Below are 57,671 nucleotides of genomic sequence, written 5' to 3'. Positions count from 1 at the left end.
TACCGGTTTCTCAAGGGCGGCGAGCCGTTCCAGAGCCAGCGCAGCATGGCGGTGGCGGAGCAGATCGAGAGCGTGCTGACGTTCATTCTGTCGGGGCGGCATATTGGCTATCTGCCATGCCATTGTGCGCAAGCTTGGGAGGCTGAGGGGCTGTTGTGGGCGCTGGACCCGGGGTTGGACTTTGTGGTGCCGTTTACCCTGGCCAGGCACCGGGCGCAAGCGGTTGGCGAGGCACAGCAGGCGTTTGCGCAGGATTTGCTGGCGTCGTTTGCCTGACCTGGCCTCTTCGCGGGTAAACCCGCTCCTACAGGGACCGCGACTTCCCCAGGCATGTGCGGTCTCTGTAGGAGCGGCCTTGTGTCGCGAAAGGGCCGCAAAGCGGCCCCAGTAATATGTGCTGCAGAGCCGAAATCCTGGGGGCGCTTCGCACCCCTTTCGCGACACAAGGCCGCTCCCACAGAACCGCGCAGGCTCAGTAAGCCATGCTCCAGGTCAGCGTGTAGGTGCGCCCGCGCCCCTGGTAGTCATACAGGTACGCCGGCCCGTAGGTCGGCGAGTAGAACAGCGTCGCACGCTGCCCCCAGACCGTGCTGTATTGCTTGTCCAGCAGGTTCTGGATGCCGGCGCTGAAGGTGCCGAAGCCGGTATCCTGGCTGCCCAGCAGGTCGAAGGTGGTGTAGCCGTCGATCTCGTGGTCGGCATCGTCCTTCAGGCTGAAGGCATGGTTGGCCTGTAGCCGCGCACTGCGGCCATCGCCCTTCCAGCCGACGAACGCGGTAGCCTTGGACAACGAGGCATAGCGGGCATCGCGCTTGATCCAGCCGCCATCGACATCCTCCTCCTCGGAGCGGGTCAGGTGCAGGGTGCCACCGGCTTCCCAGCCGGTCTGGAAGTGCCGGGTCAGCGCGCCCTCAAAACCAAAGTCGCGGCTTTTCTGGTCTTCCACATTGATGGTCAGCGTCTGCGAGTCGACGTTGATGATCTTGTCCGACCAGATGTAGTACAACGCCGCCTGGGCATCCCAGTCCAGGTCGGCATAGCGCCAGCCCAGTTCCACCTGGCGGCTCTTGATGCCGGCCAGCGGGTTGTCGGCCACGCTCAGACCGGGCTTGCCATAGTACTTGGCCGGGTCGGGCAGGTCGAAGCCTTCGCCGTAGTTGGTCCATACCTGGTGGCCATTCTTGAAGTCGTAGATGGCACCGACGTTGAACAGGTTGACCTGGTAATCGTTGCTGCCACCCGGCACACCCTTGAAGTCGCTGACGTCCACATCCATCTGCTGGCGCCGGGCGCCGCCGGACAAGGTAAGGTTCTCGGTGGCATGCCAGTCCAGCTGCGCGTACACCGACACGCCATCGACCCGGTAGCTGGGGTAGCGTGCGGCCTTGCTTTCCTTTTCCAGCTCCAGGCCACCCGACTCGGACGACGTCTGGGCGTTGAAGGTGGTCTGCTCGGCGTTGAAGCGCTCGCGGTCCAGGTCGACGCCGTAGGTCAGCTTCAGCGCGTCCCACTGCTTGGCGAACAGGCCCTTGAGGCTGGTGACTTCGAAGTTCTGCTGCGAGGCGGCGAAGTACACCCCGCGCGAGCCGGTGGGCGTGGCGCGGTTGTAGTACGGGAACGGGTAGAAGTTGTCGTCTTCCTTGCGGTACGAGGCCTGCAGGTAGAAGTCCTGCCCCAGCACGTCGGTGTGGTGGTAGTTGGCGTTCAGCAGCAGGCGCCGGGTGCGCGGCTCCAGGTCCGACGAGTAGCCGCTACGCAGTTCGGCGTCTTCCAGGTCGGACGGGGCGTTGTAATTCAGGTTGGGGAAGTAGATACCGGTACTGCCATGGTTGCCCGAGTCATAGTACTGGGCCAGCAGGTCGAGGCTCTGCTGGTCGTTCAGTTGCATCCCCAAGGTGCCGAGCACGTCGATGGTGCGGTTGTATTGCAGGTCGGTCTGGGTGTTGTCGATGAAGATCTGGTCGCCGGCGCCGTCGTAGAAGGCTTCGTTCTGCTCACCGGAAACCCCCAGCCGGGCGTTGAACCGCTCGTTGCCGCCACTGATCGACTGGGCGAAGCGGGTGGCCAGGTCGTCGCTGTTGTTGAAGCCGCTGCTGGCACCGAGCTGGGTCTCGAAACGCGCCGGGCCGGGTTCGCCCTTCTTGGTCACGATGTTGATGATGCCGCCGGTGGCGCCACCACCGTAGATGGCACTGGCGCCAGACAGCACTTCGACGCGCTCGACGTTGAACGGCGAAATGCTGTCGAACTGGCGTGACAGGCCGCGCGAGCTGTTCTGGCTGACCCCGTCGATCATCACCAGCACATTGCGCCCGCGCATGTTCTGGCCGTAGTTGGTACGGCCTTCCGGCGCCAGGTCGAGGCCTGGCACCAGCTTGCCGATGGCTTCCTTCAGGCTGACGCCGCTGTCGATCTGCTCGCGCAACTGCTGCTGGTCGACCACCCACACGGTGCCGGGGATTTCACTGATCGCGGTGCTGGTGCGCGAGGCCACGCTGACCTCGATCGGCTTGAGGTTGATTGCCTGCGGCGCGGCGTCGGCCTTGCGCAGGGTCACCGTGCGGGCATCGCTGAAGTGCCAGCTCATGCCGCTGCCGGCCAGCAGTTGCTGCAGGGCCTGCTCGATGCTGTAGCTGCCCTGCAAGGCCGGGCTGGATTGGCCGGCGACGTCGCCGGTGGTGTACAGCAGGTGCAGGCCGGCCTGGTCGGCGAACGTCGTCAGGGCGTGGTCCAGCGGCTGGGCCGGCAGGTCGAGCTGGACCTGGCGGGCCTGAGTCTGGGCCTGTTCGGTGGCGGTCGAGGCAAACGCCTGCAGCGGGCCGACCAGCATGGCCAGGGCACTGCAGGACATCAGGGCATGGTGAAGCGGACCGCGGCGGCGGTGCAAGGGCTTGAGCATCAGAGGCACGAATGAGCTTCCTGACAAGTCGTAAATGAGAATTGGTTGCTGATCAGTCCCACTACGACGATCTGGCTTGCAGGAACTTGCAGTGCCAAATGGAAAATATTTTTATTTCCGTGCCGGCCTCTCGCAGCACAAGGCTGCTCCTACAGGGATCGCAGTTCGCTGTAGGCGCAGCCTTGTGCTGCGAAGAGGCCGGCACAGGCGAATCAATGAACCACGGCCAACCACGGCAGGTAGGTCACCTTCAGCCCATAACGCTGCTCAAGGGTCCGCAACAGGGCCTCCGGCTCATCGAGGTCGAACACCCCGCTGACCTGCATCGCCGCCAGCTTGCTATCGGACAACACGATCCGCCCATGCCGGTAACGCTCGAGCTCCGCCAGCACCTGCCCCAGCGGCTTGCCGTTGAAGATCAGCTTGCCACGCTGCCAGGCCATCTGCGTACCGGCATCGGCCGCTACTGCCAGTTCATGTTCGCCAACCTTGGCTTCGCCATGGGCCAATACCACGCGGCCATCACGACGCACGCTGAAGGTGGCCGCACTCCCCTGCACCCGCTCACCGGCCGTATCGACCACAAAGGGTCGTGAATCATCGGCGGTCTCGAACAAGGCCTCACCAGATTCCAGCACCACCCGCCGCTCACGGTCGCTGAACACCACGCTCAGGGCTGTGGCACTGTTCAGCGTCACCCGCGTGCCATCTGCCAAAGTAATCACCTGTCGCTCACCTACCCCGGTGTGGTAATCCGCCAGCAGCATTGGCGCCTTCTGCCAACCCGCCACACCAACGGCCAACACCAGTGCAGCAGCCACCCCCGCCTGTTTGAGCCAGTTGCGGCAATGGCGCAGGGCCTGGCCGATGTATTTCGCCACCATGCTTTCGGAAACCCCCAGGCGCTGCGCGATCTGCGCCTGGGTCAGGCCGTCGACGCGGTTGAGCAACAGCGCCTGGCGGGCATTGTCGGACAGCTGCAGCAGCGCCTGGTCGAGGATCTGCAAGCGCTCCCGGGCCAGCAAGGCCGCTTCCGGGGCCGGCGCCGGGCAGGCGACCTCACCTGCGCGCTCGCTGTCGTCGTGGCTGGCGGCAATGCGCTGCTCGCGGCGCAAGGCATCGATCGCCAGGTTGCCGGCCACGCGGAAGATGAAACTGCGCGCGTGCAGCACCGGCACCGCCTGCTGGTCGATGTTCACCAGCTTCAGGTAGGTTTCCTGCGCGACATCGGCAGCGCGCTGACGGTCACTCATGCGCCGGGTCAGGAACTGAAGCAGGTCGTCGTAGTGCTCCTGGAAGCTTGCCAGCAGGCCCGGCGCGGGAGAAGTCAGCATGGGTTCGGGAACGGCCAGTAGGAGAAGTTATCGGGCGTTAATGAGAAACAGTATCTTTCATCTGGACGGTGACTTTCAACGCCGACGCGTATTTGCCACACTGCCCATTCGCCCACTCTGGCAAGGTCGCACCCCATGGCTGCCCGTCTGCAACGCTACGCCCGCCTTTTCCTGGTCCTGCTGCTGGCCTGCGGCCTGGGGGCCTGTGCGCTGTTCCAGGCACGCGACCCGGTCAATATCAGCGTGATCGGTATCGAGCCGCTGCCCGGGCAGGAGCTGGAACTGCGCATGGCGGTGAAGATGCGGGTACAAAACCCCAACGAGGCGCCGATCGACTACAACGGCATCGCCCTGAACCTGGAGGTGAACGGCCAGCCGCTGGCTGCCGGGGTGAGCGACCAGCAGGGGCACATCGGCCGTTATGGCGAAGCGGTGATCGTGGTGCCGGTGAGCATCACGGCGTTTTCCTTCCTGCGCCAGGCCTATGGGCTGGGCCAGGTGGACTCGCTGCAAGGCCTGCCCTATGTGCTGCGCGGCAAGCTGGCCGGCGGGCTGCTGGGGACCGTGCGCTTTACCGACGAGGGCAAGCTGGACCTGCCCAAGGGCGCCTACTGGTAGGCGCCTGGCGGGGTGTGATCAGCGGCTGGCGCTGGCTGCGGCCATCAGCTTGTTGACTTCGCTGCGCACCATGTTGGCGTATTCGGGCGGCGACATGCCATCCAGCTCGGCGCGCACCCACTCGGCCCATTTGCCTTTGCGCCGTGGTTTCTCGGCGATCAACCGTGCCGCTTCGCCCTTGGCCTTGCCCAGGTTGTTCTGCCACAGCTCGAACAGCCGGGCCTTCTCTGCCTCGATCTGCGCCCGTTCCTCAAAGCTCATGTTGGCCAGATTGAAACTCATGAAGGTACCTGCAGGTTTGAAAATGGCCGCTATCTTACACCCAGGTACTGCAACAGCCCAAAGCCGCCGCAACTTTCCCGACGCGCCGGCATCCATTGTTCAAGCCACACCATCGACGAGGACGAGTTCATGGCCCGGAAAAACGCCCCGCTGACCGAAAGCGATCAGATCAAGGACCAGGTATTCAGCGAACTGCAGGCGCTGATCGAAGAGTCGGAAAAACTGCTGAACGACAGCGCCGCCCTGGTGGGTGACGAGGCGGAAACCCTGCGCGCGCAGGTAAGCCTCAAGCTACGCCAGGCGCGCAATGCCGCCGACAAGGTACGCAGCAAGGCGCAACCTGTGATGGACGCTACCCAGGACTATATCGGTGGCCACCCGTGGCAGACCGTGGCCATTTCCGCTGGCCTCGGGCTGGTGGTCGGTCTGCTGCTGGGCCGCCGTCACTGACCCCTGGGCCGCCTGGTGCGAATCAGGCGGCCTGCGCCATCGGTATACCGCTGTGGAAGCGCAGCTCCTGGTCCGGTGACTGGATCAGCTCCACCTCCGCTGCACGCACCAGGTCCACCCGGCGGGCAATGTCTGCCTCTTCGCCATAGTTGTGCGCCAGTTTCAGATAACCCTGGTAATGGCGCGCTTCGCTCTTCAGCAGGCCGTGGTAGAAGCGGCCCAGTTCCTCGTCCAGATGCGGTACCAACGCGGCAAAGCGCTCGCAGCTGCGCGCCTCGATGAACGCCCCCACCACCAGCGTATCCACCAGCTTGACCGGCTCGTGGGCGCGCACCAGCCGCCGCAGCCCCGACGCATAACGCCCCGCCGACACCGGGCGCAGCGGCACGCCACGACGCTTCATCAGGCGCAGCACCTGCTCGTGGTGCACCAGCTCCTCACGGGCCAGGCGCGACATCATGTTGATCAGGTCGAGGTGGGTGTTGTACTTGGCGATCAGGCTCAGGGCGGTGCTGGCAGCCTTGAACTCGCAGTTCTTGTGGTCGATCAGCAGGGTTTCCTGGTCGGCGAGCGCCGCTTCGATCCAGGCGTCTGGTGTCGGGCAACCAAGAAAGGCGTCGATTTCGGGGATCAGGGACATGAGCGTGCAACCACAAAGAACAGGCAGGGCCGGCGATTATACCGGCGGCGGCGGGCGGCGCCAGTGACTATGCTTGATGTACATCAAGCGCCAGCGGGGGAAGCGCCGACTATAGTCAGGCATTGGTCGCCACCTTTGAAGGGAGTTAACGCCCATGCAAGCCGTCCGCAGCATCCTCGTCGTCCTCGACCCCGAGCACGCCCACAGCCGGGCACTGACCCGGGCCAAGCTGATCGCCGGCGTCACCGGCGCCCGCCTGCACCTGCTGATGTGCGACAAAAGGCATGACCACAGCGCGCTGCTGAGCCTGCTGAGCAGCCAGCTGCATGATGACGGGTACGACAGCGTCACCCATGAAGAGGCCTGGCGCGACAACCTGCACGACACCATCATCTACGTGCAGCAGGCCGAGGGCTGCGAGCTGGTGATCAAGGAACACCGCCCGGACAACCCGCTGAAAAAGGCCCTGCTCACCCCCAGCGACTGGAAGCTGCTGCGCCAATGCCCGTGTGCCGTGCTCATGGTCAAGAGCGAGCGGCCTTGGACCGGCGGCAAGATCCTGGCCGCGGTGGACGTGGGCAACCAGGACGAGGACCACCGCCGCCTGCATGCCAGCATCATCGACCATGGCTATGCCATTGCCGGGCTGGCCAAAGGCGAGCTTCACGTCATCAGCGCCCATCCGTCGCCGATGCTGTCGGCGTCGGACCCGGTGTACCAGCTGAGCGATACCATCGAAAAGCGCTACCGCGAGGCGTGCAAGGCGTTCCAGGCAGAGTACGACATCAGCGAAGACCGCTTGCATGTGGCCGAAGGGCCGGCGGATGTGCTGATTCCGTATACCGAGAAGAAGCTCGATGCCGTGGTAACGGTGATCGGCACGGTGTGCCGCACGGGGATTTCCGGGGCGTTGATTGGTAATACCGCGGAGGTGGTGCTGGATTCGCTGGAGGGGGATGTGCTGGTGCTCAAGAGCGAGGAGGCAATTGCCCATCTGGCGGAACTGGCTCGCGGCTGAGTTCAATCTGTCAGGGCCCCATCGCCGGCAAGCCAGCTCCCACATCGACAGTACCTGTGGGATATTGCCCAGCCCTTTTGATCTGCGCTGTAGGGCAGAAAACAAATATCGCTCGTTTGAAGCATCCTTTGTAGGAGCAGCCTTGTGCTGCTCCTACAGAGCCTCGCTGAACCAATGAGTCATGTGCAGTACCTGTGGGAGCTGGCTTGCAGGCGATAGGCTGCGCAGCAGCCCCATTCGACACCAAACGCTAGGCCAACGCTTCCTGCACCTTCGGGTCCAGCCCCTCCCCTGCATTGGCCTCGGCCCATTCCGCCAGCTGCCGGCGCATCGCAGGCGTCCAGAAGCTCTGCAGATGCTGCCGTATCCCTTGCACCGCCAGCGCCCGGTCTGGCTCGCTGTCGAAGTAATGGGCAATCTGGTTGGCCATCTTGACCAGATTCTCACTGCTCATCGGCGCACCTCGGTTTTCTCGGCAATACGACGCTCCTTCAACAACCGCCGCTGCTCTTCACTGAAGTCCTGGTAGCGCTTCTGCCACTGCGACGGCTGGAACACTTTCACCACCTCCACCGCCGTCACCTTGTACTCAGGGCAGTTGGTGGCCCAGTCGGAGTTGTCGGTAGTAATCACGTTGGCCCCCGACTCTGGGAAGTGGAAGGTGGTGTACACCACACCCGGCGCCACCCGCGTGCTGACCTTGGCGCGCAGCACCGTCTGCCCGGCGCGGCTGCCGATGCCGACCCAGTCGCCATCCTGGATGCCACGGCTTTCGGCGTCGGTCGGGTGGATTTCCAGGCGGTCGGCGTCATGCCAGGCGACGTTGCCGGTACGCCGAGTCTGGGCGCCGACGTTGTACTGGCTGAGAATACGCCCGGTGGTCAGCAGCAGCGGGTAGCGGTTGTTGACCTTCTCCTCGGTGGGCACGTAGCCGGTGAGCATGAAGCGCCCCTTGCCACGTACGAACTGGTCGATGTGCATGGTCGGCGTGCCATCCGGCGCTGCGTCGTTGCACGGCCACTGCAGGCTGCCGTGGCGGTCGATCTCGGCGTAGCTGACGCGGCGGAAGGTAGGCGTAAGGCGGGCGATCTCGTCCATGATCTCGGACGGGTGACGGTAGCTCATCGGGTAGCCCAAGGCATTGGCCAGGGCTATGGTCGCCTCCCAGTCGGCCTTCCCGGCCAACGGCTCCATGACCTTGCGCACCCGCGAAATACGCCGCTCGGCATTGGTGAAGGTACCGTCCTTCTCCAGGAACGAGCTGCCCGGCAGGAACACATGGGCGAACTTGGCTGTTTCGTTGAGGAAGATGTCCTGCACCACCACGCACTCCATGGCCAGCAAGGCCGCAGTGACGTGCTGGGTGTTGGGGTCGCTCTGGGCAATGTCCTCGCCCTGGCAGTAAAGGGCCTTGAAACTGCCGTCCAGCGCAGCCTCGAACATGTTGGGGATGCGCAGGCCCGGGTCAGGCTGCAGCGTCACGCCCCAGGCCTGCTCGAACTCGGCGCGCACAACTTCGTTGGAAATGTGCCGGTAGCCGGGCAGTTCGTGGGGGAACGAGCCCATGTCGCACGAGCCTTGCACGTTGTTCTGCCCGCGCAGCGGGTTCACCCCTACCCCTTCACGGCCGATGTTGCCGGTGGCCATGGCCAGGTTGGCAATGCCCATCACCGCGGTGCTGCCCTGGCTGTGCTCGGTCACGCCCAGGCCGTAGTAGATCGCCGCGTTGCCGCCGGTGGCGTACAGGCGCGCTGCGGCGCGGATCTGCTCAGCAGGCACGCCGCAGACCGGGCCAAGCACTTCGGGGGCGTTTTCCGCCAGGCTGACGAAGTCGCGCCAGCGGGCGAAATCTTCGGTTTCGCAGCGGGCATCGATGAAGCGCTGGGCCAGCAGGCCTTCGGTGACGATCACGTGGGCCAGGGCGTTGAGCATGGCCACGTTGGTACCGGGGCGCAGTTGCAGGTGCAGCTCGGCGCGGGCGTGCGGCGAGTCGACCAGGTCGATGCGCCGAGGGTCGATCACGATCAGCCGCGCGCCCTGGCGCAGGCGGCGCTTGAGCTGCGAGCCGAATACCGGGTGGGCGTCGGTGGGGTTGGCGCCGATCACCAGCACCACGTCGGCCTGCATCACCGAGTCGAAGCTTTGTGTACCGGCCGACTCACCCAGGGTCTGCTTCAGGCCATAGCCGGTGGGCGAATGGCATACCCGCGCGCAGGTGTCGACGTTGTTGTTGCCGAATGCCGTGCGCACCAGTTTCTGCACCAGGTAGGCTTCTTCGTTGGTGCAGCGGCTGGAGGTGATGCCGCCGATGGAATCGCGACCGTACTTCAGCTGGATGCGGCGGAACTCGCTGGCGGCGTAGGTCACCGCTTCGTCCCAGCTGACTTCCTGCCATGGGTCTTCCAGGCGCTTGCGGATCATTGGCTTGGTGATGCGGTCCGGGTGGGTGGCGTAACCCCAGGCGAAGCGGCCCTTGACGCAGGCGTGGCCGTGGTTGGCGCCGCCGTTCTTGTCCGGGACCATGCGCACCAACTGGTCGCCCTTCATTTCGGCGCGGAACGAGCAGCCGACGCCGCAATAGGCGCAGGTGGTGATGACCGCACGCTCGGGCTGGCCCAGCTGTACCAGGCTCTTTTCGGTCAGGGTCGCGGTCGGGCAGGCCTGCACGCAGGCGCCGCAAGACACGCACTCGGAGGCGAGGAAGTTCTCACCACCCGCCGCCGCCACCCGCGATTCGAAACCGCGCCCGGTGATGGTCAGGGCGAAGGTGCCCTGGATGTCCTCGCAGGCACGCACGCAGCGGCTGCAGACGATGCACTTGCTCGGCTCGTAGTCGAAATACGGGTTGGATACGTCCTTTTTCTCGGCCAGGTGGTTGCCGCCGTCGTAGCCATAGCGCACCTCGCGCAGGCCCACCTGGCCGGCCACGGTCTGCAGCTCGCAGTTACCGTTGGCCGAACAGGTCAGGCAGTCCAGCGGGTGGTCGGAGATGTACAGCTCCATCACGTTGCGGCGCAGGCCGGCCAGGCGCGGGGTTTCGGTGTGCACCACCATGCCTTCGCTGACCGGGGTGGTGCAGGAGGCCGGGTAACCGCGCATGCCTTCGATTTCCACCATGCACATGCGGCACGAGCCGAAGGCTTCGAGGCTGTCGGTGGCGCACAGCTTGGGGATGCTGGTGCCGAGCATGGCCGCGGCACGCATCACCGAGGTACCGGCGGGCACAGTGATGGCACGGCCATCGATGCTCAGGCTGACCTGTATCTCGCTGTCACGGGCCGGGGTGCCGAGGTCGCTGCTTTTATCAGAAGCGGGGTCGAAGAAATTGATCACTGCGCGGCCTCCGTGTGGGTCAGCCCGAAATCGGCGGGGAAGTACTTCAGCGCGCTGGCCACCGGATAGGCGGTCATGCCGCCCATGGCGCACAGCGAGCCGTATTGCATGGTGTCGCACAGGTCGCGCAGCAACAGGGCCTGGTCATGCCGCTCGGTCATGTCGCTGGTGGCGATCAGCCGGTCGACCACTTCCATGCCCCGGGTCGAACCGATGCGGCACGGGGTGCATTTGCCACAGGACTCCTCGGCACAGAACTGCAAGGCGAAGCGCGCCATGCTGGCCATGTTCAGGGTGTCGTCGGCCACTACCACACCACCGTGGCCGAGCATCGCGCCCATGGCGGCAAAGGCTTCGTAGTCCAGCGGCGTATCGAAGTGGCTGGGCGGTACCCAGGCACCGAGCGGGCCACCCACCTGCGCAGCCTTCAGCGGCCGGCCGCTGGCCGTGCCGCCGCCATAGCCTTCCACCAGCTCGCGCAGGGTCAGGCCGAAGGCGCGCTCCACCAAGCCGCCCTGACGGATGTTGCCGGCCAGCTGGAACGGCATGGTGCCCAGTGAGCGGCCCATGCCGAAGTCGCGATAGAACGCCGCGCCCTTGGCCATGATGACGGGTACCGAGGCCAGGGTGAGTACGTTGTGCACCAGCGTCGGCAGGCCGAACAGGCCCTGCAGCGCGGGTAGCGGAGGCTTGGCGCGAACGATGCCGCGCTTGCCTTCGATGGATTCGAGCAGCGCGGTTTCTTCGCCGCAGATATAGGCGCCGGCGCCGACCCGCACTTCCAGGTCGAAGGCCTGGCCGCTGCCGGCCACGTCGCTGCCGAGATAGCCGGCGTCACGGGCGATGGCGAAGGCCTGGTCAAGCACGCGGATGGCGTCGGGGTATTCCGAGCGCACATAGATGTAGCCCTTGTCGGCACCCACGGCGAGGCCGGCAATGATCATGCCCTCGATCAGCAGGAACGGGTCGCCTTCCATCAGCATGCGGTCGGCGAAGGTACCGGAGTCACCCTCGTCGGCGTTGCACACCACGTACTTCTGCCCGGCCCCGGCGTCACGCACGGTGCGCCACTTGATGCCGGCCGGGAACGCCGCACCGCCGCGGCCGCGCAGGCCGGAATCGAGCACGGCGGCGACCACCTCGGCACCATCCAGGGCCACGGCCGCTTCAAGGCCGGCGAAACCGCCATGGGCACGGTAGTCGTCCAGCGACAATGGGCGGGTGATGCCGGCGCGGGCGAACAACAGGCGCTGCTGGGTCTTCAGGTAGGGGATGTCCTCGACCGGCCCCTGGGCCAGCGAGTGGCCACCGGGCTCACCGGGCTCACCAGTCAAGGCGTCGAGCAAAGACGGCACGTCTTCCGGGGTGACCGGGCCGAAACCCAGGCGCCCTTGCGCGCTGTCGCACTCCAGCAGCGGTTCCAGCCAGTACAGCCCGCGGGAGCTGGTGCGCTGGATATCCAGCGGCAGCTGGCGGCGCTCGGCCTCACGCTGCAACGCATCGGCAACCTGGTCGGCGCCCACGGCACGGGCTACCGAATCGCAGGGGATATACAGCTTCAGCATGCTGCGTCCTCCTGGCAAGCGTTGACCAGCGCGCGCAGGCGCTCAGGGGTAAGGCGCGCATGCACCTGGCCGTCCAGTTCCAGCGCTGGCGAGCAGGCACAGGCGCCCAGGCAGTACACCGGGCGCAGGCTGATGGCGCCGTCGGCGCTGGTGCCGTGGTCGTCCAGCGCCAGTTGTTCGCGCAGTTGCGCCGCCAGCGCCTCGGCGCCCCGGCTCTGGCACGACTCGGCGCGGCACAGGCGCAGGGTGTGGCGCGCCGGTGGCGTGGTGCGGAAATCGTGGTAGAAGCTGATAACCCCACGCACCTCGGCCAGGCTGAGGTTCAGGGCATGGGCAATTTCGGCGACAGCGGCATCGGGGATGTAGCCGATGTCGTGCTGGATGGCATGCAGGATCGGCAACAGCGCGCCGGGGGTATCCTTGTCACGGGCCAGAATGCGTTGGATCACAGGCAGGTGGAGCAATTCATCAGGCATACAGCGGACCTCGGCATCACGGACCCTGCCTGAATTGTTGTGAGGGCAGGTATCCGGCGTGTTCTGCTGCGGCGCGCCGGCCACGTCACGGTTGCGTGGAGCCAGCGGCCTCCTTGCCTGCGGCCGTACGTCTGCGCGCACTGGTCCGAGGCATCCTGCAAGCATGGCACTTGTGGCGCCGGGGGGTTGCGTGCGAACGACCAGGCGCATCCTGAAACCGACGCGGTTTGTTTTCCATGCTTATGCTGGCTGCTCTTGCAGGAGACGGCCCACCCCTTTGGGCTGCGCTGCCGCGCAGAGAACAACGATCGCTCGCCTGGCGCATCGTTTGTAGGAGCAGCCTTGTGCTGCGAAGAGGCCGATACGGGCAACAGATATGGATTGCCAGTACCGGCCTCTTCGCAGCACAAGGCTGCTCCTACAAATGACTGCGCGCGGCTTCAAAGCTGCACGGCTTTGTCAATCAGTGCCTGGCCGCCTCAATCAGCCAGGCTGCTCGACAAAGACACCGCAAGCCGGGCCCATGAGGCGCGCTTACTGGACCGGCTCGGCCTCCAATGACGCAGGCTTGAAGCCCAGGCTTCGCATCAGATCACGTGCCGCCTCGAAGAACATGAGCTTGAGGCTTTCGGCATATTCCTCCGTCAAACGGCTTGCTGGTCCTGAAATGACAAGAGCTCCCATCAGTTCCTGCTGCGCTCCGTAGATGGGCAGCGCCATTGAAGCGGCATGCGGGTCGGTGGCTCCCTTCGAGTAGTAGGGTTTTTGCAATGCAATACCGATGTGATACGGCGCGCGCAACGCCTGAGCCCCCGCCGCTTCATCCATCGGCCGCATGTCGCCGGGTTGAAGATTGAGGCGAAGTCGATGGGAAGAGTTAACACGGTACTGGCACATCCGATATGCACCGTGGCGCACATAGAAGGAGGCGGTCTCACCCGACTTTTCAGCCAAATCGTGCAAACGTGGCATAACATGCCTTTCGAGGTCCAATGCCTCTTGATAGACCGTGTTCAAGCGCATGACTTCACTGGCTAGCTGATAACGCCCGTCAGCCATGCGCGTGATGAAGCCATGGTTTTCCAGGGACACCATCAAGCGCATGATCGTGCTTTTGATGAGGCCGGTACGTTCAACCAGCTGAACCAGGCTCAGCGCAGAGTCGCCTATCTGAAACGCGGTCAGCACGGTCAAAACACGGTCTGCCGATGCCACACCATTTACCGCTGGACGCGGCCGCGCTTTCACCATTTGCAAAACCTCACAGGATCGAAGCCCTCGATTGTACGCAAGGGCGGAAAAACCTCATTATCCGACAACGGTCGGCCACCGCCAACGTAGCATGCGCTGTGTGTGCAAGGTAAAAAAAGCCAGCAGGGCAATATATCTGCGCCTGCTGGCTAGAGGTTGATCGCGATCGTATGGGGCAAATATTCGCAGACCTGGCAATCAGCGAACCTTACAGCCGATGCGGCCCTGTTCGCTGCGCTGGCCGATGCTCAGAACAGCGGCAGGGTGTAGTTGATGATCAGGCGGTTCTGGTCACCATTGCGTGCTGCCTCGCTGTGCGATTTGCCGTTGCGCCAGGCCACGCCAAGCCCTTTGAACGTGCCGCCCTGGATCACGTAGTCCAGCGAGAAGTCTCGCTCCCACTCCGACTGTTCGGCGCCTGCGGCTGCCTGGATATGGTCGCCTTTCAAATAGATCACCGAAGCCTTCAGCCCAGGTATGCCGTTGGCAGCAAAGTCATAGCCGTACTGGGCAAACCCGGTACGCTCACCAGCGCGCGTGAAGCTGAGCAGCATCTTGTCCGTCCACAGATACAGGCTGCTGCCACCAGCCCCCTTGTCGATCGACCCCTGGTTGATCTGCACGAAGTTGCTATCGTCGGAAACACGCTGATAACCCAGGGTCAGCGAGTGGCCCCGCAAACGATAGGTGAACGCCGCACTCCACAGGTCGTTGTCGATTTCCCCGTCGCTACCTTTGGTGTATCCACCAACGGTATAGCCCTGGCTACGCCCTGAGCTACTGCCGTTGGCACCGTCCGCACGGGTGCGGAAATAGCGCAGGTCAGTGGTCAACGAGCTGTCATCGGTCAACGCCAGGGTGTGATTGAGGCCGGTGAACTGCTGCAGATAGTAGTCTTCGAGTTGCCCGGCGTAATACTGCAGCAGCAGCGTTTTGGTGGCGCGGTAGTCGGCACCGACAAAGTTGAAACGGTCACTCTCCTGAGTGCCGCCGTTTACGGCCATGCCGGTAAGGTCGGTCGAAGCCCGGCCCCTGGCGCGGTTCAGCGCCCCGCCGATGAGCGTGAGGTTATCGATGTCACTGGACTGCAATTGCACGCCCTGGAAGGTTTGCGGCAGCAACCGGCCATCAGAGGCCACCAGTATCGGCAACCTGGGCATCAGCTGCCCCACGCGCAGCTCGGTCTGGCTCATCTTCATCTTGGCGGTGGCACCGGCGCTGCTCCAGCGGTCAGCTGCGCCATCGCCATCGGAAGGAATCATGCTACCGCCCTGATGCCGCCCTCTGCCGCTGTCCAGCGTAAGGCCCAGCATGGCCGTGGCGTCCACGCCGAAACCAACCACACCGTCGGTATAACCGGAGCGCAGGTAGAGCAGAAAGCCTTGCGCCCACTCCTCGGTTCTGGAGGGCTGCGCCGTGCCGTCGCGGTTATCGCTGTTGAAGTAGAAATTGCGCATCGACAAGTTCGCGTGGCTGTCACCGATCAGGTCGGCCTGGGCAGACAAGCCTATGACGCTGCCGCCTGCTGCCAAGGCAATGCGGCAGATGGAAGGTAGGGATTTCAAGCAAGAGACTCCAAAGGATCATTGTTGTTATTTTGAAACGGCATTTCTTTATATGGAGGCAGATTATCGCAACCCCGTCAACAGGCAGCGCCAGAAAACCCTAGAAATCAGGAATCACCGCAAAAACAGCTTCACCATTCGGCCGATTTTGTTTTATTTTGCAACGCCATTGCATTAAATACATCAAAACAACAATCGGACGCCCAGGCGTCCCCGGCCCTACAGGAGCGCCTATGAGCTTCTTTGCTGCCCCGCCGACCGTGGAGACCACGGTATTCACCCGCCTGCCCGACCGCTTCCGCGACCCGCGCCCGACTGCCTGGGCCAATGCCAACCGCCAGGGCCGCGCCATCGACTCGTTCCTCGAAGGCCCGTCATTCGATCGTCAAGGCCGGCTTTACGTGACCGACATTCCCAACGGGCGAATTTTCCGCATCTCGCCGCAGGGCGAATGGGAACTGGTGTGTCAGTACGATGGCTGGCCGAACGGCCTGAAGATTCACCAGGACGGACGCATCTTCATTACCGACTACAAGCGCGGGATCATGCTGCTCGACCCAGATACCGGTGCTATCGAAGCACTACTGGACTCAGCTGGTTCGGAAGGCTTCAAAGGCGTCAACGACCTGGTGTTTGCACCCAACGGTGACCTGTATTTCACAGACCAAGGCCAGACCGGCCTGCAGGATGCCAGCGGCCGCGTATACAAGCTCGACGTCAGCGGCAACCTGACCTGCCTGCTGAGCACCATCCCCAGCCCCAACGGCATCGTCTACGACCCGCACCTCAATCATCTGCTGGTGGCAGTGACACGCGCGCAACAGATCTGGCGCATCCCGTTGGGCAACGGCTCGATCGTCGGCAAGGTGGGCGTTTTCGCCCAGTTGCATGGCGGCCTGGGCGGGCCCGACGGCCTGGCCCTCGATGCGCAGAGCAACCTGTACATCGCCCATACCGGTTTCGGCTCGGTATGGAAGCTGTCGAAAGTCGCTGAGCCATTGCAGCGCATCGTCTCCTGCGCAGGCATCAGCAACACCAACCTGGCCTTCGGCGGCAATGACGGGCAAACCCTGTACATCACCGAATCCGAAACCGGCAGCATTCTGCAGGTGCGCACCACTGCGCCTGGGCTGCCAATGTATTCCCACAGCTGAACCAGCCCCCTGTCAGGGCACACAACAATTACAAAAGAGTGACGACATGACCCACGAAACCCCCGCTGCCCAGGCGCCGCTCAGCGACGCCGAGGGCGAACGCCTGATGCGCCGCGTGCTGTGGCGCCTGGTGCCGTTCATCTTCATCTGCTACGTGATCAGCTACCTCGACCGCACCAATGTCGGCTTCGCCGCCATCAGCATGAACCAGGACCTGGGCCTTACCGCGACGATGTTCGGCTGGGCGGCCGGCCTGCTCTTCTTCGGCTACTTCATGTTCGAGATCCCCAGCAACCTGCTAATGCAGCGCTTCGGCGCACGGGTGTGGATTGCGCGAATCATGATCACCTGGGGGCTGATCTCCATGGCCACCGCGTTCGCCACCGGGCCAATCAGTTTCAGCATTGCGCGCTTTTTGCTTGGGCTTGCCGAAGCGGGCTTCACGCCCGGCGTATACCTGTACTTCACCTACTGGTTCCCCGGCAAATGGCGGGCGAAAGCCACTGCCGCCTTCCTGCTGGGCATTCCTGCGGCCAACATCGTCGGCTCGCCCCTGTCCGGCTGGCTGATGGAACAGCACGGCGTCTTGGGCCTGAAGAACTGGCAACTGCTGCTGGTCACCGAGTCGATGCCGGCCGTGCTGCTTGGCATCGCTTGCCTCTTCGTGCTGGTCGATACCCCGGCCAAGGCAAAATGGCTCAACCCGCGAGAGAAAGCCTGGCTTGACCAGCGCCTGTCCCAAGAACAACAGGCCATCGGTGCATCTCATGGCAATACGCTGCGCGCAGCCTTGACCAACCCCAAGGTGTTCACCCTGGCGGCCATCAACTTTTGCTGCATCGTCGGCTCGATTGGCATAGGCATGTGGCTGCCACAGATCATCAAAGGCCTGGGCATCGATAGCGGTGTGGTGGGCCTGGTGGTCGCCCTGCCCTACCTGCTCGGGGCACTGGCGATGACGATGTGGGCACGGCTGGCCAACCGTAGCCGTCACCGCCTGCCCTATGTGGTCAGTGCATTGGCCTTGGCCGCCGTGGCCCTGGTGGCCGCCGCCCTGCTTGACCAGCCGGTGTTGAAGATCGCCAGCCTGTGCGTGGCGGTGGCGAGCATCCTGTCATTCCAGGCCACGTTCTGGGCGATACCTTCGACCTTCCTGACCGGTCGCGCCGCCGCTGGCGGCCTGGCGATGATCGTCTCGATCGGCAACCTGGGCGGCTTCACAGGCCCGTTCCTGATCGGCCTGATCAAGGACGCCACTCATAGCTTCAGCATGCCGTTCTTTGCCGTTGCATCGATCCTGCTGGTCGGCACCTGCCTGATGCTTTGGCTGGGCGACCCCGCCAAGCAGCAGACGCCTCACGGCCAAGGCCAGACAATCTGATTGCTCAGCTGCGACGCCGCATACCGTACTGACCCAACAGCCCGATCATCAGGAACCCTCCGGCGACCCCCAAGGTCGCCGGCGCTCCCCAGCGGGCCGCGATCAGCCCCGCCGCCATGCCGCCCAAAGCTTCGAAGCCGAAGCGCATGGCAATATAGAAAGCGATCACCCGGCCACGCAAATGGCTGGGTGCGCCACTTTGCAGCTGCATGTTGGTACTGACATTGCTCAGGGTGATGCCGAAACCCAGAACGCCCAGCGCCAGCAACGCCAGTGGCAGCGCACCCGCCATCCACAAACCGATCAGCGCAACCGCGCATAGCAGTGCTCCAGCATCGGTGAACTGCCGCAGGCGAGGCATTGCACCGCCAACCGCCAGCACCAGCGTGGCCACGAACGCGCCCGCGCCTGCCGCCCCCCACAACCATCCAAGCACTCGCGCATCGCCAGCGAACACGGCCCTGGCCAGGATCGGCAGCAGTGCCGCGTAGCAGGATGCCAACAAGTTGACCATGATCACGTTGACCAGCAACTGGCGAACGTTGCGCGTTTGCCACAGATACAACAACCCTTCGCGAAACACTTGCGCGGTTGAGCCACTGGCCTTTGGGCCGGCAGTACCGCGCACTTTCAGCAAGCCACCCAGCAAGGCCATGAAAGCCACGGCAGTAAGGGCGAAGCAGGCCGCCTCGCCGGCCAGGGCAATGAGCCCACCGGCCAATGGCGGGCCGACGAACCGTGCGGCATTGATCAACATGGCATTGAGCACCAACGCGTTCGGCAGGTCGGCCGGGTCGTCGACAAAACTGCCGATCAGCGCTTGGCGCAGAGGGGTTTCCAAGGCATTGAGCAAGCCAAGCAGCAATGCCATGGCAGCAATGAACGGACCATCGATCCAGTTGCGCCAGGTTGCAAGCGCCAGCACGAGCGACTGCGCGATCAGGATAAGCTGCACGATGATCAGCAACCGGCGCTTGTCATGCCGATCGATCCACGCTCCTGCCAACGGGCCGATGAGCAATTGCGGCGCGAGCGAAAGGAAGGTGATCAGCCCCAGCAGTACGGCAGAACCGGTCAGATGATAGGCCAGCCAGGCCAATGCAACCTGCTGAACCCACTTGCCCAGAGTGGAAACACCCTGGCCTGCGAAATAGATCTGAAAGTTGCGATGAGCGAGCGCCCGCACGGCGGCGGGCCAACGCTTGCGATGCGGTGACGATGAATCGGACAAGTCTGCGAATCCTCAATAGAACCCGCGACCGACACCGACCCAACAGCCGCTGCACACCCCATCGCAAGGTGCGCAGCGCATGCTGGATCAGCCTGGCAGCAGGCAGCCTTTCTTCTTCAAGGACTCCAGGACCCAGGAACGGTCGTTGGTGCCTTGGGCAATGTGTTCCATCTGTGCGGTTTCGGCAGTGTGCTTGGCGGTGGCGCGAGCATAGACCTCGGCGACGTGGTCGTAAGGCACGCACAGCAGGCCATCGTCATCACCGATCACCAGGTCGCCTGGCTCGATCACCATACCATCAATGGCAATCGGCACGTTGATCTCGCCCGGGCCGTCCTTGTATGGGCCACGGTGCGAAACGCCAGCAGCGAACAACGGGAAGTCACCCGCACCGATGTTGGCTGCATCGCGAATGGCGCCGTTGATGACGATACCGGCCAAGCCACGCTTGACCGCGTAGGCCACCATCATTTCACCGATCAGGGCGTTGGTCAGATCGCCACCGGCATCGACCACGATCACATCGCCAGGCTGAGCGATATCGATCGCGTAATGCAGCATGAGGTTGTCACCTGGGCGCGCCTTGACTGTCAAGGCCGGGCCACACAGCACACCTTCGCGATGCATGGGGCGCAGGCGGGCACCACCTGCAGTCATCCGGTTCATCGAATCGCTGACGTTGGCAACCGGAACCTCACGATAACGTGCAACCCACTCATCACCGACTTTACGTGCGCGCTCAAGCACTTGGAAGCCAATGCTCATGTGACATACCTCTCTTGGTGTTATTCGATGTCATCGGCCGCTGCCGAATCTGTTTTTTAGAATGTCATTTCATTAAAGTCGTGGCAATTGATTTTTGTCGACTATTTTTGCTTGCTATCGACCATCATATTAATTTTCTTGCAACAGCGTTTCATTATGATAGGGTTCATCCCATTGCCGCAGATGAGCGGCAGACTGCGCCCGAACCGCTCCCAGACAAGAACAAGGTATCCACGATGTCCCGTACCATTCTGCTGACCGGCCCTGAGCTTGCTGCCGAGGCCATGAACCTTGCCGCCGAACAGGGCGTCAGAGTCGTCCCCACTACGCCCTACCTGCCCGCCGAAGAACTGGAAGCGATCATTCGCGCTGAACAGCCCGATGCCATCGTGGTCCGCCAGGGCAAACTGACCCGCGCCATGATCGACGCTTCAGCCAACCTGAAAGTGATCGCCAAGCACGGCGTGGGCTACAACACCATCGATCTCCAGGCCGCCGCCGACCGCAGCATCCCGGTATCGATCGCCCTGGGCGCCAATGCCCAGTCGGTGGCCGAGCTGGCCTTCGCCCTGATGTTCAGCGTGGCACGTCAAACCGCACTGCTGGATGCGCGCATGCGTGACGGGCATTGGGACAAATCCTCGGCCAACGGCATGGAGCTGTCGGGCAAAACCCTGGGGCTTATCGGTCTGGGCTCGATCGGCAGCATCCTCATGGACCTGGTGGCGCCACTGCGCATGAAGATCAAGGTGTTCGACCCCTACCTCAAGCAACTGCCGGAGCGCCCGCACGTCGAGCGCGAAGAGGATTTCGATCGCCTGCTGGCTGAAAGCGATATCATCAGCCTGCACTGCCCGCTGACCGAGACCAACCACAACCTGATTGGCGCTGCCCAGCTCGAGCGCATGCGCCCAGGCGCCATCCTGATCAACACTGCCCGTGGTGAGCTGATCGACACCAACGCCCTGGTAAAAGCGCTCAGCGAACGCCGCATCGCCGGTGCCGGCCTGGATACCTTCAGCCCCGAGCCGCCGCCTGCAGACAGCCCGCTGTGGGGCCTGCCGACACTGGTCGCCACGCCGCATGTCGGTGCCAACACCACCGAGGCCCGCGAACGGGTAGGCCTGGTAGCGCTGAAGCAGGTTCTCGATGTATGGGCGGGCAATGCTCTGGACCCGCGTTACGTGGTCAACCGCCACCTCTTCGCCAGCTGATCGCACCCCTCGCGTGCCTCTCGTGAGCGGGGCACGTTCACACGCGTCACTCCAGAAAAAAAACAATTGGAGAGCACCATGACTTCAGCAACATCGCTGCCGGATGAACTCGAACGCAGCACCATGCGCCGTATCGCCTGGCGACTGCTGCCCTTTCTGATCGTCTGCTACCTGATCGCGATCATCGATCGCGGCAATATCGGCATGGCTTCCCTGCAGATGAACGAGGACCTGCAGCTCACGGCCAAGGTGTTCGGCTTCGCCAGCAGCCTGTTCTTCTTTGCCTACTTCCTGGTCGAAGTGCCCAGCAACCTGGCCATGCAACGCTACGGGGCACGCATCTGGATAGCCCGCATCATGATCACCTGGGGCCTGATCTCGGCAGGCACGGCGTTTGTTCAGGGTGCCAATTCACTGTACGTGATGCGCTTTCTGCTGGGTGCTGCCGAGGCCGGTTTCTTCCCGGGCGTGCTGCTGTACCTCACCTACTGGCTGCCGTCTGCCTACCGCGCGCGCATGGTGGCGCTGTTCATGGTGGCGATCCCTGCCGCCAACTTCATTGGTTCGCCACTGTCGGGCCTGCTGCTGAACCTGGATGGCTGGATGGGCATGCGTGGCTGGCATTGGCTGTTCATTCTCGAAGGCATTCCAGCCGTACTGCTGGGCATCGCCTGCCTGTTCGTGCTTACCGACCGCCCCGAGCAGGCCAAGTGGCTGAGTGACGAGCAACGCGGCTGGCTCACCAAGCGCCTGGCTGATGAAGCCTCGAAAAAGACCGCCATCGGCCATATTTCGCTGTGGAAGCTGCTGCGCCACAAAGACATCTGGGTGCTGGCCCTGATCTACTCGGGCGCTTCAGCTGCAGGCAGCACCATGAGCGTGTGGGCCCCGCAGTTGCTGAAAACCTTTGGCCTCAGCGCCATGGAAATCGGCCTGGTGAACGCCATCCCTTACGGCATCGCCTCGGTGCTGATGATCATCTGGGGCCGCAGTTCCGACCGTACCGGCGAGCGTCGCTGGCACACCGCAATGACCATGCTGCTGATTGCAGCAGGCCTGCTGATGACCTTGTTCACCTCGTCCCTGCCGGCAACGGTAGTGATGCTGACCATGGTCCTGGTGGGCGCCTACTCGATGAAAGGGCCGTTCTGGGCGCTGGTGTCGGGTTGGCTGTCTTCCTCGACTGCTGCTGCGGGGCTGGCAGCCGTGGGCGCCATGGCCAACCTGATTGGCGGAGGCATCATGGTCAATGCCTATGGCGCCATTCACGATGCCACCGGCAGCTACTCCTTGGCGCTGATGCCGTTGGCCGCGCTGTGCACCGTGGCCGGGCTCGCGGTACTGGTGATTGGCCGCAAGCGCCAGCGCGAGCAAGCTGAGGCAGCCAGCGCCCTCAGCGCGAAATAAGCCGCGCAAGCCGTACTTCGATGCCCGCTTTCCTGCGTCAGGAACGTGGGCATCGTCATTTCACAACAACAATAAACGAGGAATATCCATGACGTTGTCTCGTCGTCAATTCTTGCAGGCCACCGGTGCACTGGGTGCTGTCGCCTCCATGGGCGCCATGGCCGACGTGCCCTTCAGCAAGGGCGATGCGCACCCGCGCCTGACGCCGCCCGCAGGCAGCATCGACTGCCACATGCACCTCTACGACAGCCGTATCCCGGCCGCACCCGGAGCTACCCTGCTGCCGGCGGATGCCTCGCTGGAGGATTACCGCAAACTGCAGCAGCGCCTGGGCATCCGCCGCATGGTCATCGTCACGCCATCGACCTACGGCACCGATAACCGGGTGATGCTCGATGGCTTGTTGCGCAGCCGCGGCGATGCCCGGGGTGTGGCGGTTGTGTCCAATGCGATCACCGACGCAGAGCTTGCCGAACTGCACCAGGCAGGAGTGCGTGGTATCCGCTTCAACCTGAGCGTTGGCAGCCAGGTGCTCGATGGGCTAGAAAGCCTGGCCGCGCGGGTCGGCGAACTGGGCTGGAACGTACAGGTCGCTCCCGGGCCGCTGCTGCCCGAGGTTGCCCCGCGCTTGCTGGCCTTGCCAGGCAAGATCGTTATCGACCACATGGGCCATGTACCACAGCCAGACGCGCTGAAGTCACCGGCTTTCGCCGCACTGGTGCGGTTGCTGGACACCGACCGGTCATGGATCAAGCTGTCGGCACCTTATCTTCGCTCGAAAATCGGAGCACCGCTGTTCGAGGACGTCGGCCGAGTCGCCAGTGCACTGATCAGCCATCGCCCTGATCGCATGCTATGGGGTAGCGACTGGCCGCACCCGACGCTTGCCGCCGAGCAGAAACCCGACGATGCGCTGATCCTTGACCTGCTGATGAGCTGGGCTCCAAAGGAGCAAACCCAGACCCTGATCTTGCGCGACAACCCCGCCCAGCTTTACGACTTCTGATCACCTGCCAAACCGAAACGTCGCCCGCATCGGCCGAATGACGAAACTACTCAGATCTATCGCGATGAACATGCCCTGCAGGCGTCGTAACGGCCTGGATCAATACTCGCGTTGAAGCTATACCCAAAGGGTTCCGAGTGACGATGAACCATCCGCCCTGTTAGCAACTGGGGGAACTTAGCGGTGTCGAATCAGCTGGTCATACGCAACATGACCCGTCCCGAACTGGACGAGCTCGTCGATTGGGCTGCCCGTGAGGGTTGGAATCCCGGCGTTCACGATGCCGATTTGTTCTGGGCCACGGACCCTGCCGCCTTCATCGCGGCGTCCCGGGGCGGTGAATTGATCGGCGGCGGTGCCATCACTTCCTACAACGGCGAATTCGGTTTCATGGGCTTTTTCATCGTCCGGCCTGAGTATCGCGGTCAAGGCCTGGGCAATACCCTCTGGCACGCACGCCGCGAGCGACTCCTCGCCCGCCTGCGCCCAAGCGCGAGCATTGGCATGGATGGCGTGTTCGCAATGCAGGACTACTACGCCAAGGGTGGGTTCGTCTTCTCCCATCGCAACATGCGTTTTCGTGCCAAGGCCACCGAACGCTCGGCGCCTTCGCAGGTAGACAACCAGGACATCGTCCCATTGGCCACCTTCCAGTTCGATGAGGTGGTCGATTACGACCGCACCTGCTTCCCTGCCGCGCGCGCAGCCTTCCTGAGCGGGTGGATAGCCCAGGCCGATGCACTCGCCGTGGGTTGCCGCCGCGAGGGCAGGCTTAGCGGCTATGGCGTGGCAAGGCGCTGCCGGGAAGGCTACAAGATCGGCCCCTTGTTCGCCGATGACGCCCTGGCAGCCAATGCCCTCTACGCGCGCCTGGCAGAATTTGCGCAAGGTTGCCCGCTGTTTCTGGATGCCCCCGAGAATAACCCCGCCGCGATGGCGCTTGTGCGCCAACAGGGCATGATCGAGGTTTTCGGCTGCGCACGAATGTACCTCGGCCCTCCTCCGGTGATCGCACACGAACGTGTGTTCGCCGTCACGACCTTCGAGCTGGGCTGATGTCCGCTCGCAACCTGATCGGTTATGGCGGCAACCCACCCCACCCGCGATGGCCCGGTGGGGCGCGCGTCGCGGTCCAGTTCGTACTCAACATCGAAGAAGGTGCGGAGTCATGCATGCTCAATGGCGACGCACAGTCGGAGGCCTGGCTTCATGAGCTACCCGGCCGCCCGCCGCGTGTGGGGGAACCGGACCTGAGCGTCGAGGGCATGTACGAATACGGATCGCGCGCAGGTGTGTGGCGCATTCTGGAGCTGTTCGGCGCCAGGGGGCTGCCGCTGACCGCCTTTGCCGTTGGCCGAGCACTGGAACTGACCCCGGCGATTGGCCATGCGCTTTGCGCTGCCGGGCATGAGATTGCCGGGCATGGCTACCGTTGGCTGGACTATCGCGACATGCCTGAAGACCAGGAGCGGCGCCATATCCGCCTCACCATCGACGTGATCGAGCAGATCTGCGGTAAACGCCCCGTAGGTTGGTATACAGGAAGGGTCAGCCAGAACACCCGCCGCCTGTTGCGTGAGGAAGGCGGGTTTCTCTATAGCTCGGATGCCTACAATGATGATCTGCCCTATTGGCTCCCAGGCTCGCCCGCCCACCTGGTGGTTCCGTACACACTGGTCAACAACGACGCCCGCTATCTGCTGCCCAATGGTTTCGCCTGCGGTGAAGACTTCTTCCGGCTGCTGAAGGATGCTTTCGACCTGTTGTGGCAGGAGGGCGCGCACCACCCGAAGATGATGAGCGTGGGCCTGCATGGGCGGATCAGCGGCCATCCTGGTCGTGCGATGGCGCTGGCGCGCTTTCTCGATTACGTGCAGGGCCACGACGGGGTGTGGGTCTGCCGGCGCGAAGAGATTGCCAGGCACTGGATAGCCCAGTTCCCCGCCTGAGCGGTCAGTCGTTCGCAACAAACACGGGATCAGCTAACGGCCTGCCCTGCCGGACGCGCCGAGCACAGCCTTGCGCTGGCATTTCATCAGGACCTTACGGCCGGTTTCGACAAAGGGCGTGACGATCAGGCTATAGACCGTCAGGTAACGCTGGTGGTCCTGCTCACCGGTGCCGAAGCGGATGCTTTCGGGCGTTGATGTAGTGACATAGAGCGTGCCGAACATCCAATCCCACAGGGACAGGTTGGTGCCGAAGTTCCGGTTGAAATGGCGCGGGGCGTCACTGTGATGGATCTGGTGCTGGGCCGGGCTGTTCAACACATGTTCCAGCTGCGGGCCGAACGACAGCCAGACATGGCTATGCCGCAGGTTGGCCGCCAGGCTGTTGAAGATGAACACCAGGTAGGTCACGCCGAACAGGGTGTAGCGGCTGACTTCACCGCCGCAGAGGTACCAGAAGCATCCGGCGTAGAAGCCGATGCCAATGCCGGTGCTCAGTTTCTCGACGATCTTTTCCACGAAATGCACCCGGCTCGCTGTCGCCGGCACCAGCACGGGCGCCGAATGATGGACTTTGTGAAAGGCCCAGAGCCAGCGGGAGTGAAAGGCCCGGTGCGCCCAGTAATGGATGAAGTCCTTTAGCAGGAACACCCCCAACCCGTAGAGCAGGGACAGTGCAAGGTTCTCGCCCAGGCGCGGGCGCGCGCCCCAGAGGTTGCTGAAAAAGGCCAGGTAATCGCCGGAGCGCAGGATGTAGGGGTCGACCAGTTGGACGACGGGCAGCACCAGTGCAACCTTGAGGATGGCTCGCACGAAGTAGTAGCGGTAGTCCAGCAGCGCCGAGGGATGCAGATGTACCCGGGCGCCGCCGATGAATTGCCAGAACGACTGGGCGTCGCTCACGCCGCGCTGCTTCCTGAAGCGGAACAGGCCATAGGCTGCGCCATAGGAGATGCAGAGGAACAAGGCCCCGAAACGGCCGTTCATATTGAAAATGCCGAGAAACTGGTCGGTAACGGGCGTAATTACCCACTCGGTCAGGTGCTCGAAGACAAGCGACAGGGCATCCACGAAACGTCAGCCTCGGCAAAAGGGACGCAATTGTAAATCAGATTGATTTACTCCAGTGGTTTTATGCATGGCCTGGTGCTGCCTCACCAGCTCCCGCCTGCCGGCACTGCCGCAGTTGAAAGTGGGCGGCGGAGTGCGCTGGCGAGGCTCGGAGTTCATTGATCAGCGTGAACGACCCGCTTCGCCCAGTCGACCGATCATGCCGGGCCGGTTACGCTGGTGCTTCCCCTTGCACGGAAGCGCCAGCGACCGCATTCACCCTGCTGCCCTCCCCTGCGAACACCGAAAGCACCGGTGCCATCCACGGCACGGTCAAGACAATCCCCGATACAGCAATCCCGGCTAGGCGCCTGCATGGCTGAACAACGGATGCTAGCGCTCACCGCACCTCCCGGAGATTCCGTTCGTTGACTGATTCACAGCACAAAGCGACCTACGCGAAACGGTTCGAAGCCGTGCTTGCCTACATCAACAGCCACCTCGAAGGTGACCTGTCGGTAAATGCCCTGAGCCGCGTCGCGCACTTCTCGGCATTTCATTTCCATCGGCAGTTCACGGCATACATGGGCGTTCCGGTTTCACGGTATGTGCAACTGATGAGGCTTCGACGCGCGGCGCACCAACTGGTCGCCTCGCCGGCCATCTCCGTGCTGGAAGCAGCTTTCGGCGCCGGCTTCGAAAGCCCCGAAGCCTTTTCCAGGGCCTTCAAGCGTGCTTTTGGCATGGCGCCGAGCGTATTCGCCAAGGCCCCGAACTGGCAGGCCTGGAGTGCGGTTTTCGTTGTTCCTCATCTTTCAAGGAGTATCACCATGCAGATCCGCATCGTGGATTTCGCCAAAACCCATGTGGCCGCGCTCGAACACCAAGGGGCGCCCGGCCTGGTCAGTGAAAGCGTTGCGCGTTTTCGCCAATGGCGCATTCAGAGCGGCCAGTCACCGGTGGCCAGCAGCCGAACCTTCGGCATCCCCTACGACAACCCCGACACCACCCCGGCGCACGCCTTTCGCTTCGCCGTGTGTGGCGAGATATGCGAAGCCGTGCAGCCCAACGATTTCGGCGTGCACGAACGCATCATCCCGGCGGGCCGCTGCGCCGTGATCCGGCATACCGGCTCGCCTGACTACATTGGCGAAACCATCTATCCGCTTTATCGGGACTGGCTGCCTTCGAGCGACGAGGAACTGCGGGATCATCCGTTGTTCTTTCACTACTTGAGCGTGTATCCGGAAACGCCGCTGGAGCAATGGCAAACGGATATCTACGTGCCGCTCAAGTAAGTTGGCTGGTGGCTAATCTGGGGAGAAGGCTGCAGGGCCGCGCATAGATCGAGTCCAGACGGATGCCCGGCTCTCTTGGTAAACTAGCTGCCTGCCCTGGCTATCACCGAGCACTTGCCGTCGACTTTTGCCAGGGCGCGCAACCGGATTGCTACAAACACCTTCGAAACTGCTGAATTTGGTACAAGACACGTTGAACGATATGACCACAAAACCAGGCTCTAACCCAGCAACCACGCGCCCTGAGCCTTCCCGTCGCTTCAGCGTTGCCCCTATGATGGACTGGACAGACCGCCACTGCCGCTTCTTCCTGCGCCTGCTTTCCAAAAACACCCTGCTGTACACCGAAATGGTCACCACCGGTGCCCTGCTGCACAACGACGCCCACCGTTTCCTGCGCCACGACGTCTCCGAGCACCCGCTGGCCCTGCAACTGGGCGGCAGCGTGCCGGCCGACCTGGCCGCCTGTGCCCGCCTGGCCGAGGAGGCTGGCTACGACGAGGTCAACCTCAACGTCGGCTGCCCGAGTGACCGGGTGCAGAACAACATGATCGGCGCCTGCCTGATGGCCCACCCGGCGCTGGTGGCCGATTGCGTGAAAGCCATGCGCGATGCGGTGTCGACCCCGGTGACGGTCAAGCACCGCATCGGCATCAATGGCCGCGACAGCTACGCCGAGCTGTGCGATTTCGTCGGCCAGGTGCGCGAGGCAGGTTGCCGGAGCTTTACCGTGCATGCGCGCATCGCGATCCTGGAAGGGCTGTCGCCGAAGGAGAACCGTGAGATTCCGCCGCTGCGCTATGACGTGGCGGCGCAGTTGAAGGCGGACTTCCCGGACCTGGAGATCGTGCTCAACGGCGGGATAAAGACCCTGGCCGAGTGCCAGGCACACCTTGAAACCTTCGATGGGGTGATGCTGGGGCGTGAGGCGTACCACAACCCTTACCTGCTGGCCGAGGTGGACCAGCAGCTGTTCGGCAGCGAGGCGGCGGTGGTCAGCCGCAGCGAGGCGCTGGCGCAGTTGCGGCCTTATATCGTCGCGCACATGGAAAGTGGTGGCGCGATGCACCACGTTACCCGGCATATCCTGGGGCTGGCCCAAGGGTTCAAGGGGGCGCGGCGCTTCCGCCAGTTGCTGTCGGCGGATATCCACAAGGCGGCGGAGCCGTTGGCAGTGTTCGACCAGGCGGTGGAGCTGTTGCAGGGGCGGTAATTCAGCAGGTGAGCCTGATCGCCAGCAAACCATCCCCTCCAGGATGCCGCAGGGGTTCAGATATATGCAGATGCTGTGGGAGCGGGTTTACCCGCGAAGAAAACAACTCGGTACATGGCACCGGCTTCGCCGGTGTTCGCGGGTAAACCCGCTCCCACAGGGATGGCGCAAACCACCACATTTTGTGTAAGCCAGTTGTATCTCCAGCGGCCCTTGCAAGCAGATGCGGAACCTCGGGGCCGCTTGCGACTCGAATCCTCACCTTTCGCACCGCGCTTCGCGAGCCCTTGAGTGGCCGTCGGGGCTCGGGTAATGTCGAGTCATTGCACAGGACAGAGCACGCCCATGACCTCCAAGCTGGAACAACTCAAGCAGTTCACCACCGTGGTCGCCGACACCGGGGACCTGGACGCCATCACCCGCCTGAAACCGGTCGATGCCACCACCAACCCGTCGCTGCTGCTCAAGGCTGCGGCCATCCCGGGTTACGCCGATCTGCTCAAGCAGGTGAAGGCCGATGCCAAGGGTAATGTCGACCTGGCCTGCGACAAGTTCGCGGTGGCCGTGGGTTCGGGCATCCTCAAGGTCATCCCGGGGCGTATCTCCACCGAGGTCGATGCCCGCCTGTCGTTCGATGAACCCGCGCTGCTGGCCAAGGCGCGCAAGCTGATCGAGCTGTACGAAGCCGCCGGTGTTGGCCGCGAACGCGTGCTGATCAAGCTGGCCTCCACCTGGGAAGGCATCCGCGCCGCCGAGAAGCTGGAGAAGGAAGGGATCCAGACCAACCTCACCCTGCTGTTCTCCTTCGCCCAGGCCCAGGCCTGCGCCGATGCCGGGGTGTTCCTGATTTCGCCGTTCGTGGGCCGTATCTACGACTGGTACAAGAAGAGCACCGGCCAGGAATACGTGGGCGCCGAAGACCCGGGCGTGCAGTCGGTCACTCGCATCTACAACTACTACAAGGCCAACGGCTACAAGACTGTGGTCATGGGCGCCAGCTTCCGCAATATCGGCCAGATCGAACAGCTGGCCGGCTGCGACCGCCTGACCATCAGCCCAGAGCTGCTGCAGCAGCTCAGCGATGACCAGGGCGACCTGCCACAGGTGCTGAAGCCGGGCAATGCTGGCGAGGCCAAGCAACAGCTGAACGAAAGCCAGTTCCGCTGGGCCATGAACGAAGATGCCATGGGTACCGAAAAGCTGGCGGAAGGCATTCGCCAGTTCGCACGGGACCAGGAGAAGCTGGAGAAGTTGATGGCTGAAAAGGCCTGATACATTTCGGGATTGCCTGACGGGCGGGAAGTGTTCAGCATTTTCCGCCCGTTTTTGTTTTACCTGGCCTTAGATTTGTATTGAATTCCAGGGCCTCTTCGCGGGTAAACCCGCTCCCACAAGGATTCCCACAGGCCAGAAGGTGGCGCTGTACCTGTGGGAGCGGGTTTACCCGCGAAGGGGCCCGAGAAGCCACCTGAGCTGTCGATGACCTCCTCTACCCCATTGCCCCTCGTACTCGCCGGCCCGGTACTGCGCCGCCTGGAACCCCAGCGCCTGGCCATCTGGCTGGTCGCCACGCAACCGCTGCAAGCCGAATTCATCTTCCCGGCAGGCGAGGCCCAGGTCGATTGCCAGGTGGTCGCGGTTGGCCAGCACGCCTTCATCCATCTGCTGGACATCAACTTCGCCCAGCCGCTGCCCTGCAACCAACTGCTCGACTATGACCTGCTCATCAACGGCCAGGGCATCGCAGGCTGGGCGCCGCACCTGCTTTACCCCGGCGCCCGGCGCCCAAGCCTGGTACTGCGCGATCGGCTCGACCACCTGCTGCACGGTTCCTGCCGCAAGCCGCATTTCCCGGCCGCCGATGGCCTGCTCTGCGCCGACCGCCTGCTGCAGGCCTGCGAAAAACCCGCGGACCGCCCCGCCGTGCTGCTGATGACCGGCGACCAGGTCTATGCCGACGACGTTGCCGGCCCGATGCTGCGCGCCATCCACAGCCTGATTGCGCGCCTGGGCCTGTTCGACGAGCAACTGGAGGGCGCGGTGGTGCCCGACAGCCAGGCGCTGTACCAGCACCCGGCCTGCTATTACCACCGCGCCGACCTGCTGCCAGCGCAGGAACGCAACGAAACCCTGCGCGAGCGCTTTTTCGGCGGCAAGCGCAAGCCGATATTCTCGTCCAGCAACGCCGACAACCACCTGGTGACCTTCGCCGAGGTCATGGCCATGTACCTGCTGGTGTGGTCACCGGTGCCCTGGCAGCTGGTGAACCTGGACATGCCCGACGGGCTCACCGCACCGCGCCAGGCACGTTACCGCCAGGAGCTGCCGCTGATCCAGGCGTTTGCCGACAACCTCGGCCAGGTAGCGCGGGTGATGGCCCACCTGCCGTGCCTGATGATCTTCGACGACCACGACATCACCGACGACTGGAACCTATCGGCGCTATGGGAAGAAACCGCCTACGGCCACCCCTTCTCGCGGCGGATCATCGGCAATGCCCTGCTCGGCTACCTGCTGTGCCAGGCCTGGGGTAACGACCCGCAGGGTTGCAAGCCACTGGTCGGGCAATGCCAGGCGTTGAACAGCCAGACCCACGATGAGCTGATCGGTGCACTGCTGCGCTTCCAGGGCTGGCAGTTCAGCCTGCCCACCAACCCACCCTTGCTGGTGCTGGACACCCGCACTCGCCGCTGGCGCAGCGAAAGCAGCCTGGCCAAGCCGTCCGGCCTGCTCGACTGGGAGGCGCTGAGCGAGTTGCAGCAAGCACTGCTGGACCACCCGTCGGCGATCATCGTGTCGCCTGCGCCGATTTTTGGCGTGAAGCTGATCGAGACAGTGCAGAAGCTGTTCAGCTGGCTGGGCTACCCGCTGCTGGTGGATGCCGAGAACTGGATGGCCCACCGCGGTGCAGCGCAGGTCATCCTCAACATCTTCCGCCACTCGCGCACGCCGGGGCACTACGTGGTGCTGTCCGGCGATGTGCATTACTCGTTCGTCTATGAAGTGCTGATCCGCCACCGCCAGCGCAGCCCGCACTTGTGGCAGGTGACCAGCAGCGGGATCAAGAACGAATTCCCGCGGCGCCTGCTGGATGTGCTCGACCGGCTCAACCGCTGGCTGTATGCGCCACGCTCGCCGCTCAACTGGTTTACCAAGCGGCGGGAAATGGAGGTGGTGCCGCGTACGCCCAGCCATAGCAAGGCTGGCGAGCGGTTGTGGAATGGTGCGGGGTTGGGGCAGGTGTTCTTCGATGAACAGGGGCGGCCGGCGCGGGTGTATCAGCTGGATGCGGGTGGGGGTGAGGCTACCGAGTTTGCGCGGCGAGGGTGATCAGGCAGGTAATGCTTGTGTTGGCCTTGCCGGCCTCTTCGCGGGTAAACCCGCTCCCACAGGGGCAACACAGGTTTCGAATGCAACGCAGTACCTGTAGGAGCAGCCTTGTGCTGCGAAGAGGCAGGTATGACAAAAGATATTCTGTGGCAGTGCTGGCCTCTTCGCAGCACAAGGCTGCTCCTACAGGTGAGCGCCTGACTCAAGACTGGTGCATAACCTGTGGGAGCGGGTTTACCCGCGAAGAGGCCGGTACAGGCTGAAGATCAGGTCCGCTCCAGCGCATTGACCAGGTCATGGAAGGCTTCGCGGTTGGAGTCGTTCAGGCCCATGAGGATCTTGTGCGCCTCCAGCACCTTGGAGCGCACCACATCTTCGTTCTGGTCTTGGGATGGCAGGTCGGTCAGGCATTCCGGACACGGGATCGGCCGATCGACGATGTTGAACACCTGATCGAAGCCCATCGACTGCAACAACCGGGAAATGTCCGGGTTGGTGGTGACCACGGTCGGCAACAGGCCCACCTTCTGGCGCGACAGGATCGACAGCTTGGCCAGCAGGCCCAGGGTAGTGCTGTCGATGCTCTCGGTTTCGGTCAGGTCGATGACAATCGCCGAGAAGTTCAACGCGGTGAAAATCTTCTCGATCGTCGCATCCAGCGCCGAACACAGGGTCAGGCGCACTTCACCGACGAATTTCAGGACGAAGGTACCGCTCTGCTCGGCGAACTGGATTCTACCGGTACTCATTGAAGGTTCCTGCTCAACACCAATAGGGCGATATCATCCGGCATCTCCCCAAGCGTAGCCAATCCGAATCGTTGACGCAGCCCATCCAGGCTGCCACCTGCTGCCCTGACGATTTCCGGCAGGGCGGTTTCTTTATCTTTGAGCGTATCACCCGGCAAAAGGTCCAGAATGCCATCGGACATCAGGCTGAGGCTGAACTGCGGCGGCAGCTCCACTACCAGGTCCTGGTAGGTAGCCTCGTCGAACAGCCCCACCGGCAGGCCGCGGCCTTCCAGGTAGCGGGTGTGCTCGGGAGTGTGCAGCACCGGCAGCGGCAGATGGCCGCCAACGGCGTAGGTCAGCAGGCCGGTGTCTTCATCGATCACCCCGCCAACCATGGTCACGTGCTTGCCCAGCTTGCAGTTGATCAGCCCGCGGTTGATGTGGCTGAGCACCTGCGAGGGTTTGAACTCGCGCATTTTGCTGCCGCGCTTGAATTCGAACAACAGCCGTGTGGTCATGAACTTCAGCAGCACGGTGACGAACGCTGACGACGCGCCATGCCCGGAGACGTCGGCGAGATAGAACGCGATGCGCCGTTCGTCCACCCGGAAGTAATCGGCAAAATCACCCGACAGGTACAGCGACGGGATGATTTGATGCTCGAAGGCGAACTCGCCGGCCACCCAAGGGCTTTCCGGCAGCATGTTCATCTGCACCTGGCGACCGGCGGTCTGGTCCTCCTGCAGCAGATGCAGGCTGGCCTCCAGTTCGCGGTTGGCGGCTTCGAGCTTGTCGCGGTAGCGCTGGTTTTCCAGCACCAGACGCGAGCGGTCGAGGGCGCGGCGCACCGAATGCTCGAGCACGGCCAGGTCTTCCAGCGGCTTGATCAGGTAGTCGGCAGCACCCAGGCGCAACGCTTCCACCGCATCACTCATGACGCCGGCACCGGACACCACGATCACCGGTAACTGCGGGGCGCGCTCGCTGACCTGGCGGATCAGTTCGAGGCCGCCCATCTGCGGCATGCGCAGATCGCAGATCACGAGGTCGGGCTGGTGTTCTTCGAAGACCTGAAGCCCCTGCTGGCCATTGCCGGCCTGGAGGACGCTGAAGCCACTGTCTTCAAGATAGGCGGCGAGGCTTGCACGGACCACGTCGTCGTCATCGATGATCAGCAGCGTTGCACTGGTTTTCTGCATGTGGGCGAACGGCGCCGATTTAGGTTGGTGCAGCGGTGTCGGCAAGGCAGACGGCCAGCTACGGGAATTCTTTATGGTCACACTCTACTTGAGTTGTAGGACAAGAACACCTGCCCGGCAACTGTCTGGCAACTGCGAGAGCTACCTTGTAAGGCGCAGACGGTACTCCCATCCGGCAGGCGTTTCAAGCATGCAAGGGTCGACCCCGGCGCACTTTACAGGGCAAATCACCGAGAGTTATAAGAAAGTCGACCAGCGCAACCCGACGGGAAGGATGCAGCATGCCCCACACGCCCTCCAGCCATGGCGAGAAACGCGATTTCATCCGCATGCGCATCGACACCGAGGTCAGCCTGCTGCACGAAGGCCAGGTGATCGCGGCAGTGTGCCTTGACCTGTCCAGCGGCGGCATGCAGGTGCAGGCACCGCAGCGCTTTCAGGTGGGGGACCATATCGAGGTACGGATCGAGTCCGAGCATCCGGCGCTGAAAGGGCTGCACGCCAGCACGGAAGTGGTGTGGATTGCCGACCAGCCGGGCGGGCAGCAGAAGTTCGGGTTGCGGATTGTGGCGATGCATTGATGGGCCTGCTGGGCACCCCTGTAGGAGCGGCCTTGTGTCGCGATAGGGCTGCGCAGCAGCCCCCCGACTTCAGCTTCGCCGCATGAATTGCCGGGGCCGCTTTGCGGCCCTATCGCGACGCAAGGCCGCTCCTACACGGGGCTGCGCAGGACCAAGCCCGCGCAGGATCAGAAGTCGTCTTCGACCTCGCCATCCTTGACCTTGAACTCGCGGTTCTGCAGGTAGGCGTTGCGAATGAAGATGTACTTGTCACCCTGGATCAGCTTCTCTGCCGACAGCAGGTCGGCGCGGGTGTCGATGATGTCCAGGGCGAAGATCGAATTGCGCGTCGGCACATGGTCGATGTAGCGGTAGGGTTTGGTGTAGGTATCCGGGTACTTGGCCACGCCGTCACGCACGGTGCTCGGGCCCAGCAGCGGGATGACCACGTATGGGCCGCTCGGCACGCCCCAGTAGCCGAGGGTCTGGCCGAAGTCCTCGTCGTTGCGCTGCAGGCCCATCTTGGTACCCACGTCGAAGAAGCCGCCCAGGCCGAAGGTGGTGTTGACGATCAGCCGCGCAGTGTCCACGCCCGCCGCATGGGGCTTGAACTGCAGCAGGTCGTTGGCCAGGTTGGTCACGTCGCCCAGGTTGCGGAAGATGTTGTGGATGCCATCTTCGAGGAACTGCGGGGTGACCGCCTGGTAGCCCTTGGCCAATGGCTTGAGGGCATAGGTGTCGAGGGTATCGTTGAAACGGAAGATCGGGCGGTTGACCGCTTCCCAGGGATCTTCCTCGGTGGCTGCCTGGGTGGCTGCCACGGGCGCCAGCAGCATGCTGGCGCAGACACAGGCCTGGGTGACTCGTTCGATCACACTGGCACCGATCCTACGCATAGGTGTTTCTCCATCGAATTTCTCGGCCGCAAGCGCAAACGGGTGCGCTGCTGTACGGCGGCAGTATAGAGGCTTGCGGGCTGATAAACAGCTTTACACATCGCTGCTCAATATTTTGTGAACAACTGTTGCGCGGTGCCGGTTGTCACAGGGCGGTAACAATCGCCGAATAGCCTGCGGACTATTTGAGGGAAGTTGCCATGGACAATGCACCCGCCTTCACCGCTGTGCTGTTCGGCTTGCGCGGCTGCCTGGTGCAAGCCGCCAACGGCACCCCCTCGCCCGCCCCCGGCGCGCTGGCCACCCTCGCCAGCCTGCGCCAGCGCCAGGTGCCGTGCATCTGGCTGGACGACCTCGACGCCCCCCAAAGCAAGCGCCTGGCGCACGTACTTCCCGCCTGGCTGCCGGGGCATTCGGTGAACGGCGTGCGCTGGCCGGCGCCGAACGCCTGCTGGCAGGCCCTGATGACGCTGGACAGCGAACGCCTGGACGGCTGCGTGCTGGTCAGCGGCGACCCACGCCTGCTGCAATCTGGCCTGAACGCGGGGCTGTGGACGGTGGGGCTGGCTGCCTGCAGCCCGTTCTGCGACCGCAGCTCGCGGCAATGGCAAGCCTTGACCCCGCAGGAGCAGGACCTGGCCCGTGGCAAGGCGACGCTGGAACTGTTCAGCCTGGGCGTGCACTCGGTGATCGACCACCTGGAAGCGCTGGAGACCTGTCTGCAGGACATTGCCCAGCGCCGGCGCAAAGGCGAAAAACCCTGATACAGCACCGTTGACGCGGATCATGCAAAGCATCGGCAGGTGGATTACGCTGAAGACAGGCCAGAACCTTTGCCGCTTCGCTGAGGTCCATGGCTTGCCAAGCCATTGATGGAGAACTGCCAATGCCTGCCCGCGAATTGCAAGAGCGCCTGAACAGCTTGCGCGAGCAACTGGATCGCAACGTGCCGCTTTCGGACGAGGAGCTGGCCGCGCTGCACGAAGAAGCGCGCCAGATCGAGGCGCAACTGAAGCTTGAAGAAGCCACGCCAGACAACAACCTGGTGGACGGCGTGAACCTGGCGATCGAACGCTTCGAGGCCGACCACCCCGACCTCACCGCTACCCTGCGCAGCATTGCCAACTCGCTGCACAGCATGGGGATCTGAAAAAGCCGGGGCTGCTTCGCAGCCCATTCGCAGCACAAGGCTGCTCCTACTGGGGTTATGCGTCTCCCTGTAGGAGCAGCCTTGTACTGCGAATGGGCCGCAAAGCGGCCCCGGCGTACTTGAACTTACTGCCGAACCAGGCGCTTGTTGTCCGGGCTGATCGCCCCCGTGCTGCGGTAAGGGTTGATATCCAGCCCACCCCGGCGCACATAGCGCGCATACACCGTCAAATGCTCCGGCTGCAGCAGGTTCTTCAAGTCCAGGTAGATCCGCTCCACACACTGCTCGTGGAAGTCGGCATGCTGGCGGAAGCTGATCAGGTAGGTCAGCAGGCTGGCATGGTCCAGCGCCCTGCCCTTGTATTCGACCACCACGCTACCCCAGTCCGGCTGACCGGTGACCGGGCAGTTGGACTTCAGCAGGTGGCTGTGCAGGGTTTCCTCCACCTGTTGCTCCGGGTTGCAGCGCAGCAGCTCTGGCTGCGGCTGTTCGTAGTTGCTGATGGCAACGTCCAGCTCATCGATGCACTGCCCCGGCAAGGCCACCACGCCTTGGGCCTCGACCTCGGCCAGGGTGCGCACTTTCACGCCCACCGGCTTGCCGGCGGCGGCGGACAGGTCTTTCTCCAGGCACGCCTGCAGCTCGCCAAGCGAGGCGAACACCGTCTGGTTCAACGAGTTCAGATACAGCTTGAACGACTTGGACTCGATGATGTTCGGCGAATCGGCGGGGATGGCGAACTCGCCGATCGCCACCACCGGCTTGCCAGATGGCAGCAGCCAGCTCAGCTCGAAGCAGTTCCAGTAATCCACACCCTGCCACGGCAAGGTCTCGGCGGTAACGCCCAGCTCGGCCCACTTGGCGGTACGCGGGATCGGGAACAGCAGCTCCGGGGAATAGGTGGCAATGTATTCGCTGGACTTGCCCAGCGGGGAATGTTCGGCAGCGGGATGCATGGAAACTGACCTGAAGGTTCGAAATTGCCCCTAGTCTACCGGTTTTGCACCCCGCCTTGGAGCGCAAGTCAGCGGGATTACATCTTCGTCAGTTTGGGGCAAGCCGGTGCATCGTCACGTATCATCTCAGCATCACCCAATCCCTGTGGGAGCGGGTTCACCCGCGAACACCGGCAAAGCCGGTGCCATGCATCGTGTTGAATTCTTCGCGGGTAAACCCGCTCCCACAGGGTTTTGTGCCGTTTGCTGGAGTCAATTCACCCAATGAAACTGCTGATCGTCGAAGACCAGGCCCGTACCGGCCAGTACCTGAGCCAGGGCCTGAACGAGGCCGGCTTCGCCACCGAACTGGCCACCGACGGCGAGACCGGCCAGTTCCTCGCCCTGACCGGTGACCACGACCTGCTGATTCTCGACGTGATGCTGCCCGGCCGTGACGGCTGGCAGATCCTCCAGGCCGTGCGCCAGGCCGGCCTGGACACCCCGGTGCTGTTTCTCACCGCCCGCGATGCCGTGGAGGACCGGGTGCACGGCCTGGAGCTGGGCGCCGATGATTACCTGGTCAAGCCGTTCGCCTTCTCCGAACTGCTGGCGCGGGTGCGCAGCCTGCTACGCCGGGGCACCAGCCCCAGTCAGGACACCACCCTGGGCCTGGCCGACCTGCGCCTGGACCTGATCCGCCGCCGCGCCGAGCGCGCCGGCCAGCGCATCGACCTGACCGCCAAGGAGTTCGCCCTGCTTGAACTGCTGCTGCGCCGCCAGGGCGAGGTGCTGCCCAAATCGCTGATCGCCTCGCAGGTGTGGGACATGAATTTCGACAGCGACACCAATGTGATCGAAGTGGCGATCCGCCGCCTGCGCCTGAAGATCGACGACCCACACCACAACAAGCTGATCCATACCGTACGCGGCATGGGCTATGTACTCGAAGAGCGTGCGGAGTGATGCGTCGGGTCTCCCTCGGCAGCCGCCTGGCCCTGCTGTTCGCCGCCTGCACCGCCGCTGTCTCGCTCGGTGCCGGCCTGATATTCAGCCGGGCCAGCGAGCAGCACTTCGTCGAACTGGACCAGCAGCTGCTGGACTCGCGCCTGTCGCTGTTCCGCACCCAGCTGGCCGGCATCACCACCCCGGCCGAGCTGCAGGCGCGCCTGCCTGCCTTGCGCGATGAACTGGGCCACCAGGCCGACCTGGCCCTGCGCATCAACGGCAGCGACGGCGCCACCTGGTTCGAAAGCCGCACAGGCCTGCCCCGGACACCGCTGCCCGACGGGCTGGCAACCCTGCATGCGCAAGGCACCGACTACCGCAGCCTGGCCGTGCACCTGGCGCAAGGCGCCCCGCAATCGCCACAACTGACCGTGTATCTCGACATCACCCATCACCAGCATTTCCTGCAGGGCATGCAGCGGCTGATCTGGCTGACGGTGGGCCTTTCGGCGCTGGCCACTGCGCTGCTCGGTGCCTGGGCTGCACGCCGCGGGTTACGCCCGTTGCGACAGATGGGCCAGGTGGCTGCCAGCGTGTCGGCGCGCTCGCTCACCACCCGCCTGCCGGTGGCACAGATGCCCGAAGAGCTGGCCGAACTGGCGACGGCCATGAACGCCATGCTGCAGCGCCTGGACGATGCCTTCCAGCGCCTGTCGGCATTCTCTGCCGACATCGCCCACGAGCTGCGCACCCCGCTGTCCAACCTGCTGACCCACACCCAGGTCACCCTCACCCGCCCGCGCAGCCTCGAAGAGTACCGCGAAGCCCTGCACGGCAACCTCGAGGAACTGCAATGGATGGCGCAGATGATCAACGACATGCTGTTCCTGGCCAAGGCCGACCATGGCCTGCTGGTGCCGGGGCAAGCACCGCTGGTGCTGCATGAGGAGGTGGATGCGCTGCTGGAGTACTACGCGCCGCTGGCAGAGGACAGCGGCGTGCAGATGCTGCGCGAGGGTGAGGCGCTGCTGCAGGGCGACCGGCATATGCTGCGCCGGGCGCTGTCCAACTTGCTGGACAATGCCTTGCGCTTTACCCCGTCGGGTGGGCAGATAAAGGTGACATTGGGGCCAGGGCCGAGGATTGGCGTGGCCAATACCGGAGCGGCTATCGAGCCGGCGGCGCTACCGCGGCTGTTCGACCGCTTCTACCGGGTGGACCCGGCGCGGCGGGAAGGCAGTAGCGAGCATGCCGGGTTGGGGTTGGCGATTACCCGGTCGATCGTGCAGGCCCATGGTGGGAGCATCAGGGCAGAGTGTGCGTATGGGTGGACGCGATTCGTGATCGATTTCACTGAAGACCAGTGACATCGGGGCTGGCACGCCACCCTGTGGGAGCGGGTTTACCCGCGAACACCGGCGAAGCCGGTGCCATGCACCGTGCTGGATTCTTCGCGGGTAAACCCGCTCCCACAGAGCCGCTCAATAACCTGAAGTAGACATTAAACCGCCAGGCCAATCGCCGGCTGCACCTGCGATGCCCGATAAGCCGGGTAAATGGTCGCCAGGAAGCTCATCACCAACCCGGCAGTGCAGATGATCGCCACATCGCCCCACTGCAACTGCGACGGCAAGCTGCTGACGAAGTACACATCCGAAGTAAAGATGTGCTGCCCGCTCACCCGCTCCAGCCAACCGACGATCTGGCTGACGTTGAACGCCGCAACCACCCCAAGCACGCCACCGATCAGCGTCCCGACAATGCCGATCAGGCTGCCCTGGACCATGAACGTGCCCATGATCTGCGCCGGCGTGGCGCCCAGGGTGCGCAGGATAGCGATGTCCGGCCCCTTGTCGTTCACCACCATCACCAGGGTGGCGATGATGTTGAACGCTGCCACCGCAATGATCATCAGCAACAGCAGGCCGATCATGGTCTTTTCCATCTTCATGGCGCTGAACAGGCTGCCCTGGGTATGCGACCAGTCATCGGCACGGTAGGCATCACCCAGCCCGGCAGCGATGGCCTTGGACACCTGCGGTGCGGCATACAGGTCGTGCAGCTTCAGGCGCACGCCCTGCACCTGGCCCGGCGCCCAGCGCTGCATGGCGCCAGCATCGTCGACATGGATGTAAGCCTGCGAGCCGTCCAGCTCGGCGCCGACCTTGAAGATGCCGACCACGGTCAGGCGCTGCATGCGCGGGGTGATGCCGCCCGGCTCCTTGCTGATTTCCGGCACGATCAGGGTCAGTTTGTCGCCGGTATTCAGGCGGAAGCGCCGCGCAGTCAGCTCACCGATGACCACGCCGAACTCACCCGGCTGCAGGTCCTGCAGCCGGCCCTGGACGATATGCTGGCCGACGATCGAGACCTTGCCCTCTTCGGCCGGGTCGATACCGCCGACCTGGATCGGCTGCATCGCGCCCTTGTACGACAGCATGCCTTCCATTTCGGTAATCGGCGCTGCCGCCATCACCGCCGGGTCGCGCATGGCCGCGTCGGCGACCTTGTGCCAGTCGTCCAGTGGCTGCACGCCGAGGATGGCGGCATGCGGCACCAGGCCGAGGATGCGCGAACTCATTTCGCGCTGGAAACCGTTCATCACCGACAGCACCACGATCATCGCCAGCACGCCCAGCGACAGGCCGATCATCGAGGTCATCGAGATGAACGAGATGAAGTGGTTGCGGCGCTTGGCTCGGGTGTAGCGCGCGCCGATGAAGATGGGCAAGGGTCTGAACATGTACGAAAACACCCAATGAAAACAGGAAAACGGGGCGGCACCGGCCACCCCGTGCAGTCGATCAGATCGCCACCAGGTGGCCGTCGTCGAGCTTCAATACACGGTCCATCTGGCGTGCCAGGTTGAGGTCGTGGGTGACCACCAGGAACGCCGTGCGCGACGCACTGGACAGCTCCTGCATCAACTCCTGGATGCCCTGGGCGGTGTGGTGGTCGAGGTTGCCGGTCGGCTCGTCGAGCATTACCAGGCCGGGGCGGTTGACCAGTGCCCGGGCAATCGCCACCCGCTGGCGCTCACCACCGGACAACTCGGCCGGCTTGTGGTTGAAGCGGTGGGCCAGGCCAACACGCTTGAGCAGCGCCTCGGCACGCTCACGGGCCTCGGGGATCGGCGTGCGGCCGATCAGCAACGGCATGCACACGTTTTCGATGGCAGTGAATTCCGGCAGCAGGTGGTGGAACTGGTAGACAAAGCCCAGCTCGCGGTTGCGCAACAGGCCACGGGCGCGCTCGCCCAGTGCCGACAGCTCCTCGCCGGCCAGCCAGACGCTGCCCTGGGTCGGCCGGTCGAGGCCGCCCAGCAGGTTGAGCAAGGTACTCTTGCCCGAGCCGGAGCTACCCACGATGGCTACCCGCTCACCGGCGTGGAGCTCGAGGTTGAGCCCGGACAGCACCTGCACCGACTCCGGGCCCTCGTCGTAGGACTTGCCCAGGTTGCGGCAACTCAGAACGGCTTTATCACTCATGCGCGACTCACTCATAACGTAGCGCCTCTGCAGGCTGGGTGCGGGCCGCACGCCAGGCCGGGTACAGGGTGGCGAAGAAACTCAGGACCAGCGCCGCACCACAGACCATGTATACGTCCTGGGCCTGGATCTGCGACGGCAGGTAATCGATGAAGTACACGTCGGCGTTGAGGAACTTGTGCCCGATCAGTTTCTCGATGCCGGCGATCACCGCACTGACGTTCAGCGCGGCGACGATCCCGACCACGGCGCCGATCAGGGTACCGATCACCCCGATCACCGTGCCCTGGACCATGAAGATGAGCATGATCTGCCCAGGCGTGGCGCCCAAGGTACGCAGAATGGCGATGTCGCCACGCTTGTCGTTGACCACCATCACCAGGGTGGAAATGATGTTGAACGCCGCCACCGCCACGATCAGCAGCAACAGCAGGCCGATCATGGCCTTTTCCATGCGGATCGCCTGGTACAGGTTGCCGTGGGTGCGGGTCCAGTCACGGCTGTAGAACTCCTGGTCACCCAGGCGCTGGGCGATGTCCCAGGCCACCCGCGGCGCCTGGAACAGGTCATCGAACTTCAGGCGCAGGCCCTGGACCTGGTCAGGCTTCCAGCGGTGCAGCCGGGACAGGTCGCTGATGTTGGTCAGGCCCAGGTAGCCGTCGATTTCGCCCGCGCCCACGTGGAAGGTACCGACCACGGTGAAGCGCTTCATGCGCGGGAACATGCCGGCCGGGGTCACGCTGACCTCGGGGGCGACGAAGGTGAGCTTGTCGCCGATGCCCACGCCCAGCTTGGCCGCGGCCTTGTCGCCGATCATGATGCCCCACTCGCCCGGCGCCAGCTGGTCCAGGCGGCCTTGCAGGACGAACTTGTCGATGATCGACACTTCGCGCTCGCGGGCCGGGTCGATGCCGTTGAGCAGCACCTTCTGCACCTTGCCTTCGTGGGTCAGCAGGCCCTGCATCTGGGTGAAGGGCGCAACCGCCACCACCTGCGGATTCTGCTTTACTTGTTGGGCAAGGGCCGGCCAGTCGGCAATGGGCTGGCCGCTCTCCAGCGTGGCATGGGGGATCATGCCCAACACGCGGGTACGCATCTCGTGGTCGAAACCGTTCATGACCGAGAGCACCACGATCATCACCACCACGCCCAGGGCGAGGCCGATCATCGAGGTCAGGGAAATGAACGAGACGAAGTGATTGCGACGTTTGGCACGGGTATAACGCGTGCCGATGAATGCGAAAAGAGGTCTGAACATGTCGGGGCTTGTTCGGATGAAAGGGAACGTCCTTGTGGCGAGGCGCCTACGGCGGCTTTACACTCGGACCACCGCCGCTACCTTGGGTTCGCCATGACGACATTAGACGAAGAAGATCGCCGCGAATACTACCGCATCGAAGATCGGATCGCACTTCAAATCAGCCCCCTCAGCGCGGCCGAAGCCCTTGACCCAGATGTGTTGCAAGATGATTCGCCTCTGTTCAACCTGCTCAGCGAGCTGCACCTGTCCGACTTCGAGTCGCAGCACCTGCTGCGCCAGCTGAGCGAGAAGGACCGCACCCTCGCCGCTTTCCTGCGCGCGCAGAACAAACGCCTCGACCTGCTTAGCGCAGTAGTTGCCCAGACCCTGCTCGGCGAAGTTGGACAGCCCCAGCCGGTGGTCATTTCCGAAGGCGGCATCGAGTTCGCACAAGCCACAGCGGTTGCCCCCGGCACCCGGGTGAAGGTGAAGATGGTGCTGATGCCGCGCGCCCACGGCCTGCTGCTGCGCGGCAAGGTCACCCATTGCGACCCGCGCCCGGAGGGCGGCTTCGAGATCGGCACCGAATTCACCGACATGACCGACGCCCAACGGCAATTGCTGGCCCGCTACATCCTGCAACGCCAGCAGCAGCAACGGCGCCAGCAGCTGGAACAGAACGACCCCGCCTCCTGAGCCCATTTTTCTCTGATTTGAAGGAACGAACGTGACCCTGATCTACGGCCACCGCGGCGCCAAGGGCGAAGCGCCCGAGAATACCCTGAAGAGCTTCCAGCAATGCCTCGCCCATGGCGTGACCCGCTGCGAGCTGGACCTGCACCTGTCGGCCGACAACGAGCTGATGGTGATCCACGACCCTACCCTCAAGCGCACCACCGGCAAACGCGGCAAGGTGGTCGAGCACCCGGCCGCAGACCTGGTCAAGATAGATGCCCGCAAAGGCGGCCCGGGCCATGTCCAGCCCTGCCCGATTCCGAGGCTGGAAGAACTGTTCCAGAAGTGCCCGTTCGAACATTGGCAGCTGGAAGTGAAAAGCGCCTCGCGTACCCGCGCCGCGACCACCGTGCTGGCGATCCGCGAACTGGCCCAGCAGTACGGCCTGCTGGACAAGGTGACCATTACCTCCAGCTCACGCGAAGTGCTGGGTGCCGCCCTGGAGCTGGTGCCGGACGTCAAACGCGGGCTGGTAGCCGAATACGCCTGGCTCGACCCATTGAAGGTGGCACAGAACTATGGCTGCAACCTGCTGGCATTGAACTGGACGCTGTGCACCCCCGAGCGCCTGCTGAAAGCCCAGGCCCAGGGTTTGCACGTGTCGGTGTGGACGGTCAACGAACCGGCACTGATGCGCCGGCTCGCTGACTTCGGTGTGGACAGCCTGATTACAGACTTTCCCGGTTTGGCCAGGACCACCCTCGGGCAGGGTTGAAATCGGTCTCTCCGACCGGCTCAGGCCACCGGTCGGAGCCGCTCAAAAAAGCCGGTTCAGGCCATCGTAGGCAGCTACCCGATAGGCTTCGGCCATGGTCGGGTAGTTGAACGTGGTGTTGACGAAATACTTCAGGTTGTTCAGCTCGCCCGGCTGGTTCATCACGGCCTGGCCGATATGGACGATTTCCGAAGCCTGGTAGCCGAAGCAGTGTACGCCCAGCACCTCCAGTGTTTCGCGGTGGAACAGGATCTTCAGCATGCCTTGCGGCTCGCCGGCGATCTGTGCACGGGCCATGCTCTTGAAGAAGGCTTTGCCCACTTCGTACGGCACCTTGGCCTGGGTCAGTTCCTGCTCGTTCTTGCCGATCGAGCTGATCTCCGGAATGGTATAGATACCGGTCGGCACATCATTAACGAAGCGCCAGCTGCCATTGTCCACGATGCTGCCAGCTGCCGAACGGCCCTGGTCATGGGCAGCGCTGGCCAGGCTTGGCCAGCCGATCACGTCGCCGGCACCGTAGATGTTCGGCACGCTGGTGCGGTAGGCCTCGTCGACCTCGATCTGGCCGCGGCTGTTGACCTTGATGCCGATGTTTTCCAGGCCCAGCTTGTCGGTGTTGCCGGTACGACCGTTGCACCACAGCAAGGCGTCGGCCTTGATCTTCTTGCCCGACTTCAGGTGCAGGATCACCCCGTTGTCCAGGCCTTCGACGCGCTCATACTCTTCGTTGTGGCGCACGGTGATGTTGTTGTTGCTGAAGTGGTAGCTCAGCGCCTGGGAAATTTCCGAGTCGAGGAAGCTCAGCAACTGGCCACGGTTGTCTACCAGCTCTACCAATACACCCAGGCCGCTGAAGATCGAGGCGTATTCGCAACCGATCACGCCGGCTCCGTACACGATCAGCTTGCGTGGGGTGTGGCTGAGGCTGAGGATGGTATCGCTGTCGTAGACGCGCGGGTGGTGGAAGTCGATATCGGCCGGGCGGTACGGGCGCGAGCCAGTGGCGATGATGATGTGCTTGGCGTTGAGCTTTTCCACCACACCGTTCGGGCAGACCACTTCGACGGTCTGCTCGTCGGCGAAGCTGCCGGTGCCGAAGAACACATCCACGCGGTTACGTGCGTAGTAGCCGGTGCGCGACGCTACCTGCTTGGCGATGACCTTCTCGGCGCTTTTCAGCACGTCGGGGAACGAGAACCAGCGCGGCTCACCGATGGCACGGAACATCGGGTTGGTGTTGAACTGCATGATCTGCCGCACCGAGTGACGCAGTGCCTTGGACGGGATGGTGCCCAGGTGGGTGCAGTTGCCCCCGACCTGGCGACGGCTATCGACCATCGCCACCTTGCGCCCTGCTTTGGCGGCGTTCATTGCCGCACCTTCTCCGGCCGGGCCGGAACCCAGCACCACTACGTCGTAGTTGTAGACAGCCATGCGTACTCCTTCAGAACTGGCCCGCAAGCCACGGTCGCTCGCGGGGCGCGATCATGCCGCCGGGGCGTCATGAGAAAATTCGGGTGCAGTCTAATCAAGCGTGAACGCCGCGCACATTAACCCTTGGTCGCGTCGTAGGCCAATTTTGCCCGCACTACATATGTGAACCATTCCCTGGCAGCGATCATCCCTGCTTGTGCTTTCACTCGCCTTTCACTGCCCGTTCGAATGCGGGCGTAGCTCGGGAGACGAAGCCACCCTCGGCCCGAGTCACCAATACCGCGGCAAGGCCATGCGCCACGGCAAAATCCCAGCCACGTTCCGGGCCCAGGATCAACAGCAGCGTCGAATAGCCGTCGGCCTGCAGCGCCGAGGCATCGAGCACGGTGACCGCGGCCAGGTCGTGCTGCACCGGGCGCCCGAGGCGGGCATCGAAGGTGTGCGAATAGCGCCGGCCATTCTCCTCGAAATAGTGCCGATAGTCACCCGAGGTCGATACCGAAAGGCCGTTGACCGGGATGATCTGGCGGGCTATCTGGCGATCTTCGCGGGGTAGCTCCAGGGCGATGCGCCAGGGGCTGCCATCCGGTTTGCGGCCGGCGGCCTTGAGCTCGCCGGTGGCTTCGGCGACAAAGTTGGCCACGCCCATGGCCTGCAGGCGCGCGGCGATCAGGTCGACGGCATGGCCGGCGGCGATGCTGTTGAAGTCGAGCTGCACCGGGGCGTCCTTGCACAGGGCCTGGCCGTCGATGTGCAAGTGCCGGTAGCCCACGCGCTGGCGCACCTGGGCCAGGGCCGACGGGTCGGGCACCTGTTCGTGACGGGCCTGGGGGCCGAAGCCCCACAGGTCGAGCAAGGGTTCGACGGTAAGGTCGAAGGCGCCGCCGCTCTGCTCGGCCAGGTGCTGACCAAGGCTGACCAGTTCGAGCATGTCGGCCGGCAGCACCAGGCACTGGTTGGCGGGCAACTGGTTGAAACGGCTGATGGTGGAGTCGCCGCGGTAGGTCGAGTAGTGCTGGTCGATGTCGTGCAGGATGGTTTCGACCGCTGCCTGCACCTGGACCGGCGCCGGGCCGCCGGGTTCGCGCACGTACTGGATGCTGTAGCTGCTGCCCATGGTCGGGCCGCCCAGGCGCTCCAGGATGGGGCCCTGGTTGCAGGCGGTGAGCAGCATGAGGATGAACAGCAAGGCTGTGCGCAAGGTTCGGGCTCTCGGTTGCCTGTGCCGGCCTCTTCGCGGGTAAACCCGCTCCCACAGGTATACCACTGCCCTCACGGACGACGCGGCCCTGTGGGAGCGGGTTTACCCGCGAAGAGGCCGGCACAGGCAACACAAATTCTGGATAAAAAAACGGGAACCCGAAGGTTCCCGTTTTTTCATTGCCTTACAAGCGTATCAGTGCGGAAACGCTGGCGGGTTCACACCGGCCATCTCTTCCATCACACGAACCACCTGGCAGCTGTAACCGAATTCGTTGTCGTACCAGACGTACAGAACAACGCGGTTGTCATTGCAGATGGTCGCTTCGGCGTCAACCACACCGGCGTGGCGCGAACCGACGAAGTCGGTCGAAACCACTTCCTGCGAGCTGACGTAATCGATCTGCTTGTGCAGTTCCGAGTGCATGGCGGTCTGGCGCAGGTACTCGTTGATCTCGTCGCGGCTGGTGGCCTTCTCGAGGTTCAGGTTGAGGATGGCCATCGAAACGTTCGGCGTCGGTACGCGAATGGCGTTGCCGGTCAGCTTGCCCTTCAGCACTGGCAGTGCCTTGGCGGCAGCAGTGGCGGCGCCGGTTTCGGTGATGACCATGTTCAGCGGCGCGGCACGGCCACGGCGGCTGCCCTTGTGGAAGTTGTCGATCAGGTTCTGGTCGTTGGTGAACGAGTGAACGGTTTCGACGTGGCCGTTGACGATGCCGTACTGGTCGTTGATGGCCTTGAGCACCGGCACGATGGCGTTGGTGGTGCAGGAAGCGGCCGAGATGATCTTGTCATCGGCAGCGATGTCGCCGTGGTTGATGCCGTGCACGATGTTCTTCAGCGCGCCCTTGCCAGGTGCGGTGAGGATCACGCGGGCAGCGCCCGGGCAGGCCAGGTGCTGGCCCAGGCCGTCGGCATCACGCCATACGCCGGTGTTGTCGACGATCAGCGCGTTTTCGATGCCGTACTGGGTGTAGTCGACTTCGCTCGGGCTCTTGGCGTAGATAACCTGGATCAGGTTGCCGTTGGCGGTGATGGTGTTGTTGGCTTCGTCGATGGTGATGGTGCCATCGAACGGGCCGTGCACCGAGTCACGGCGCAGCAGGCTGGCACGCTTGACCAGGTCGTTCTCGGCGCCCTTGCGCACGACGATGGCGCGCAGGCGCAGGCCGTCGCCGCCACCGGTCTTCTCGATCAGGATGCGCGCCAGCAGGCGGCCGATGCGGCCGAAGCCGTACAGGACAACGTCGGTGCCTTTGCGCGCCGAAGCGTTCTGCTGGCCAACCACCTCGGCCAGTTCTTCACGGACGAACTGCTCGGCAGTGCGGCCATTGCCTTCCTGCTTGAACTTGTTGGCCAGCTTGCCCAGGTCGACCGAAGCGGCGCCCAGTTTCAGCTCGCTCATGGCCTTGAGCAGGGGGAATGTCTCGTGGACGGACAGTTCGGTTTCGTCGGCTTGACGATGACGCGCAAAGCGGTGCGCCTTGAGGATCGAGATAACCGAACGGTTGATCAGGCTACGGCCATAAATCGAGCTCACCACGTTGTTGTTGCGGTAGAGCTGACCGATAAGCGGGATCATCGCTTCAGCCAGGGCTTCACGATCGATCCACTCACCAAGACACTGGTCGGGCTTCTGAGTCACGGGAACCTTCCACATGTAGGGACAGAAAAAAGGGGCTACATTATGACGCCCCAACGCGTTACGGGCAATGAGCGCCTGTCGCGGCCACGCAAGCCAGCGTTCATGCCCTTTCGAACCTGACAGCCGGCACCGTCACCGGTACAATCGATCTCTTTGCCGCAACGCTTGGAGTGCAATCTCCCGTGTCAGTTCTGCGCCTACCGCAAATGTCGGCCACGGCCGGCAAACAAACCTGGGGCAATCTACCCGGTGCCGCCCTCAGCCTGGCCATCGCCGAGGCCGCCAGCAGCGCGGGCCGCTTCACTTTGCTGCTGACTGCCGACAGCCAGGCTGCCGATCGTCTGGAACAGGAACTTCGCTTCTTTGCCCCGGACCTGCCGGTGCTGCCGTTCCCTGATTGGGAAACCCTGCCCTACGACCTGTTCTCGCCGCACCAGGACATCATTTCCCAGCGCATCGCCAGCCTCTACCGCCTGCCCGAGCTGAGCCACGGCATCCTCGTGGTGCCGGTCACCACCGCCCTGCACCGCCTGGCGCCGACCCGCTTCCTGCTGGGCAGCAGCCTGGTGCTGGACGTGGGCCAGACCATCGACGTGGAGCAGATGCGCCTGCGCCTGGAGGCCAGTGGCTATCGCTGCGTCGACACCGTCTACGAGCATGGCGAGTTCGCCGTGCGCGGCGCGTTGATCGACCTGTTCCCGATGGGTAGCAAGCTGCCCTACCGTATCGACCTGTTCGATGACGAGATCGAGACGCTGCGCACCTTCGACCCCGAGACCCAGCGCTCGATCGACAAGGTGGATTCGGTGCGCCTGCTGCCGGCGCGCGAGTTCCCGATGCAGAAAGAGGAAGTGACCCGCTTCAAGGCGCGCTTCCGAGAACGCTTCGATGTCGACTTCCGCCGCAGCGCGATCTTCCAGGACCTGGCCAGCGGTATCATCCCCGCCGGCATCGAGTATTACCTGCCGCTGTTCTTCGAAGAAACCTCGACCCTGTTCGACTACCTGCCGGCCGACACCCAGGTATTCTCGCTGCCCGGCGTGGAACAGGCCGCCGAACACTTCTGGAACGACGTGCGCGGGCGTTATGAAGACCGCCGTGGCGACCTGAGCCGGCCGCTGCTGCCGCCGGCCGAGCTGTTCCTGCCGGTGGAAGACTGCTTTGCCCGGCTCAAGCAATGGCCACGGGTAGTGGTCAGCACCGAAGACCTCGACCCGGGCGTGGGTCGCGAGCGCTTCCCGGCACGCGCCCTGCCCAACCTGGCAATCGAAGCCAAGGCCAACCAGCCCCTGGCCGAACTGGCCAACTTCCTCGACCAGTTCCCCGGCCGGGTGTTGTTCACCGCCGAATCGGCGGGCCGCCGCGAAGTGCTGCTGGAGCTGCTCGAGCGGCTGAAACTGCGCCCGCATACCGTCGACGGCTGGGCCGACTTCATCACCGGCAGCGAACGCCTGGCAATCACCATCGCCCCACTGGACGAAGGCCTGCTGCTGGACGACCCAGGCCTGGCCCTGATCGCCGAAAGCCCGCTGTTCGGCCAGCGGGTCATGCAGCGCCGGCGCCGCGACAAGCGCGGCGAAACCGCCAACGACGCGGTGATCAAGAACCTGACCGAGCTGCGCGAAGGCGCGCCGGTGGTGCACATCGACCATGGTGTGGGCCGTTACCTGGGCCTGGCCACCCTGGAAATCGACGGCCAGGCCGCCGAATTCCTCACCTTGGAATACGCCGAGGGCGCCAAGCTGTACGTGCCGGTGGCCAACCTGCACCTGATCGCTCGCTACACCGGCAGCGACGATGCCCTGGCACCGCTGCACCGGCTGGGCTCGGAGGCCTGGCAGAAGGCCAAGCGCAAGGCCGCCGAACAAGTGCGCGACGTCGCCGCCGAACTGCTCGATATCTATGCCCGCCGCGCCGCGCGCAAAGGCTATGCATTTGCCGACCCGTCCGCCGACTACGCCACCTTCAGCGCCGGCTTCCCGTTCGAGGAAACCCCGGATCAACAGGCTGCCATCGAAGCCGTGCGTGCCGACATGCTGGCGCCCAAGCCGATGGACCGCCTGGTGTGCGGCGACGTCGGCTTCGGCAAGACCGAAGTCGCCATGCGCGCAGCGTTCATCGCCGTACACAGCGGCCGCCAGGTGGCCGTGCTGGTACCCACCACCCTGCTCGCCCAGCAGCACTACAACAGCTTCCGCGACCGCTTCGCCGACTGGCCGGTGACCGTGGAGGTGATGAGCCGCTTCAAGTCGGCGAAGGAAGTGGCCAACGCCGCCGCCGAGCTGGCCGAAGGCAAGATCGACATCCTTATCGGCACCCACAAGCTGCTGCAGGACGATGTACGCTTCAAGGACCTTGGCCTGGCCATCATCGACGAAGAGCACCGCTTTGGCGTGCGCCAGAAGGAACAGCTCAAGGCCCTGCGCAGCGAAGTGGACATCCTCACCCTCACCGCCACGCCGATCCCGCGTACCCTGAACATGGCGGTGGCGGGCATGCGCGACCTGTCGATCATCGCCACGCCACCGGCGCGCCGCCTGTCGGTACGCACCTTCGTCATGGAGCAGAACAAGAGCACGGTCAAGGAGGCGCTGCTGCGCGAGCTGCTGCGTGGTGGCCAGGTGTACTACCTGCACAACGATGTGAAAACCATCGAGAAATGCGCCGCCGAGCTTGCCGAACTGGTGCCCGAGGCGCGCATCGGCATCGGCCACGGGCAGATGCGCGAGCGCGAGCTGGAACAGGTGATGAGCGACTTCTACCACAAGCGCTTCAACGTGCTGGTGGCCTCGACCATCATCGAAACCGGCATCGACGTGCCCAGCGCCAACACGATCGTCATCGAGCGCGCCGACAAGTTCGGCCTGGCCCAGCTGCACCAGTTGCGCGGCCGTGTTGGCCGAAGCCACCACCAGGCCTACGCCTACCTGCTGACGCCAACCCGGCAGAAGGTCAGCGCCGACGCCGAAAAACGCCTGGAGGCGATCGCCAACACCCAGGACCTCGGTGCCGGCTTCGTGCTGGCCACCAACGACCTGGAGATTCGCGGCGCCGGTGAGCTGCTGGGCGAAGGCCAGAGCGGGCAGATCCAGGCGGTGGGCTTTACCTTGTACATGGAAATGCTCGAACGCGCGGTCAAGGCGATCCGCAAGGGCACCCAGCCCAACCTTGAGCAGCCGCTGGGCGGCGGACCGGAAATCAACCTGCGCCTGCCGGCACTGATCCCCGAGGACTACCTGCCCGACGTGCATGCACGGCTGATCCTGTACAAGCGCATTGCCTCGGCTGCCGATGAAGAAGGCCTCAAGGACCTGCAGGTGGAAATGATCGACCGCTTCGGCCTGCTGCCCGAGCCGACCAAGAACCTGATGCGCCTGACCTCGCTCAAGCTGCACGCGGAAAAGCTCGGCATCAAGAAAGTCGACGCCGGCCCCAACGGCGGCAAGATCGAGTTCGAGGCCGAGACCCCGGTCGACCCGCTGACCCTGATCAAGCTGATCCAGGGCCAGCCCAAACGCTACAAGTTCGAAGGCGCCACCCAGTTCCGTTTCCTGGTGCCCATGGAACGCCCCGACGAACGTTTCAATACCCTGGAGGCGCTGTTCGAGCGCCTGACCCCACAGCCTGCCTAAGGAAGACCCATGCGTGCCATCCGTTGCCTGACCCTGCTGCTGGCGCTGTTCGCCCCGGCCGCCTTCGCCGAAGGCCTGTATCAGGTAGAAATGATCCTGGTGCGGCAGAACAGCGTGCCCGCCTTCACCAGCCCGTTTGCCCCCGAAGACTGGAGCGCTGGCGCTCCGCGCCTGGAGAAGGACGCCGAGCGTCGCCTGGCGCTGGAAGACGAAGCCACCCGCCTGGAAGCCACCGCCGACTACACCGTGCTGCTGCACAAGGCCTGGCAGCAGCAAGTGGGCAGCGAGCCCAGCCGCATCGCCTTGGGTGAAGGCGCCGAGCAGTTCGGCCACTTCCCCATCGAAGGCAACCTGAGCATCGCCGAGGGCCGTTTCATCGCGGTCGAGGCCAATTTCTGGGTCAACCAGCTGGACGGTAACGGCAGCGTGCTGCAAAGCGAGCAGTTCAAGCAGAGCAACAGCAACGTCAAGGGCGGCCAGCTGACCTTCCTCGATGGCGGGCACCTGGCGGTGCTGCTGAAGGTGACACCACCAGGTACGCCTAAAATGCCGGTAATGGACCCGGAGATAATGGAGCAGTGATGCAATGAGCCGTGACGCTCTCCAGTTGCTGCGCGAGTACCCGAACTGGACCCAGTCGTTCACCGGCCCGGTCCTGCAACGCGGCGAGCGTTACGCCCGGGAAGACCGGGTAGAGATCGAAAGCTGCATCGGCGCGCTCGTCGAAGCCAGCTGTCGTGGCAGCGAGGGCAGCCCTTATCGGCAGAGGATCACCCTCACCGCCCTGGCTGGCCGCTGTCATGTACGCGGCCAGTGCAGCTGCCCCGTGGGGCATAACTGCAAGCATTGCGCCGCCGCGCTGTTCGTCCTTAGCGAACAACAGGCAACGATAAAAAGTCATGGTGACGCATTACCGGCCGATCTGCAGCGCTGGCTGAAAGGTCTCGAACAGCCTGCGCAGGAGCCTGCCGAAACCCAAGACAAACGTGGGCGCATGGTTTGCTACCAACTCAGGCTGACCGACGAGCCCGGCTGCGCGCTGCGGGTACGCAAAGGCACTCGCGAAGACCAGGGCGTTCGCTATAGCCGTGTGCAGTCACTCTACGATTTCCTTTACGAACCCCCGCGCTTCGTCAAGGAAGACGATATCCGCATCTTGCGCCTGCTTTCGGCGCTCAATCAGGCCGGCAGCCAGGACCGCGGCTACCAGCTCAAAGGCCGGGAAGGCGGCGAACTGTTCCAGCGCGCGCTGGATACCGGCCGCATGCTCTTTGACGAAAACAAGCCCCTGCTGCGCGAGGGCCCTACGCTTGCGGCCGAGTTTCGCTGGGTGCGGCTGGACAATGGTCACTATCGGGGCATCTGGTACCACGGTGAAACGCCGCTGAACTGCGTGATTGCGCTGCTGCCACTTTACTATTTCGATTTCACCGGCAGCGTGGTGGGCAAGCTCGAGCACAGCCTCGATCCGCATATTGCCCTGCAACTGACCATCGCTCCTGACGTTCCGGAACACCTTGTCGTGCCCCTCAGCCACAAGCTCAACGCCTTGAACCACCAACTCCCTACGCCGACCACGCTGGACGAACAACTCATTGACGACCTGCAACCCAGGCCGTACCTGACCCTGGGCAGCCTCGAATTCAGCGCCTACATGCCCAAGACCGGCCGCATGCAACGGCAGATGCAACACCGTGCCGCGCTGGCATTCGACTACGACGGCCTGCGAACCAGCGGCAGCGACGACAAGCCGCTGACCCGCCTGGTCGGCGATACCTGCCAGCGCATCCGCCGCCAGCCCCAGGCCGAACAGGCGCTGCGCAAGGTGCTGCGCGACCTCGGTTTCAAGGCCGCCACCCGGCAGAGCAAGGCCCTGCCAGACAGTGCCGGCGAGATGCTCCAGTTGCCCGATGACGAAGCCTGGCTGCGCTTTGCCCGAGAAGGCCTGCCGCGCCTGCGCGAAGCAGGTTGGGACATCGACATCCACCGTGACTTCGCTTTCAACCTGCAGGAGGTGGATGACTGGTACGCCACCATCGACGAAGCGCCCGGCCATGAATGGTTCGACCTGGAGCTGGGCATCGTGGTCGATGGCCAGCGCCACAGCCTGCTGCCGATCGTGCTGCAGCTGCTGCGCAGCAACCCGGAACTGCTGCGCCCCAGCGAACTGGCCCGGCGCAGTGACGACGAGCACCTGCTGATCGACCTCAACCGTGGTCGCCTCGACGCCCCAGCCCTGCGCGTTGCCTTGCCCTATGGCCGTATCAAGGCAGTGATGGGCACCCTGGGCGAACTGTACCTGCACGAAGACGCCGCTGGCCCCTCCCTGCGCCTGGACCGTGCTGATGCCGCACGCCTGAATGAAATCGACAGCCTTCCTTTGCACTGGGAAGGTGGCGAGCATGTACGCGACCTGGGCCGACGCCTGCGCGATGCCCGTGACTTGCAGGTAGAACCGCCCACCGGGTTGCAGGCAAGCCTGCGCCCTTACCAGCAACAGGGCCTGAACTGGCTACAAGCGCTGCGCGAGATGGGCACCGGCGGCATCCTCGGCGACGACATGGGGCTGGGCAAGACACTGCAGGCCCTGGCACACCTGCTGCTGGAAAAACAGTCCGGCCGCCTGAGTGCTCCAGCCCTGGCGGTGATGCCGACCAGCCTGGTGCCCAACTGGCTGGACGAAGCCCAGCGCTTCGCCCCCGGGCTGCGCGTGCTGGCCCTGCAAGGCCCGGGGCGCAGCAAGCATTTCGCCAAATTGCACGAATACGACCTGGTCCTGACCACCTATGCCCTGGTGCCGCGCGACCTCGAGCACCTGCGCGCCCATGCCTGGCATGTGCTGGTGCTGGATGAGGCGCAGAACATCAAGAGCAGCACCAGCAAGGCCGCCCTCGCGGTTTGCGAGCTGCGGGCCAATCAGCGCGTCTGCCTGACCGGCACGCCAATGGAAAACAACCTGGGCGAGCTGTGGTCGATTTTCCACTTCCTCATGCCTGGCTGGCTGGGTGACCTGAAGCGCTTCAACCAGGACTACCGCACACCGATCGAGCGCCACGGCGACAGCGAGCGCATGGCCCACCTGGCCAGCCGCATCCGCCCGTTCCTGCTGCGCCGCACCAAGGAGCAAGTGGCCACCGAGCTGCCGGCCAAGACCGAGATGGTGCACTGGGTCGAGCTTAGCGATGCCCAGCGTGACACCTACGAGGCCGTGCGGGTGGCCATGGACAAGAAAGTCCGCGATGAAATCGCCCGCAATGGCGCCGCGCGCAGCCAGATCATCATCCTCGACGCCCTGCTCAAGCTGCGCCAGGTATGCTGCGACCTGCGCCTGGTCAAAGGGGTGGAAAGCAAAGGCAACCAGGCCGACAAGGGCAAACTGGGCGCGCTGCTGGAAATGCTCGAAGAGTTGTTGAGCGAAGGGCGCCGGGTGCTGTTGTTCTCGCAGTTCACCTCGATGCTGGCGTTGATCGAGCAGGAACTGGAGAAGCGCAAGATTCGCTACAGCCTGCTGACCGGCGACACCCGCGACCGGCGCACGCCGGTGCAGCAGTTCCAGCAGGGTGACAGCGAAGTGTTCCTGATCAGCCTCAAGGCGGGTGGCGTGGGCTTGAACCTGACAGCCGCGGACACGGTGATCCACTTCGACCCCTGGTGGAACCCGGCCAGCGAAAACCAGGCTACCGACCGCGCCTACCGCATTGGCCAGGACAAGCCTGTATTCGTGTTCAAGCTGATCACCCGGGGAACGGTGGAAGAAAAGATCCAGCTGTTGCAGCAGGAGAAGGCCGCGCTGGCGGCGAGCCTGCTGGATGGCGGGCAGGCGGGGCAATGGCGGCTGGGGGATGAAGAGATCGAAGCGCTGTTTGCGCCGCTGCCCGGGAAGCGCGGGCGGTAGCCCAGAATCCTTCGCTGCCTGTACCGGCCCCTTCGCAGGTAAAACCACTCCCACAGGGATATCAGTGCCCTCAAGGGCGGTGCCGTACCTGTGGGAGCGGGCATGCCCGCGAAGGGGCCGGCGCGGTCAATCGACCAACTGCGCCTCCCGCAACGCCCCCAACGCCTCCAGCCACCGTGGCTGCTGGCGATAGTCAGTGCGCGCAAAACTGAAGCCTCGCATCCGAGCAAGGCGCGGCGATGGCTTGACTTTCAAGCGCTGCGCAGCCAGCAGAGCGAGCTCTGCCGAAGCCCGGTCATTACATACCAGGGCCACGTCACATCCCGCACCGAAAGCAGCCTCGACGCGACCAGCAACATCTCCGACCACATGGGCACCGGCCATGGACAGATCATCACTGAAAATCACGCCATCGAAGCCAAGCTCCCCCCTGAGAATGTCCTGAAGCCAGCGCCTCGAAAAACCGGCGGGCTTACTATCGACCTGGGGATAGATCACATGTGCAGGCATCACTGCCGACAGCTGGCGTGCCAATCGGGTAAATGGCACCAGGTCCGTCTTGCGCAGTTCATCCAGGCTGCGATCATCTACGGGAATGGCCACATGCGAATCCGCCTCAGCCCAGCCATGCCCAGGAAAATGCTTGCCGCAGGCTGCCATGCCCGCTGCAGTCATGCCACGGATGAACGCCCCACCCAGCTGAGTGACACGCTGAGGATCACCATCGAAGGCACGCGCACCAATGACTGCACTGCGCCCATGATCCAGATCGAGCACTGGAGCAAAACTCAAATCCAGCCCGATCGCCAGCACCTCGGTTGCCATCAACCAGCCAC

49 protein-coding genes (2 of these 49 only partly in view) are annotated in these 57,671 nt (G+C 63.6%); 25 read left to right on the top strand and 24 right to left on the bottom strand.

All coding sequences use genetic code 11. The annotated features are described in order from the left end of the window. Positions 1-276, top strand: partial view of a LysR family transcriptional regulator gene (locus M1D87_RS08730; RefSeq protein WP_123084551.1) — the 3' end only. Its footprint begins 615 nt before the window's first position; the window shows 276 of its 891 coding nt (coding positions 616-891); its start codon lies beyond the left edge, outside the window; its stop codon occupies positions 274-276. 196 nt (positions 277-472) lie between these two features. Here the strand turns inward: M1D87_RS08730 and M1D87_RS08725 are convergent, their stop codons facing one another. Both M1D87_RS08725 and M1D87_RS08720 read right to left on the bottom strand, forming a co-directional pair. Next, positions 473-2,899, bottom strand: a complete 2,427-nt coding sequence (locus M1D87_RS08725; RefSeq protein WP_409279982.1) for a TonB-dependent receptor — start codon at positions 2,897-2,899, stop codon at positions 473-475. Positions 2,900-3,111: 212 nt separating this feature from the next. Next, positions 3,112-4,233: a sigma-70 family RNA polymerase sigma factor gene (locus M1D87_RS08720; RefSeq protein ID WP_013971808.1), complete on the bottom strand. Its 1,122-nt coding sequence runs from the start codon at positions 4,231-4,233 to the stop codon at positions 3,112-3,114. Between the two features lie 135 nt (positions 4,234-4,368). Here M1D87_RS08720 and M1D87_RS08715 point away from each other — a divergent pair, with 135 nt between their 5' ends. Next, positions 4,369-4,851: an LEA/WHy family protein gene (locus tag M1D87_RS08715; protein ID WP_421091715.1), complete on the top strand. Its 483-nt coding sequence runs from the start codon at positions 4,369-4,371 to the stop codon at positions 4,849-4,851. An 18-nt stretch (positions 4,852-4,869) separates the two neighbouring features. On the opposite strand, the gene M1D87_RS08710 is transcribed toward M1D87_RS08715, so the two are convergent. Then, positions 4,870-5,133 carry a hypothetical protein gene (locus tag M1D87_RS08710; protein WP_003256287.1) on the bottom strand — a complete coding sequence of 88 codons (264 nt, stop codon included), beginning with the start codon at positions 5,131-5,133 and terminating at the stop codon, positions 4,870-4,872. A gap of 129 nt (positions 5,134-5,262) precedes the next feature. On the opposite strand from M1D87_RS08710, the gene M1D87_RS08705 reads away from it, so the two are divergent. Next, positions 5,263-5,583 (top strand): ElaB/YgaM/YqjD family protein, encoded by a 321-nt coding sequence (locus tag M1D87_RS08705; RefSeq protein ID WP_409279967.1) that lies wholly within the window; start codon positions 5,263-5,265, stop codon positions 5,581-5,583. 22 nt (positions 5,584-5,605) lie between these two features. Here M1D87_RS08705 and M1D87_RS08700 read toward each other — a convergent pair whose 3' ends face one another. After that, the gene (locus M1D87_RS08700; RefSeq protein ID WP_013971805.1) at positions 5,606-6,223 is read right to left on the bottom strand and encodes a MiaE family protein; all 618 of its coding nucleotides are present in this window, start codon (positions 6,221-6,223) and stop codon (positions 5,606-5,608) included. Between the two features lie 154 nt (positions 6,224-6,377). Here M1D87_RS08700 and M1D87_RS08695 point away from each other — a divergent pair, with 154 nt between their 5' ends. After that, positions 6,378-7,241, top strand: coding sequence for a universal stress protein (locus tag M1D87_RS08695; RefSeq protein WP_039614154.1), 864 nt, complete (start codon positions 6,378-6,380; stop codon positions 7,239-7,241). 250 nt (positions 7,242-7,491) lie between these two features. On the opposite strand, the gene M1D87_RS08690 is transcribed toward M1D87_RS08695, so the two are convergent. The 6 genes from M1D87_RS08690 to M1D87_RS08665 all read right to left on the bottom strand — a co-directional run bounded on the left by M1D87_RS08690 (position 7,492) and on the right by M1D87_RS08665 (position 15,431). Further along, positions 7,492-7,695: a formate dehydrogenase subunit delta gene (locus M1D87_RS08690; RefSeq protein ID WP_013971803.1), complete on the bottom strand. Its 204-nt coding sequence runs from the start codon at positions 7,693-7,695 to the stop codon at positions 7,492-7,494. Next, on the bottom strand, positions 7,692-10,574 hold the full coding sequence (gene fdhF / locus M1D87_RS08685; protein ID WP_409279968.1) for a formate dehydrogenase subunit alpha: 2,883 nt from the start codon (positions 10,572-10,574) through the stop codon (positions 7,692-7,694). Before fdhF ends, M1D87_RS08690 begins: the two co-directional genes overlap by 4 nt. Then, on the bottom strand, positions 10,571-12,139 hold the full coding sequence (locus M1D87_RS08680) for a formate dehydrogenase beta subunit (protein ID WP_322265459.1): 1,569 nt from the start codon (positions 12,137-12,139) through the stop codon (positions 10,571-10,573). Before M1D87_RS08680 ends, fdhF begins: the two co-directional genes overlap by 4 nt. Next, positions 12,133-12,615: a formate dehydrogenase subunit gamma gene (locus M1D87_RS08675; protein ID WP_024086596.1), complete on the bottom strand. Its 483-nt coding sequence runs from the start codon at positions 12,613-12,615 to the stop codon at positions 12,133-12,135. Before M1D87_RS08675 ends, M1D87_RS08680 begins: the two co-directional genes overlap by 7 nt. A 534-nt stretch (positions 12,616-13,149) precedes the next feature. After that, entirely contained in the window at positions 13,150-13,866 is a 717-nt protein-coding gene (locus M1D87_RS08670; RefSeq protein ID WP_123084557.1) for an IclR family transcriptional regulator, read from the bottom strand. Between the two features lie 248 nt (positions 13,867-14,114). Then, the gene (locus M1D87_RS08665) at positions 14,115-15,431 is read right to left on the bottom strand and encodes an OprD family porin (protein ID WP_123084558.1); all 1,317 of its coding nucleotides are present in this window, start codon (positions 15,429-15,431) and stop codon (positions 14,115-14,117) included. A gap of 233 nt (positions 15,432-15,664) precedes the next feature. On the opposite strand from M1D87_RS08665, the gene M1D87_RS08660 reads away from it, so the two are divergent. Further along, the gene (locus tag M1D87_RS08660; RefSeq protein WP_182329990.1) at positions 15,665-16,585 is read left to right on the top strand and encodes an SMP-30/gluconolactonase/LRE family protein; all 921 of its coding nucleotides are present in this window, start codon (positions 15,665-15,667) and stop codon (positions 16,583-16,585) included. Positions 16,586-16,631: 46 nt separating this feature from the next. Next, the gene (locus tag M1D87_RS08655; RefSeq protein WP_123084560.1) at positions 16,632-17,966 is read left to right on the top strand and encodes an MFS transporter; all 1,335 of its coding nucleotides are present in this window, start codon (positions 16,632-16,634) and stop codon (positions 17,964-17,966) included. 4 nt (positions 17,967-17,970) lie between these two features. Here the strand turns inward: M1D87_RS08655 and M1D87_RS08650 are convergent, their stop codons facing one another. Then, entirely contained in the window at positions 17,971-19,197 is a 1,227-nt protein-coding gene (locus M1D87_RS08650) for an MFS transporter (protein WP_421091714.1), read from the bottom strand. Positions 19,198-19,284: 87 nt separating this feature from the next. Beyond that, the gene (locus M1D87_RS08645; protein WP_013971794.1) at positions 19,285-19,962 is read right to left on the bottom strand and encodes an RraA family protein; all 678 of its coding nucleotides are present in this window, start codon (positions 19,960-19,962) and stop codon (positions 19,285-19,287) included. A gap of 236 nt (positions 19,963-20,198) precedes the next feature. Between M1D87_RS08645 and M1D87_RS08640 the strand changes: the two genes are divergently transcribed. From M1D87_RS08640 to puuE, 5 genes are all read left to right on the top strand, one after another. Then, positions 20,199-21,176 carry a hydroxyacid dehydrogenase gene (locus tag M1D87_RS08640; RefSeq protein ID WP_123084561.1) on the top strand — a complete coding sequence of 326 codons (978 nt, stop codon included), beginning with the start codon at positions 20,199-20,201 and terminating at the stop codon, positions 21,174-21,176. 78 nt (positions 21,177-21,254) lie between these two features. After that, a complete protein-coding gene (locus tag M1D87_RS08635; RefSeq protein ID WP_013971792.1) occupies positions 21,255-22,583 on the top strand; it encodes an MFS transporter in 1,329 nt (442 codons plus the stop codon). Positions 22,584-22,671: 88 nt separating this feature from the next. Then, positions 22,672-23,589 (top strand): amidohydrolase family protein, encoded by a 918-nt coding sequence (locus M1D87_RS08630; protein ID WP_123084562.1) that lies wholly within the window; start codon positions 22,672-22,674, stop codon positions 23,587-23,589. Between the two features lie 183 nt (positions 23,590-23,772). Further along, positions 23,773-24,645, top strand: coding sequence for a GNAT family N-acetyltransferase (locus M1D87_RS08625; RefSeq protein ID WP_123084563.1), 873 nt, complete (start codon positions 23,773-23,775; stop codon positions 24,643-24,645). Next, positions 24,645-25,538, top strand: a complete 894-nt coding sequence (puuE, locus tag M1D87_RS08620; RefSeq protein ID WP_123084564.1) for an allantoinase PuuE — start codon at positions 24,645-24,647, stop codon at positions 25,536-25,538. The genes M1D87_RS08625 and puuE overlap by 1 nt, the downstream gene beginning before the upstream one ends. A gap of 33 nt (positions 25,539-25,571) precedes the next feature. Here puuE and M1D87_RS08615 read toward each other — a convergent pair whose 3' ends face one another. After that, on the bottom strand, positions 25,572-26,609 hold the full coding sequence (locus tag M1D87_RS08615) for a sterol desaturase family protein (RefSeq protein ID WP_123084565.1): 1,038 nt from the start codon (positions 26,607-26,609) through the stop codon (positions 25,572-25,574). Between the two features lie 407 nt (positions 26,610-27,016). Here M1D87_RS08615 and M1D87_RS08610 point away from each other — a divergent pair, with 407 nt between their 5' ends. The 4 genes from M1D87_RS08610 to M1D87_RS08595 all read left to right on the top strand — a co-directional run bounded on the left by M1D87_RS08610 (position 27,017) and on the right by M1D87_RS08595 (position 32,429). Further along, on the top strand, positions 27,017-27,886 hold the full coding sequence (locus tag M1D87_RS08610; RefSeq protein ID WP_123084566.1) for an AraC family transcriptional regulator: 870 nt from the start codon (positions 27,017-27,019) through the stop codon (positions 27,884-27,886). 202 nt (positions 27,887-28,088) lie between these two features. Further along, positions 28,089-29,099 carry a tRNA dihydrouridine(20/20a) synthase DusA gene (dusA, locus tag M1D87_RS08605; protein ID WP_421091713.1) on the top strand — a complete coding sequence of 337 codons (1,011 nt, stop codon included), beginning with the start codon at positions 28,089-28,091 and terminating at the stop codon, positions 29,097-29,099. A gap of 345 nt (positions 29,100-29,444) precedes the next feature. Beyond that, a complete protein-coding gene (gene tal / locus M1D87_RS08600; RefSeq protein WP_061551496.1) occupies positions 29,445-30,371 on the top strand; it encodes a transaldolase in 927 nt (308 codons plus the stop codon). 207 nt (positions 30,372-30,578) lie between these two features. Next, positions 30,579-32,429, top strand: coding sequence for an alkaline phosphatase D family protein (locus M1D87_RS08595; RefSeq protein ID WP_123084568.1), 1,851 nt, complete (start codon positions 30,579-30,581; stop codon positions 32,427-32,429). Positions 32,430-32,695: 266 nt separating this feature from the next. On the opposite strand, the gene rssC is transcribed toward M1D87_RS08595, so the two are convergent. Together rssC and rssB are read right to left on the bottom strand one after the other, a co-directional pair. After that, complete coding sequence (rssC, locus tag M1D87_RS08590) at positions 32,696-33,178, bottom strand: anti-sigma factor antagonist RssC (RefSeq protein ID WP_013971741.1); 483 nt, start codon at positions 33,176-33,178, stop codon at positions 32,696-32,698. Further along, complete coding sequence (gene rssB, locus M1D87_RS08585; RefSeq protein WP_015269551.1) at positions 33,175-34,359, bottom strand: two-component system response regulator RssB; 1,185 nt, start codon at positions 34,357-34,359, stop codon at positions 33,175-33,177. Before rssB ends, rssC begins: the two co-directional genes overlap by 4 nt. Before the next feature lie 281 nt (positions 34,360-34,640). Here rssB and M1D87_RS08580 point away from each other — a divergent pair, with 281 nt between their 5' ends. Continuing rightward, positions 34,641-34,940 carry a PilZ domain-containing protein gene (locus tag M1D87_RS08580; RefSeq protein ID WP_013971739.1) on the top strand — a complete coding sequence of 100 codons (300 nt, stop codon included), beginning with the start codon at positions 34,641-34,643 and terminating at the stop codon, positions 34,938-34,940. A gap of 167 nt (positions 34,941-35,107) precedes the next feature. Here the strand turns inward: M1D87_RS08580 and M1D87_RS08575 are convergent, their stop codons facing one another. Then, positions 35,108-35,815 carry an MlaA family lipoprotein gene (locus M1D87_RS08575; RefSeq protein WP_015269550.1) on the bottom strand — a complete coding sequence of 236 codons (708 nt, stop codon included), beginning with the start codon at positions 35,813-35,815 and terminating at the stop codon, positions 35,108-35,110. A gap of 200 nt (positions 35,816-36,015) precedes the next feature. On the opposite strand from M1D87_RS08575, the gene M1D87_RS08570 reads away from it, so the two are divergent. Together M1D87_RS08570 and M1D87_RS08565 are read left to right on the top strand one after the other, a co-directional pair. Next, positions 36,016-36,579 carry a phosphonoacetaldehyde phosphohydrolase-related protein gene (locus tag M1D87_RS08570; protein WP_039614142.1) on the top strand — a complete coding sequence of 188 codons (564 nt, stop codon included), beginning with the start codon at positions 36,016-36,018 and terminating at the stop codon, positions 36,577-36,579. A 122-nt stretch (positions 36,580-36,701) separates the two neighbouring features. Continuing rightward, positions 36,702-36,965: a DUF4404 family protein gene (locus M1D87_RS08565; RefSeq protein WP_004376395.1), complete on the top strand. Its 264-nt coding sequence runs from the start codon at positions 36,702-36,704 to the stop codon at positions 36,963-36,965. A 125-nt stretch (positions 36,966-37,090) separates the two neighbouring features. Here M1D87_RS08565 and queF read toward each other — a convergent pair whose 3' ends face one another. Next, positions 37,091-37,921 carry an NADPH-dependent 7-cyano-7-deazaguanine reductase QueF gene (gene queF, locus M1D87_RS08560; protein WP_123085231.1) on the bottom strand — a complete coding sequence of 277 codons (831 nt, stop codon included), beginning with the start codon at positions 37,919-37,921 and terminating at the stop codon, positions 37,091-37,093. A 264-nt stretch (positions 37,922-38,185) separates the two neighbouring features. On the opposite strand from queF, the gene cinR reads away from it, so the two are divergent. Both cinR and M1D87_RS08550 read left to right on the top strand, forming a co-directional pair. After that, positions 38,186-38,866, top strand: a complete 681-nt coding sequence (cinR, locus tag M1D87_RS08555; protein ID WP_039614139.1) for a two-component system response regulator CinR — start codon at positions 38,186-38,188, stop codon at positions 38,864-38,866. Continuing rightward, positions 38,863-40,215: a heavy metal sensor histidine kinase gene (locus M1D87_RS08550; RefSeq protein WP_421091712.1), complete on the top strand. Its 1,353-nt coding sequence runs from the start codon at positions 38,863-38,865 to the stop codon at positions 40,213-40,215. Before cinR ends, M1D87_RS08550 begins: the two co-directional genes overlap by 4 nt. A gap of 134 nt (positions 40,216-40,349) precedes the next feature. Here the strand turns inward: M1D87_RS08550 and M1D87_RS08545 are convergent, their stop codons facing one another. The 3 genes from M1D87_RS08545 to M1D87_RS08535 all read right to left on the bottom strand — a co-directional run bounded on the left by M1D87_RS08545 (position 40,350) and on the right by M1D87_RS08535 (position 43,594). Then, positions 40,350-41,591, bottom strand: a complete 1,242-nt coding sequence (locus M1D87_RS08545) for a lipoprotein-releasing ABC transporter permease subunit (RefSeq protein WP_015269544.1) — start codon at positions 41,589-41,591, stop codon at positions 40,350-40,352. Positions 41,592-41,652: 61 nt separating this feature from the next. Further along, on the bottom strand, positions 41,653-42,336 hold the full coding sequence (lolD, locus tag M1D87_RS08540) for a lipoprotein-releasing ABC transporter ATP-binding protein LolD (RefSeq protein WP_169774647.1): 684 nt from the start codon (positions 42,334-42,336) through the stop codon (positions 41,653-41,655). Positions 42,337-42,343: 7 nt separating this feature from the next. Beyond that, a complete protein-coding gene (locus M1D87_RS08535) occupies positions 42,344-43,594 on the bottom strand; it encodes a lipoprotein-releasing ABC transporter permease subunit (protein ID WP_015269543.1) in 1,251 nt (416 codons plus the stop codon). 93 nt (positions 43,595-43,687) lie between these two features. Here M1D87_RS08535 and M1D87_RS08530 point away from each other — a divergent pair, with 93 nt between their 5' ends. After that, positions 43,688-44,272, top strand: coding sequence for a PilZ domain-containing protein (locus tag M1D87_RS08530; protein WP_004376405.1), 585 nt, complete (start codon positions 43,688-43,690; stop codon positions 44,270-44,272). 31 nt (positions 44,273-44,303) lie between these two features. Further along, positions 44,304-45,026: a glycerophosphodiester phosphodiesterase gene (locus M1D87_RS08525; protein WP_013971727.1), complete on the top strand. Its 723-nt coding sequence runs from the start codon at positions 44,304-44,306 to the stop codon at positions 45,024-45,026. 42 nt (positions 45,027-45,068) lie between these two features. Here the strand turns inward: M1D87_RS08525 and sthA are convergent, their stop codons facing one another. From sthA to M1D87_RS08510, 3 genes are all read right to left on the bottom strand, one after another. Further along, positions 45,069-46,463, bottom strand: coding sequence for a Si-specific NAD(P)(+) transhydrogenase (gene sthA / locus M1D87_RS08520; protein WP_013971726.1), 1,395 nt, complete (start codon positions 46,461-46,463; stop codon positions 45,069-45,071). A 202-nt stretch (positions 46,464-46,665) separates the two neighbouring features. Further along, entirely contained in the window at positions 46,666-47,664 is a 999-nt protein-coding gene (locus M1D87_RS08515; protein WP_322265443.1) for an FAD:protein FMN transferase, read from the bottom strand. Between the two features lie 195 nt (positions 47,665-47,859). Next, positions 47,860-49,323 (bottom strand): glyceraldehyde-3-phosphate dehydrogenase, encoded by a 1,464-nt coding sequence (locus tag M1D87_RS08510; protein WP_031324543.1) that lies wholly within the window; start codon positions 49,321-49,323, stop codon positions 47,860-47,862. Between the two features lie 167 nt (positions 49,324-49,490). On the opposite strand from M1D87_RS08510, the gene mfd reads away from it, so the two are divergent. From mfd to M1D87_RS08495, 3 genes are read left to right on the top strand one after another with little or no spacing between them, the layout of a single operon-like run. Continuing rightward, entirely contained in the window at positions 49,491-52,940 is a 3,450-nt protein-coding gene (gene mfd, locus M1D87_RS08505; protein WP_039614136.1) for a transcription-repair coupling factor, read from the top strand. Positions 52,941-52,949: 9 nt separating this feature from the next. Continuing rightward, positions 52,950-53,522: a CsiV family protein gene (locus M1D87_RS08500; RefSeq protein WP_123085233.1), complete on the top strand. Its 573-nt coding sequence runs from the start codon at positions 52,950-52,952 to the stop codon at positions 53,520-53,522. Positions 53,523-53,526: 4 nt separating this feature from the next. After that, positions 53,527-56,835, top strand: a complete 3,309-nt coding sequence (locus M1D87_RS08495) for a DEAD/DEAH box helicase (RefSeq protein ID WP_421091711.1) — start codon at positions 53,527-53,529, stop codon at positions 56,833-56,835. A gap of 126 nt (positions 56,836-56,961) precedes the next feature. Here M1D87_RS08495 and nagZ read toward each other — a convergent pair whose 3' ends face one another. Beyond that, positions 56,962-57,671: the 3' portion of a beta-N-acetylhexosaminidase gene (gene nagZ / locus M1D87_RS08490; RefSeq protein WP_183596690.1), read on the bottom strand. The gene runs 289 nt beyond the window's last position; the window shows 710 of its 999 coding nt (coding positions 290-999); its start codon lies beyond the right edge, outside the window; it ends in the stop codon at positions 56,962-56,964.

This window comes from Pseudomonas sp. SA233 (assembly GCF_054792385.1).
The sequence above is the reverse complement of the archived record's forward strand: the minus strand, read 5'-3'. Positions and strand labels throughout refer to the sequence as shown.

Excerpts from the sequence above, each read along its gene's own strand:
- M1D87_RS08575 (WP_015269550.1), bottom strand. The coding sequence starts at position 35,815 with ATGCGTAGGATCGGTGCCAGTGTGATCGAACGAGTCACCCAGGCCTGT.
- M1D87_RS08700 (WP_013971805.1), bottom strand. The coding sequence starts at position 6,223 with ATGTCCCTGATCCCCGAAATCGACGCCTTTCTTGGTTGCCCGACACCA.
- M1D87_RS08710 (WP_003256287.1), bottom strand. The coding sequence starts at position 5,133 with ATGAGTTTCAATCTGGCCAACATGAGCTTTGAGGAACGGGCGCAGATC.
- rssC (WP_013971741.1), bottom strand. The coding sequence starts at position 33,178 with ATGAGTACCGGTAGAATCCAGTTCGCCGAGCAGAGCGGTACCTTCGTC.
- M1D87_RS08630 (WP_123084562.1), top strand. The coding sequence starts at position 22,672 with ATGACGTTGTCTCGTCGTCAATTCTTGCAGGCCACCGGTGCACTGGGT.
- M1D87_RS08655 (WP_123084560.1), top strand. The coding sequence starts at position 16,632 with ATGACCCACGAAACCCCCGCTGCCCAGGCGCCGCTCAGCGACGCCGAG.
- sthA (WP_013971726.1), bottom strand. The coding sequence starts at position 46,463 with ATGGCTGTCTACAACTACGACGTAGTGGTGCTGGGTTCCGGCCCGGCC.
- puuE (WP_123084564.1), top strand. The coding sequence starts at position 24,645 with ATGTCCGCTCGCAACCTGATCGGTTATGGCGGCAACCCACCCCACCCG.
- M1D87_RS08595 (WP_123084568.1), top strand. The coding sequence starts at position 30,579 with ATGACCTCCTCTACCCCATTGCCCCTCGTACTCGCCGGCCCGGTACTG.
- M1D87_RS08500 (WP_123085233.1), top strand. The coding sequence starts at position 52,950 with ATGCGTGCCATCCGTTGCCTGACCCTGCTGCTGGCGCTGTTCGCCCCG.
- M1D87_RS08640 (WP_123084561.1), top strand. The coding sequence starts at position 20,199 with ATGTCCCGTACCATTCTGCTGACCGGCCCTGAGCTTGCTGCCGAGGCC.
- M1D87_RS08535 (WP_015269543.1), bottom strand. The coding sequence starts at position 43,594 with ATGTTCAGACCTCTTTTCGCATTCATCGGCACGCGTTATACCCGTGCC.
- M1D87_RS08510 (WP_031324543.1), bottom strand. The coding sequence starts at position 49,323 with ATGTGGAAGGTTCCCGTGACTCAGAAGCCCGACCAGTGTCTTGGTGAG.
- M1D87_RS08635 (WP_013971792.1), top strand. The coding sequence starts at position 21,255 with ATGACTTCAGCAACATCGCTGCCGGATGAACTCGAACGCAGCACCATG.
- M1D87_RS08645 (WP_013971794.1), bottom strand. The coding sequence starts at position 19,962 with ATGAGCATTGGCTTCCAAGTGCTTGAGCGCGCACGTAAAGTCGGTGAT.
- M1D87_RS08670 (WP_123084557.1), bottom strand. The coding sequence starts at position 13,866 with ATGGTGAAAGCGCGGCCGCGTCCAGCGGTAAATGGTGTGGCATCGGCA.
- M1D87_RS08570 (WP_039614142.1), top strand. The coding sequence starts at position 36,016 with ATGGACAATGCACCCGCCTTCACCGCTGTGCTGTTCGGCTTGCGCGGC.
- M1D87_RS08705 (WP_409279967.1), top strand. The coding sequence starts at position 5,263 with ATGGCCCGGAAAAACGCCCCGCTGACCGAAAGCGATCAGATCAAGGAC.
- M1D87_RS08675 (WP_024086596.1), bottom strand. The coding sequence starts at position 12,615 with ATGCCTGATGAATTGCTCCACCTGCCTGTGATCCAACGCATTCTGGCC.
- M1D87_RS08695 (WP_039614154.1), top strand. The coding sequence starts at position 6,378 with ATGCAAGCCGTCCGCAGCATCCTCGTCGTCCTCGACCCCGAGCACGCC.
- tal (WP_061551496.1), top strand. The coding sequence starts at position 29,445 with ATGACCTCCAAGCTGGAACAACTCAAGCAGTTCACCACCGTGGTCGCC.
- M1D87_RS08690 (WP_013971803.1), bottom strand. The coding sequence starts at position 7,695 with ATGAGCAGTGAGAATCTGGTCAAGATGGCCAACCAGATTGCCCATTAC.
- M1D87_RS08725 (WP_409279982.1), bottom strand. The coding sequence starts at position 2,899 with ATGCTCAAGCCCTTGCACCGCCGCCGCGGTCCGCTTCACCATGCCCTG.
- M1D87_RS08530 (WP_004376405.1), top strand. The coding sequence starts at position 43,688 with ATGACGACATTAGACGAAGAAGATCGCCGCGAATACTACCGCATCGAA.
- lolD (WP_169774647.1), bottom strand. The coding sequence starts at position 42,336 with ATGAGTGATAAAGCCGTTCTGAGTTGCCGCAACCTGGGCAAGTCCTAC.
- rssB (WP_015269551.1), bottom strand. The coding sequence starts at position 34,359 with ATGCAGAAAACCAGTGCAACGCTGCTGATCATCGATGACGACGACGTG.
- dusA (WP_421091713.1), top strand. The coding sequence starts at position 28,089 with ATGACCACAAAACCAGGCTCTAACCCAGCAACCACGCGCCCTGAGCCT.
- M1D87_RS08495 (WP_421091711.1), top strand. The coding sequence starts at position 53,527 with ATGAGCCGTGACGCTCTCCAGTTGCTGCGCGAGTACCCGAACTGGACC.
- M1D87_RS08715 (WP_421091715.1), top strand. The coding sequence starts at position 4,369 with ATGGCTGCCCGTCTGCAACGCTACGCCCGCCTTTTCCTGGTCCTGCTG.
- M1D87_RS08680 (WP_322265459.1), bottom strand. The coding sequence starts at position 12,139 with ATGCTGAAGCTGTATATCCCCTGCGATTCGGTAGCCCGTGCCGTGGGC.
- M1D87_RS08660 (WP_182329990.1), top strand. The coding sequence starts at position 15,665 with ATGAGCTTCTTTGCTGCCCCGCCGACCGTGGAGACCACGGTATTCACC.
- M1D87_RS08720 (WP_013971808.1), bottom strand. The coding sequence starts at position 4,233 with ATGCTGACTTCTCCCGCGCCGGGCCTGCTGGCAAGCTTCCAGGAGCAC.
- M1D87_RS08580 (WP_013971739.1), top strand. The coding sequence starts at position 34,641 with ATGCCCCACACGCCCTCCAGCCATGGCGAGAAACGCGATTTCATCCGC.
- queF (WP_123085231.1), bottom strand. The coding sequence starts at position 37,921 with ATGCATCCCGCTGCCGAACATTCCCCGCTGGGCAAGTCCAGCGAATAC.
- M1D87_RS08565 (WP_004376395.1), top strand. The coding sequence starts at position 36,702 with ATGCCTGCCCGCGAATTGCAAGAGCGCCTGAACAGCTTGCGCGAGCAA.
- cinR (WP_039614139.1), top strand. The coding sequence starts at position 38,186 with ATGAAACTGCTGATCGTCGAAGACCAGGCCCGTACCGGCCAGTACCTG.
- M1D87_RS08545 (WP_015269544.1), bottom strand. The coding sequence starts at position 41,591 with ATGTTCAGACCCTTGCCCATCTTCATCGGCGCGCGCTACACCCGAGCC.